General features: G+C 48.9%; 40 protein-coding genes, 1 rRNA gene and 1 pseudogene. 10 read left to right on the forward strand and 32 right to left on the reverse strand.

What is annotated here, in order from left to right:
• Positions 1-227: pseudogene (locus KTG14_RS15970) on the forward strand (AAA family ATPase); the annotation flags it as partial.
• A 252-nt stretch (positions 228-479) separates the two neighbouring features.
• Here KTG14_RS15970 and rlmH read toward each other — a convergent pair.
• The 17 genes from rlmH to rpsF form a co-directional block, all read right to left on the reverse strand.
• Positions 480-959: a 23S rRNA (pseudouridine(1915)-N(3))-methyltransferase RlmH gene (rlmH, locus tag KTG14_RS15975; protein WP_216971828.1), complete on the reverse strand. Its 480-nt coding sequence runs from the start codon at positions 957-959 to the stop codon at positions 480-482.
• A gap of 89 nt (positions 960-1,048) precedes the next feature.
• Entirely contained in the window at positions 1,049-1,213 is a 165-nt protein-coding gene (locus tag KTG14_RS15980; protein WP_216971829.1) for a CxxH/CxxC protein, read from the reverse strand.
• Positions 1,214-1,528: 315 nt separating this feature from the next.
• Positions 1,529-2,731: a S1C family serine protease gene (locus KTG14_RS15985; protein WP_216971830.1), complete on the reverse strand. Its 1,203-nt coding sequence runs from the start codon at positions 2,729-2,731 to the stop codon at positions 1,529-1,531.
• Between the two features lie 456 nt (positions 2,732-3,187).
• A complete protein-coding gene (locus KTG14_RS15990) occupies positions 3,188-3,976 on the reverse strand; it encodes an MBL fold metallo-hydrolase (protein ID WP_216971831.1) in 789 nt (262 codons plus the stop codon).
• Between the two features lie 12 nt (positions 3,977-3,988).
• On the reverse strand, positions 3,989-4,792 hold the full coding sequence (locus KTG14_RS15995) for a two-component system regulatory protein YycI (protein WP_216971832.1): 804 nt from the start codon (positions 4,790-4,792) through the stop codon (positions 3,989-3,991).
• The gene (locus tag KTG14_RS16000) at positions 4,779-6,122 is read right to left on the reverse strand and encodes a YycH family regulatory protein (protein ID WP_254178211.1); all 1,344 of its coding nucleotides are present in this window, start codon (positions 6,120-6,122) and stop codon (positions 4,779-4,781) included. Before KTG14_RS16000 ends, KTG14_RS15995 begins: the two co-directional genes overlap by 14 nt.
• Positions 6,113-7,939, reverse strand: coding sequence for a cell wall metabolism sensor histidine kinase WalK (gene walK, locus KTG14_RS16005; RefSeq protein WP_216971834.1), 1,827 nt, complete (start codon positions 7,937-7,939; stop codon positions 6,113-6,115). The genes KTG14_RS16000 and walK overlap by 10 nt, the downstream gene beginning before the upstream one ends.
• Positions 7,940-7,944: 5 nt before the next feature.
• Positions 7,945-8,652 (reverse strand): response regulator YycF, encoded by a 708-nt coding sequence (gene yycF, locus KTG14_RS16010; RefSeq protein WP_058382289.1) that lies wholly within the window; start codon positions 8,650-8,652, stop codon positions 7,945-7,947.
• Between the two features lie 1,597 nt (positions 8,653-10,249).
• Positions 10,250-11,536, reverse strand: a complete 1,287-nt coding sequence (locus tag KTG14_RS16015; protein WP_216971835.1) for a M23 family metallopeptidase — start codon at positions 11,534-11,536, stop codon at positions 10,250-10,252.
• Positions 11,537-11,891: 355 nt separating this feature from the next.
• On the reverse strand, positions 11,892-13,178 hold the full coding sequence (locus KTG14_RS16020) for an adenylosuccinate synthase (protein WP_068459457.1): 1,287 nt from the start codon (positions 13,176-13,178) through the stop codon (positions 11,892-11,894).
• A gap of 144 nt (positions 13,179-13,322) precedes the next feature.
• Positions 13,323-14,678 (reverse strand): replicative DNA helicase, encoded by a 1,356-nt coding sequence (gene dnaB, locus KTG14_RS16025; RefSeq protein ID WP_058382286.1) that lies wholly within the window; start codon positions 14,676-14,678, stop codon positions 13,323-13,325.
• Between the two features lie 11 nt (positions 14,679-14,689).
• Complete coding sequence (rplI, locus tag KTG14_RS16030; RefSeq protein ID WP_068459461.1) at positions 14,690-15,139, reverse strand: 50S ribosomal protein L9; 450 nt, start codon at positions 15,137-15,139, stop codon at positions 14,690-14,692.
• Positions 15,136-17,112 carry a DHH family phosphoesterase gene (locus KTG14_RS16035; RefSeq protein WP_216971836.1) on the reverse strand — a complete coding sequence of 659 codons (1,977 nt, stop codon included), beginning with the start codon at positions 17,110-17,112 and terminating at the stop codon, positions 15,136-15,138. Before KTG14_RS16035 ends, rplI begins: the two co-directional genes overlap by 4 nt.
• A gap of 14 nt (positions 17,113-17,126) precedes the next feature.
• Positions 17,127-18,080 carry a YybS family protein gene (locus KTG14_RS16040; protein WP_216971837.1) on the reverse strand — a complete coding sequence of 318 codons (954 nt, stop codon included), beginning with the start codon at positions 18,078-18,080 and terminating at the stop codon, positions 17,127-17,129.
• 1,085 nt (positions 18,081-19,165) lie between these two features.
• A complete protein-coding gene (gene rpsR / locus KTG14_RS16045; protein ID WP_058382282.1) occupies positions 19,166-19,402 on the reverse strand; it encodes a 30S ribosomal protein S18 in 237 nt (78 codons plus the stop codon).
• 52 nt (positions 19,403-19,454) lie between these two features.
• Positions 19,455-19,949, reverse strand: coding sequence for a single-stranded DNA-binding protein (gene ssb, locus KTG14_RS16050; protein WP_058382281.1), 495 nt, complete (start codon positions 19,947-19,949; stop codon positions 19,455-19,457).
• A 53-nt stretch (positions 19,950-20,002) separates the two neighbouring features.
• Positions 20,003-20,290 (reverse strand): 30S ribosomal protein S6, encoded by a 288-nt coding sequence (rpsF, locus tag KTG14_RS16055; RefSeq protein WP_068459466.1) that lies wholly within the window; start codon positions 20,288-20,290, stop codon positions 20,003-20,005.
• 165 nt (positions 20,291-20,455) lie between these two features.
• Here rpsF and KTG14_RS16060 point away from each other — a divergent pair, with 165 nt between their 5' ends.
• Positions 20,456-21,007, forward strand: coding sequence for a DUF3267 domain-containing protein (locus KTG14_RS16060; RefSeq protein ID WP_216971838.1), 552 nt, complete (start codon positions 20,456-20,458; stop codon positions 21,005-21,007).
• Between the two features lie 68 nt (positions 21,008-21,075).
• Here KTG14_RS16060 and KTG14_RS16065 read toward each other — a convergent pair whose 3' ends face one another.
• The 15 genes from KTG14_RS16065 to rpmH form a co-directional block, all read right to left on the reverse strand.
• Positions 21,076-21,459 carry a gamma-glutamylcyclotransferase family protein gene (locus KTG14_RS16065; protein ID WP_216971839.1) on the reverse strand — a complete coding sequence of 128 codons (384 nt, stop codon included), beginning with the start codon at positions 21,457-21,459 and terminating at the stop codon, positions 21,076-21,078.
• 127 nt (positions 21,460-21,586) lie between these two features.
• Positions 21,587-22,687, reverse strand: a complete 1,101-nt coding sequence (ychF, locus tag KTG14_RS16070) for a redox-regulated ATPase YchF (protein WP_216971840.1) — start codon at positions 22,685-22,687, stop codon at positions 21,587-21,589.
• 80 nt (positions 22,688-22,767) lie between these two features.
• Complete coding sequence (locus KTG14_RS16075) at positions 22,768-22,962, reverse strand: DUF951 domain-containing protein (RefSeq protein WP_254178213.1); 195 nt, start codon at positions 22,960-22,962, stop codon at positions 22,768-22,770.
• Positions 22,963-22,983: 21 nt separating this feature from the next.
• Complete coding sequence (locus tag KTG14_RS16080; RefSeq protein WP_216971853.1) at positions 22,984-23,844, reverse strand: mechanosensitive ion channel family protein; 861 nt, start codon at positions 23,842-23,844, stop codon at positions 22,984-22,986.
• Between the two features lie 63 nt (positions 23,845-23,907).
• Complete coding sequence (locus KTG14_RS16085; protein ID WP_216971841.1) at positions 23,908-24,621, reverse strand: DUF554 domain-containing protein; 714 nt, start codon at positions 24,619-24,621, stop codon at positions 23,908-23,910.
• 242 nt (positions 24,622-24,863) lie between these two features.
• Positions 24,864-25,697 carry a ParB/RepB/Spo0J family partition protein gene (locus KTG14_RS16090; RefSeq protein WP_211655704.1) on the reverse strand — a complete coding sequence of 278 codons (834 nt, stop codon included), beginning with the start codon at positions 25,695-25,697 and terminating at the stop codon, positions 24,864-24,866.
• Positions 25,690-26,451 carry a ParA family protein gene (locus KTG14_RS16095; protein WP_068459477.1) on the reverse strand — a complete coding sequence of 254 codons (762 nt, stop codon included), beginning with the start codon at positions 26,449-26,451 and terminating at the stop codon, positions 25,690-25,692. The genes KTG14_RS16090 and KTG14_RS16095 overlap by 8 nt, the downstream gene beginning before the upstream one ends.
• Before the next feature lie 154 nt (positions 26,452-26,605).
• On the reverse strand, positions 26,606-27,469 hold the full coding sequence (noc, locus tag KTG14_RS16100; protein ID WP_216971842.1) for a nucleoid occlusion protein: 864 nt from the start codon (positions 27,467-27,469) through the stop codon (positions 26,606-26,608).
• Positions 27,470-27,553: 84 nt separating this feature from the next.
• Positions 27,554-28,267: a 16S rRNA (guanine(527)-N(7))-methyltransferase RsmG gene (rsmG, locus tag KTG14_RS16105; protein WP_216971843.1), complete on the reverse strand. Its 714-nt coding sequence runs from the start codon at positions 28,265-28,267 to the stop codon at positions 27,554-27,556.
• Positions 28,268-28,419: 152 nt separating this feature from the next.
• Positions 28,420-30,303, reverse strand: a complete 1,884-nt coding sequence (gene mnmG / locus KTG14_RS16110) for a tRNA uridine-5-carboxymethylaminomethyl(34) synthesis enzyme MnmG (protein ID WP_216971844.1) — start codon at positions 30,301-30,303, stop codon at positions 28,420-28,422.
• Between the two features lie 23 nt (positions 30,304-30,326).
• Positions 30,327-31,712: a tRNA uridine-5-carboxymethylaminomethyl(34) synthesis GTPase MnmE gene (gene mnmE, locus KTG14_RS16115; protein ID WP_216971854.1), complete on the reverse strand. Its 1,386-nt coding sequence runs from the start codon at positions 31,710-31,712 to the stop codon at positions 30,327-30,329.
• 319 nt (positions 31,713-32,031) lie between these two features.
• Complete coding sequence (gene jag / locus KTG14_RS16120; protein ID WP_216971845.1) at positions 32,032-32,835, reverse strand: RNA-binding cell elongation regulator Jag/EloR; 804 nt, start codon at positions 32,833-32,835, stop codon at positions 32,032-32,034.
• Positions 32,832-33,611: a membrane protein insertase YidC gene (gene yidC / locus KTG14_RS16125; RefSeq protein WP_216971846.1), complete on the reverse strand. Its 780-nt coding sequence runs from the start codon at positions 33,609-33,611 to the stop codon at positions 32,832-32,834. The genes jag and yidC overlap by 4 nt, the downstream gene beginning before the upstream one ends.
• Positions 33,612-33,672: 61 nt before the next feature.
• Positions 33,673-34,017, reverse strand: coding sequence for a ribonuclease P protein component (rnpA, locus tag KTG14_RS16130; protein ID WP_211655710.1), 345 nt, complete (start codon positions 34,015-34,017; stop codon positions 33,673-33,675).
• A 90-nt stretch (positions 34,018-34,107) separates the two neighbouring features.
• Positions 34,108-34,245 carry a 50S ribosomal protein L34 gene (gene rpmH, locus KTG14_RS16135; RefSeq protein WP_033544046.1) on the reverse strand — a complete coding sequence of 46 codons (138 nt, stop codon included), beginning with the start codon at positions 34,243-34,245 and terminating at the stop codon, positions 34,108-34,110.
• Between the two features lie 490 nt (positions 34,246-34,735).
• Between rpmH and dnaA the strand changes: the two genes are divergently transcribed.
• The 8 genes from dnaA to KTG14_RS16175 all read left to right on the forward strand — a co-directional run.
• A complete protein-coding gene (gene dnaA, locus KTG14_RS16140; RefSeq protein WP_216971847.1) occupies positions 34,736-36,079 on the forward strand; it encodes a chromosomal replication initiator protein DnaA in 1,344 nt (447 codons plus the stop codon).
• A 172-nt stretch (positions 36,080-36,251) separates the two neighbouring features.
• Positions 36,252-37,388, forward strand: coding sequence for a DNA polymerase III subunit beta (gene dnaN, locus KTG14_RS16145; protein WP_216971848.1), 1,137 nt, complete (start codon positions 36,252-36,254; stop codon positions 37,386-37,388).
• Positions 37,389-37,495: 107 nt separating this feature from the next.
• Positions 37,496-37,735: a S4 domain-containing protein YaaA gene (yaaA, locus tag KTG14_RS16150; RefSeq protein ID WP_058382265.1), complete on the forward strand. Its 240-nt coding sequence runs from the start codon at positions 37,496-37,498 to the stop codon at positions 37,733-37,735.
• The gene (gene recF, locus KTG14_RS16155; RefSeq protein ID WP_216971849.1) at positions 37,725-38,837 is read left to right on the forward strand and encodes a DNA replication/repair protein RecF; all 1,113 of its coding nucleotides are present in this window, start codon (positions 37,725-37,727) and stop codon (positions 38,835-38,837) included. The genes yaaA and recF overlap by 11 nt, the downstream gene beginning before the upstream one ends.
• A 6-nt stretch (positions 38,838-38,843) precedes the next feature.
• Positions 38,844-39,053 (forward strand): hypothetical protein, encoded by a 210-nt coding sequence (locus KTG14_RS16160; RefSeq protein ID WP_068459503.1) that lies wholly within the window; start codon positions 38,844-38,846, stop codon positions 39,051-39,053.
• A 47-nt stretch (positions 39,054-39,100) separates the two neighbouring features.
• Positions 39,101-41,029 carry a DNA topoisomerase (ATP-hydrolyzing) subunit B gene (gyrB, locus tag KTG14_RS16165; protein WP_216971850.1) on the forward strand — a complete coding sequence of 643 codons (1,929 nt, stop codon included), beginning with the start codon at positions 39,101-39,103 and terminating at the stop codon, positions 41,027-41,029.
• 30 nt (positions 41,030-41,059) lie between these two features.
• The gene (gene gyrA, locus KTG14_RS16170) at positions 41,060-43,633 is read left to right on the forward strand and encodes a DNA gyrase subunit A (protein ID WP_216971851.1); all 2,574 of its coding nucleotides are present in this window, start codon (positions 41,060-41,062) and stop codon (positions 43,631-43,633) included.
• Positions 43,634-43,935: 302 nt separating this feature from the next.
• Positions 43,936-44,139: ribosomal RNA gene (locus KTG14_RS16175) — 16S ribosomal RNA — on the forward strand; the annotation flags it as partial.

Genomic DNA, 44,139 nt, shown 5'->3' on the forward strand with positions numbered 1-44,139 from the left:
ACCGTGCCGAGACCGAACAATACATGATCAAGCATCTCGCCTATGCGGGAGTGGGGCGAGACATCTTTAGCGAATCTGCGATTGATGAAGTGTTTAACTATTCAAGTGGTGCCTCGCGCCTCATCAACAAATTGGCGACGCATTGCCTATTATTCGCAGCACAAAATGGAAATCGCATCATCGATGACCGGATGGTGAAGAAAGTAATCGAGGGAGAACTAGCTTAGTTCTCCCTCGTTTTTTCTCTATTCGTTTGGCCAAAGAAACCGTCAGGTTTGGGACAAAAAGAACCGTCAGTTTTTAGACAAAATCAGGCGTCATTAACACAATCTGATAAATATAGATTTACTTTCTATTATCAAACTTAATATTTTGATCATAAAAAATAATTATTCAAATTTCAATTTATATGTTAGTAAAATAAAGCACCATTTCTATTCTCTAGAAAGGTGCTTTTACTGAATATGTTAAAACCTCACCTACTTATGGTACGGTTCACCCTTCATTATCCGAAAACCACGATAAATCTGCTCCAACAAGATCAACTTCATCAATTGATGCGGAAAAGTCATTTTCGAGAATGATAATTTCTCATCCGCGCGCTTCAACACTTCATCATGTAACCCTAGAGATCCCCCGATGACGAAGACAACTTTGCTGCGGCCGTAAGTCATGAGCGATTCCATGTCTTTGGCGAGCTGCTCGGACGTCTTCATCTTGCCGTCAATCGCCAGGGCGATGACGTAGGCGTCTTGTGGAATTTTGGCGAGTATACGCTCGCCTTCTTTCTTTTTGACGATTTCCATATCTGCTTCGCTCAATTGCTCCGGCGCTTTCTCGTCCACGACTTCTACCTCTGAGATTTTTGCATAAGCCCCTAAACGTTTTGCATATTCTGCAATGCCCGCTTTCAAGTATTTCTCTTTCAGTTTTCCGACCGTCACGATAGAAATGTTCACAACTTATCCCCCTTTACACGAAATTTACAAACAAGTTGCCCACAGAGTTTATGCACATATCCACAGGCGATTCTACATATTGTAGAATTTTATTTACTCGCCACAAGATACAATGCCTGTTGTTCACAGTAGTTGCACTTTGTGGATAACTTTTCGCTATCTGATAATTCTGTCAGTATAGGATAGCTTTCCATTTTGGCGACAAATTCGTCAAGCCCTTGTCCCACATGCGTTTGGCAGCAATATAGCTCCATTTTTACGCCTCCTTTCGATTTCCGAATATTCAACACAGTTATACACATTTCGTTCCCTTTTATCCACAATCCATTTTAACAGATATAAAACACTACGGATAGCGAAGCTTTTAGCACCTGTGGATTGTTAGCAATCGATTTTTAATAAAAAAGTTATCCACATGCCATTTTCCCGAACAATTGCCCCATCTCAGCTAAAAATCCAAGCTCCAAAGTGCATAATATTCAGCTGATTTTTGTTTCTTCCTTTCATTTCCGGAAATGAAAAAAACAGTTCCAATCGGTGCATAAAACACCATTTGGAACTGCTGGATTTTATAATGTGGAATTGTCGGTGAGTTCAAGCTCGAATTCAAGCAATTCACCGTTGCGGTACGCTTTTACTTGGAGGATATCCCCAATTTGTTTTTCATTATAAAGATGCTGGCGCAATTCGATGATATCCCCAATTTCTTCACCATCCATCTCAACGATGACATCGTATTGGCGCATGCCCGCTTCATCCGCTGCAGAAGATGGGACAACCGAGCTAACGACGACACCCGCCGTGATCTCTTCCGGCAAATTCAATGTATCTTCACGGTATGTGCTCGGCACTTGCGCCAAATCCATCAGCGTGATGCCCATTGCCGGACGCACCATTTCACCTGTTGCTTCGAGTTGGTTAATGACCGGCAGCGCCGAATTGATCGGAATCGAGAAGCCGATGCCTTCGACTTGCGAAGTGGCGATTTTCATCGAATTGATGCCGATCAATTGTCCCGCCAAATTGACGAGCGCACCGCCGCTATTGCCGGGGTTGATCGCCGCATCTGTCTGCAAAACTTCCGCCTGCCAGTCTTGTGTGCCGTCGCCGTCCAAATCGACCGGAACGGCCCGGTCAGTGCCTGATACAACGCCGCTCGTCACAGAACCGGAAAATTCAAGACCGAGTGGGTTGCCGATCGCGATAACCGCTTCGCCGCGCTTGAGCGCATCCGAATCACCCAGTTCCACAACGCCTTGCACTTTGTCGTTGCTCATTTCAAGGACAGCGAGATCGGTCCAAATATCGCTGCCGACTACTTGCGCTTCGACTTTCGTCCCATCAGCCAATGTCACTTCGATGCCGCTCGCGCCGTCAACAACGTGATGGTTGGTCACGACATAAGCGGTATCGCCTTCACTTTTATAAATGACGCCCGAACCCGTGCCGACTGCCTGCTCCTGGCTTTGCGAAAAGAAATCCCCGCCTGTCTGGAGATTTGACACGCCGACTACCGCATCCGATGCCTCGTCGACGGCTTTCGTCACGTCGGTCGTGATATCAAGCGATGCGCCTTGCTGTTCACGGCTTTGCTGCTGGATCTGGGTGCCGGAATTTGATGACTCGGTTCCCGGCAATAAGCCCGGTGCTTGTGTAAAGAGTACCCACATCAACAGCGCCCCGACCATCACGCCGAACACCCCTGCAAAAAAACTACCCGCACGGCTCGGCTTCGGCTGCCGGCCATTCGGCGTTTGATTGTAATAACCCATAACCTCCATCCTCTCTTATGCTTCTCTTTTTATCATAAGATGTACCCGTCAAAATGCAAGCAATCCTTCCTGTACAAGCACATCAGGAAGTCATTGCCCAACTTACTTTGTACACTTTTTAACTGAGTGATTTGGCGCAACGCAGTTAGGTGATACACTCCAGCAACTGTTGCTGCGCTCTCTATATTCATTCCACACTAGCTGACGGGAGTGAAAGTGGCGACTCCGGGAGGATCAGCGAGACAATTGAGACCCTGCAGGAGCGATAGCGCCGAAGCGGCTCAATGCGAGCCCGCGGCAGCTGGCACCGCGACGTCCTGTCGCGCCAGCTGCATGACCCACATCCTGTGAGCCCGAAAGCGTCCGCCGCAATGAGCATCAAGCGGCTCTAAAAAAACAAAAAGACTGACCCACAAGCCATCTCTAAGGCTTCTGGGACAGTCTCTCTACATCTATTCACACCACAACCAAAGGCGTCGCTTCTGTCGGAGACGTATCGAACAAATCGACATAATCGCCAACGATGATGCCTTTTGTCTGCAGTGTCTGCTCGACGCTCATACGCGCGAGGTCTTTCATGTTGTTATCTTTGCTTAAATGCGACAAGTAAATGCGCGTCGGCTTTTCTGCAAGCACTTCCGACATCGCCACCGCCGCGTCTTCATTCGACACGTGCCCCACATCGCTCAGGATGCGCCGTTTGACCGACCATGGGTAACGCCCCATCTGCAGCATGCCGATGTCGTGGTTGCTCTCAAACACGTACGCATCGGATGCGCCGATGATGCCTTTCATGCGGTCGCTGACATAGCCTGTATCGGTGATCAGCGCAAGCTTACGACCGTTCTCGTGGAACACATAAAACATCGGGTCCGCCGCATCATGCGACACGCCGAACGACTCGATGTCGAGGCCGCCGAACGATTTCGTCGTCTCCATATCGAAGTGGAAACGCTGCTCGACCGGAATCTCGCCGATCAGCCCGTCCATCGCCGTCCACGTTTTGGCATTGGCGTAAATCGGTACTTTATGCCGGCGGGCGGCGATGCCGAGTCCTTTAATGTGATCGCTATGCTCATGGGTGACAAGAATGCCGTCGAGCTTGCCCATATCGCGGCCGATGGAGGCGAACAGCGACTCCAATTTCTTGCCGCTGAGCCCTGCGTCCACTAAAAATGCATGCTCGTCGTTTTCTATATAGATGGCATTGCCAGTCGAACCGCTGGCCAATACACTAAAGCGCATAGTTAAAACTCCTTACTCTGCTGTTTCCTCGTCCTTCTTGTTCAATTCAATGACACCGTCTTTGATGGCATTGACGAAATGATCCGTTTCCTCACCTTCGGAATCCTTCACGCGGATGCGCCAGGTCGGGACGAACATCTGCCGGTTTTCCGACACTTGCACATGCGTCGAATAGCCAAGTTCGGCTTCCGTGATGCGGCTATTGGTCTCAAGCAGACTCTTTTGATAGAGCGTATGGATCGCTTCGAGCGGTTTGATCAATCTCTTTTGCTCTTCATTTTCGATAATATTGTTGAATAAAGTTTGCTCGAAGCCAATCACGGCATCGTTTTCATTCCAGAACACCGTCAACTGGCCGCCTGTGCTATGGAATAGCGGGACGTCTGTGATCTGCTGGAAAAATACCGCCTGGTTCTGGTCTTCATCGATTTTCCATAAGGTGTATTCCGAGCTTTCCGGAACTTCCTCTTCAATGAATGCCTGCAGTGCGTCTTCTTTATCGCCGTCTAGATCAACTGGCTCATCGTAAGTGATTTGCAGCAGCCGTTCATTTAAAACATTGACGATTCCGTCAATGTCCACTTCTTTTTCAGTGAACGATTTTGATTCGCCGCGTACATATGGCTTGTCTTCTGATATCTCCGGCAATGCCGAATAGGTGATATTGTCGCCGCGCAGCTTCTCATCGATGGACGATTCCGGAAGCGGTTGGATCTGTTCGGCTTCCGTATAGCGGTCGATATACAGTGAATACAAGAAAACATTGAGAATCGAAAAAACAATGATGAAAATGGTTTTTGTTTTACTCCAATCCAAGCTTCACGCCTCCTACTGATTCGTCAGATAGCCGTGTCCATTTGCCATTTGCTTTATAATACCAAGCCGGTTGGAACGTGATCAATTCAATCAATTGGTCGTCTTCGCTGCGTGTCAGCTCATAGCCAATCGTCACCGCCTCAATCGTCGATAGATCCGTATCAAGGCGCGACAAAGCTTCCAGGACCGCTTCGCCAGACGTCATTTCGATGGTGCGGGTTTCTACGACCGAATCGCGGAAATAAGTCGGCCGGCTATAGCGGAATGCCTGCTCGATGCCGTCACTGATGCCCCATTCTACGTCTAGGCTCACCGCCATCGTATTGCTAAAGACCGGCAAGCCGTCGAAAAATAATTGATAACTGATCTGCTGATTGACCGATTTCATGCCGAAATATACATATTGGTCGGTCCAGCCGCCGTGTTCATTGACGAAATTAATCGAGTTGAATACCAGGTCGGACGGGATCGCCGGATCGGAGGTTTCGGCTTTCGGCTGTACATAATTGATGCTTTTCTGGCCGTCTAATTCACGCATGATGGCCCCCGACTCATCGGTGAATTCCTCGCTCTGCAGGTCCCCTGCAAACTGTGAGGTCGGGCTGTCCATAATGGCATCTGCAAATGTAGAAGCCGATGTCTCGCCCAGCAAATAATCAAACCCTGTCTTCTCGATTGGACCTTCCGGCACATAGACCGGCAATGTACCGATGCCGGGATCCGTGACGTAGCGGTCATACTCTTCTGATGGCTGCACATAGTCGCCCCGGAACTCGATAAACTCAGCGTCCGATACTTGTGCTTCGTAAACTCGGCCGGAACCTGTATTGATAAAGTAAATGACAGAATCGGGGTTTTCCTCTGTGCCCCATTCGACTACAACTCGGTTAAAGGTCGATTCCGGCAAATTATTGTCGGAAATGTCCATGATGACGTTAAACACAGGAAACGGCACAGCCCCTGGATAATACAACACGGTGCGTCCCGGTTCTTGTAAATACTGCTTGAGTACATCCGTCCCTGCTTCTTCTTCAAATAGCTGGACGTCGGAAATCTCCCATTGCTGGATCGTGTCCAACATCATTTCAATTTCGGTTTGTGAGAAAGTGCCGGTCACTTCGTCTTCGTGATGATACAGCACTTTCACGGGCCTCACGACTTCCTCTGCACTGCGCTTGTCTCCGATTGATACATCATCCACTTGCGTGGGAGTTTCAAGCTCCTCAAGCTTTGGGGTGAATGTCCAAATGGTGAAAGTCAGTGCCAGGCTAAGAAAAATCAAAATAAACAAGGCAACGGATTTTACATGCTCCAAGTATTTCAATCCCATTCACCTCCATCATCAATTTCATATGGCAAGGTGAAATGAATCGAAGTCCCTTTGCCGTAACGGCTTTGCGCCCAAATTCTACCGCCGTGGGCATTGATCATTTCCTTGGAAATCGCCAGGCCAAGACCCGTACCGCCCATTGCACGTGAACGCGCGCGGTCGACACGGTAAAAGCGGTCAAAGATGCGCTCGACGTTTTCTTTCGGTATTCCCATTCCTTCATCGCTGATCGAAACGAGCAACTCGCCTTCTTTCTCGCGGACAGAAAAGCGGACTTTGCCGCCTTCTGGAGAATACTTCAAGGCATTGGAAATGATGTTATCGATGACTTGCGTCAATTTATCGGTATCGATTTCCACGAAATACTGCGACTTTGGCACTTTCCGTTCAAATGATACATTTTGGGACTTCGACATCTCAAAGCGGTCGATGATGCGGTTGAAAAACACGCCGAATTCGACCATTTCGCGGCTCAAGTCCGCTTCGCTCGAATCCATCTTCGACAACTTCAGCAAATCGTTGACGAGGCGGATCATCCGCTCGGTCTCGGTCTGGGTGACATTGAGGAAATTCGGTGCGAGCTCCGGATCCTGCCAAGCACCATCAGCGAGCGCCTCCAAATAACTGCGCATCGTCGTCAGCGGTGTCCGCAGTTCATGCGATACGTTCGCCACAAACTCCCGGCGCTCCATATCGATCTTCTCCTGTTCGGTATTATCGTGCAGGACGGCGATCAAGCCGTTGACAAATCCGGTTTCTTTTTGGATGACCGAGAAAGTCGTGCGCAATAGCGTCGCTTGATCTTGTGAACTAATATCAAGCGTGATCGCATCGCGCATATCGATCAAATCTTCGAATGTATAGGATTCATCCAGGCCAAGCACCGTAGTGACCGGCCGGTTGATGACCGTTTCACGTGAAACATTCAATAATTGCAAAGCCGGTTCGTTGATTAAGATGATGCGCCCTCTACGGTCAGTCGACAGTACGCCGTCCGTCATATTGGCAAGCACCGAAGCGAGTTTGCGCCGCTCACTTTCCGTTGACTGCTGGGATTCTTGCAGCCGGTTCGTCAAGTGGTTGAATGCACGGGCCAACTGGCCGATTTCATCTTCACTGTAAACGCGGACTTTACGCGAGAAATTGCCTTTTGCCATCGCCTGCGCTTGCCTGCGCATATCGGCGATTGGCCGCGAAATCGTCTGGGCGACCAAGACGCCAAGCACGGCCGTAATGACCAACGCAATGGCGGTACCGCCTGCCAAAATCGAGTTGATGGTGTCCATTTGGTCATAGACATTCTCGACTTCCGCTTTCACATACAGCGTGCCGAGCATTTCGCCCCCGACCGCCGTGATTGGCAAAGTTCTGACCCACACCCGCTCTTCGAGACTTCTGTCCACATACGTTTGCTCAAGCAATGTCTCCCCGATGATCGAGCGGCGGATTTGATCATCTGTCGAACGCTGGCCGACGAGCGATTGGTTCTCGCCCAAGGACGTTGCCAAAATCCGGTAACGATTATCGACTACGCGGATTTCAATGATATCCTGCGAATTAAAATTAGAAAGGACCGACCGAAGGCTCTGCTCGACTGTCAGGTCCTCGTCTGTCCGGTTGCGGATCATCTCTTCGCGGACGCTGAACTCGATGATTTCCATCCGGTCTACAATCGAATCCTCGAAGTTTCCGCGCAGCGTTTGTTCGAGCTGCTCGGAGAAATAAAGGCCGATGATCTGCATCGCCAGCAAGATCAGCAAAATATAGATCAACACAAATTTCACATGAATCGACTTAAAAAAACTGGTTTTCAGCATTCAGCCTACTCCTGTTCAGGGTTCCGCAGGTAGTAGCCGACGCCGCGACGCGTCACGATCCACGCTGGGTGACTCGGATTGTCTTCGATTTTTTCACGCAAGCGGCGAATCGTCACGTCCACTGTCCGCACATCGCCGAAATAATCATAGCCCCATACCGTCTGCAGCAAATGCTCGCGCGTCATGACTTGCCCGATATGCTTCGCCAAATAATGCAAAAGCTCGAACTCGCGATGCGTCAATTCGATTGTCTCTTCGCGCTTCAACACCAAATACGCATCCGGCTGAATCGTCAACGACCCTACCTGGATATCGTTCGAGCCCACGCCTTCCTCTTCTGCCGGCACCACGTTCTGGCGCCGCAGATTCGCTTTGACACGCGCAATCAATTCACGCGTCGAGAATGGTTTCGTCACATAATCATCCGCCCCGAGTTCAAGCCCCAGCACTTTGTCGATCTCTGAGTCTTTCGCCGTCAACATGATGATCGGAAAATCGAATTTCTTGCGCACTTCGCGGCATACTTCCATGCCATCGCGGTTCGGCAGCATGATATCGAGCAGCATCAAGTCCGGCTGAATTTCTTCCGCCACTTTGATCGCCTCGTCGCCATCATAAGCCACTACCACATTAAAGCCTTCTTTTTTCAAATTAAATTGCAGGATGTCTGCAATTGGCTTTTCATCATCCACAACCAATATTGTTTTATTCATCTATCTTCTCCCCCTCTGCTTCCCAATTGTTCCACCTGTACACAGCCGTTTTGACATTCTTTGCTATCCTTTACTTTATCATTATTTCAAGCATTTCGCACCTTTGGATGGTCACAACGGGGCTCAGCGGGGAACGGGTTCTAGAGACGTAAAAGCCTGGTAAGGGTTTGCTTGGGGAAACTGTTTTTACATTCTATTTGTGCTTCACGCTTAATAGTCGCCGCCCTGCTTTGGGTTGGCCTCTCGCCATAAGCCAAGAAAAGCACTTGTCTTACGGCGTCGGCTCACCCCTTTACGCTGGGCGGCTGGGAAATTTCGTTGATTGGGGTGCGTTTAAATAGATCTGCTTCTTTAGCTAGTTGCCGGCTAGTGGGGGAATCGCTTCCTAGAATAAGTTTGGAGCAGCTAGTGAGAGTTTACGTGTCGAACTGTTCCAGAATTCTATTTGGACTTCTGCTCACTATTCGCAGCCTTGCTTTGGGTTGGCCTCTTGCCGCAAGCCAGGAAGAACACCTGTCTCACGGCATCGGCTCACCCTTGGCGCTAGGCGGCTGGAAGATTTCATTGAGCCAAGTACGTTTAAGCAGATCTGCATCTTTACCCGGTTGCCGGCTAGTGGGGAAATCTCTTCCCGAGAAATAATTAGAAGATAGCGGGAGTTTGTGTGTCGAACTATTTCTGTATTCTACTTTTTCTTCCTCTTATTATTCGCCGCCCTGCTTTGGGTTGGCCTCTTGCCATAAGCCAGCAAGATCAACTGTCTTACGGCGTCGGCTCACCCTTGACGCTCGGCGGCTGTGAGATTTCGTTGAGTCGAGCGTGTTTAGGTAGATCTGCTTCTATAACCAGTTGCCGGCTAGTAGGGGAATCGCTTCCTGGGAAATATATAAGAAGATGGCGGGAGTTTGTGTGTCGAACTGTCTCTGCATTCTACTTTTTCTTCCTCTTAACTATTCGCCGCCCTGCTTTGGGTTGGCCTCTTGCCATAAGCCAGGAAGGACGCCTGTCTTACGACATCGGCTCATCCTTGGCGCTTGGCGGCTTGGTGATTTCATTGAGTAGAGTGTGTTTAGATAGATCTGCTTCTATACCCAGTTGCCGGCTAGTGGGGAACTCACTTCCTGAGATGCAGCATCTGATGATGTGATGCTTAAATCGAAAGTCTTGCTCGTGGATCTGGTGGATTTAATCCATATTGAGATGATTTGTGCTAGAAAATCTGTGACGTTTCCGCGTTTTCACATTCAAAGTTGAATGAGCTGAAGAAATAATCTTCCACTCTAAAATTAGAGACGGAGTGGAAGGGGCCGACTCCGGGAGGATCAGCGAGACAATTGAGACCCTGCAAGCGAATCCGCGAAAGGTATTGAGCGTATTCGTTTGCGAAGCTCGAACATCGTGAGAGTTGAGCAGGCGGGTTTTTGCGCAGCGACGAAGCGGCTCAATGCGAGCCCTCCGGAAAGCGTGCCCCTGAAACGCAGTCGAAAAGCGGAAGCTTTTCTACTTACTTCATTTCACTTCATATTCCTGTTCACATCCATAAGCTACCTATTTGAAATAAAAAAAGCTCCCAGCACGCTGGTAGCTTCTTACTAGTTTATTTCTTCACATAATCCAACGGGTCGCGGTCTTGGCCTTCGTAGGATAGCTCGAAGTGCAGGTGGATGCCTGTAGAGCGTCCTGTCGTCCCCATGTCGCCGAGTTTCGTGTGCGGGGAGACTTTGTCGCCCACCTTGACGTCAATCGACGACAGGTGCGCATAGATCGTCTCATAGCCATTCTTATGGTCGACGACGACGCGGTTGCCGAATGTGCCGGCTTTACCCGCTTTCGTGACGGTGCCGTGGTCTGCGGAGACGATATCGAGCGTATCGGGCCGCGCGATGTCAATGCCTTTATGGGCACGTCCCCAACGCTGGCCTTTCTTGCTCGACACGTAACCGCCGTCTGCCGGCCAGGTGAATTCGCCTGTGCCGATGCCTGATAATTTCTTGTCTCCTTCAAGGACGATTTTGTCGACCGGTTCTTTGAGGATTTTCTCTCGTGTTTCGGAACGGCCGACGCGTTCACCGTTGACTTCGCGTACGGCATAGCTCACCGCTTTTTCACCGCGCTTGCCTTTTTGGCCTACTTCCGTTTCGCCGATATAGACGTCTTTGCTGTCTTTTTCGACGGTTTCGTACGGCATTTTCTTCAATGCTTTTTCGGCTTTATTGACGAGCACGTCCACTTCGAACTCATCTGTTACGTGCTTTGCCGCTTGTTTAGGCTCCATCACTTGTTTCGGGTCGACCTGCTTCGACAAGCCGGTGATGGTTTCCGAAAAGGAAATGTCAGAGATGCGCGATTCGCCCGCTTTCAGCTCAGGCAGTTCCTCTTTGTCTTGCTGCTGTTCGAATTGCTCGAGCTCTTGTTCCGTTAAAGCGTTTTGTTTCATGAGCTGGATGGTTTCTTCATAAGCTTTCCGGTCTTTTACATAAACCGCTGCTTCGCCGTCGACTTGCAGTGCGAAGGCTTCCGCCTTGACCTCCAATTGTTCGTCCAGTTGGCTGATGACCGCCTCATCGTCTGTCGAGCTCGATGCCACGGCTTGTTCGGTTAAAATATTCAACTTGTCACTCGGCGCGAGAGGCAGGTTGTCGTATTCGCTTGAGGTTGTTTCCAGTTTTTCATCAATTAATTCGTCGATCGGCGCATCGTCCGAGACGGCTCCGAGGTAGCTGGTGTTGTGATATATATGATAAACCGGCTCCAGGTTTTGGGGCTCATTCGGTTCGGCAAAAATCGTGTTGGCGCCGAATGCACTGGCAGCTAAAACGAGGGCGGTTCCGATTTTCCATTTGCGCAGTTTCAAGTGGTTTTCATTGCGGTGTTTCGCGTTCATGTTGCGGGTCTGGCTCCTTTCGTACTCCCATCGTGGGGTCTTCCGTTTTTTCAACTTCCCCACTCTACCACATCCGTTTTCAAAGGCTCACCCGATAAACTCATTATTACAGAAGTGTTATGTACCATACATTATTATCCAGTTATTGGCATGATTTTCTTTAATTTTGCAAATAGAGGCAAAAAAATTATGATTTCCGTTCTTTTTTCCATTTATCATTCATTTTCTGTGATCTTATTGTCATAAACCTCATATAAGCGTACAAGACGGCTTTTTCATTTATGGCGAATTTGTAGCAAACGCAAAAAAAAGCCACCGCCCTCTTAATTAGAGGCAGTGGCTTGTGGGTATTCGCTTAACGCCAAACGCTTTTGACGATGTTTGTTTGGTTGCGGTCCGGTCCGACAGAGAAGATCGAAATCTGGACGCCTGTCAATTGCGAGATGCGCTCCAAATAATGGCGCGCGTTGTCCGGCAATTCGTCCAATGATTTGCACGATGTTACATCTTCAGACCAGCCTGGCATTTCTTCGTAGACCGGTTCGCAGTCTGCGAGCATGCGCAAGTTCGCTGGGTATTCCGTGATCAATTCGCCTTGGTAGCGGTAAGCTGTACAGATTTTCACCGTATCAAGCCCCGTCAAGACATCGATCGAGTTGACAGTAAGGTCCGTCAATCCGCTAACACGACGTGCATGGCGTACGACGACGCTGTCGAACCAGCCGATGCGGCGCGGACGGCCTGTCGTTGTGCCGAACTCTTTGCCGACTGTGCGGATCTTGTCGCCGATGTCATCGAACAATTCCGTCGGGAACGGTCCGTCGCCGACACGTGATGTGTACGCTTTGCAGACGCCGATGACGTGGGAAATATTCGTCGGACCTACTCCTGCGCCAATCGTTACCCCGCCCGCTACCGGGTTGGATGACGTGACGAACGGATAGGTGCCTTGGTCGATATCGAGCATGACGCCTTGTGCGCCTTCGAACAAGACGCGGCGGCCGGCATCAAATGCATCGTTCAGCACTTTCGATGTATCGGTCACATATTGGGCGATTTCCTGGCCGTATTGATAATACTCTTCCATGATTTCTTCGACTGTGAAGCCTTCTGTTTCATAGAATTTCTCGAACATGCGGTTTTTCTCTTTCAAGTTCATGCGCAATTTCTCTTCGAATACAACATGGTCCAGCAAATCGGCAATACGGATCCCGACGCGTGCCGCTTTGTCCATATATGCAGGCCCGATGCCTTTTCCAGTCGTGCCGATTTTGTTGGCGCCACGGCGCGCTTCTTCCACTTCGTCTTGCTTGATGTGGTAAGGCAAAATAACGTGCGCACGGTTTGAAATGCGCAAGTTCTCTGTCGTCACTCCGCGATCGTGAAGGCCTTTCAGCTCTTGCACTAGCGCTTTCGGGTCGACGACCATGCCGTTGCCGATTACCGATGTTTTTTCTTTATAAAAAATCCCCGATGGAATCAAGTGCAATTTATACGTTTCGCCGCCAAAAATGATGGTGTGCCCAGCATTATTTCCGCCTTGGTAACGCGCAATTACTTCTGCGTGTTCCGACAGAAAATCCGTGATTTTCCCTTTTCCTTCGTCTCCCCATTGCGTTCCTACTACTACGACTGATGTCATCGTCCGCACCTCCGTTAGGCTTGTCGCCCTGTTTCAAACAGTCTTTATTGTACCAATAGAGCGTCTTGTCGTCAATATGAAACCAAAGAAAACACGAACATCAAAATGCATGCACGCATTTAATGTTCGTGTTTAATAGATAATTTAGAAATCGCCGCCGCCTTCTTGGTCAGCCCAATCGATGGTGACGAACTTATTGTATTCCTTCACAAACGCCAGCTTGACGGTGCCGGTCGGGCCGTTCCGCTGCTTGGCGATGATAATTTCAATCATGTTCTGGTCTTCGGTTTCTTTATCGTAATAATCCTCACGGTATAAAAACGACACGATATCGGCATCTTGCTCGATCGATCCGGATTCACGCAAATCGGACATCATCGGCCGTTTGTCCTGCCGCTGCTCAACCCCACGGGACAGCTGCGACAAGGCGATGACCGGGACTTCCAGTTCACGCGCCAGGCCTTTCAATGAACGGGAAATATCGGATACTTCCTGCTGGCGGTTTTCGCCGGCCTTGCCGGGTCCTTGGATCAGCTGCAAATAATCGATCATGATCATGCCGAGGCCGTATTCCTGCTTGAGGCGGCGGCATTTCGCGCGGATATCGTTGACGCGGATACCCGGCGTATCATCGATGAAAATGCCGGCATTCGATAAACTGCCCATGGCCATCGTCAGCTTGCGCCAGTCTTCATTCTGGAGCGCACCGGTCCGCATGACTTGGGCGTCAATATTGCCTTCCGCGCAGAGCATCCGCATGACGAGCTGCTCTGCGCCCATCTCCAAACTGAAGATCGCGACATTCTCTTCGGTCTTCGTCGCGACGTTTTGCGCGACGTTAAGCGCGAAGGCCGTCTTACCGACGGACGGGCGGGCAGCAACGATAATCAAATCGTTGCGCTGAAAGCCAGCTGTTACTTTGTCCAAATCACGGAAACCGGTCGGGATGCCGGTGACATCGCCTTTACGCGTATGCAATAGCTCGATATTGTCGTAAGTTTTCACCAAGACATCTTTAATATGGATAAAGTCGCCCGCATTTTTGCGGCTCGACACTTCCATCATTTTCTTTTCCGCTTCGGCAAGCAAAGCTTCCACTTCGTCTTCACGCGTAAAGCCGTCTTCGACGATTGTGGTGGCCACCCGGATAAGGCGGCGCAGTAAGGCTTTCTCTTCCACAATATGGGCGTAATGCCCAACGTTTGCGGCTGTCGGCACCGCATTGGCAATCTCGGTCAGATACGAGAGGCCGCCGACATCTTCCAGCTCTTTCTTGACCGATAGCTCTTCTGTCACCGTGACCAAGTCCACCGCTTTGCCGCGGTCCGTCAAATCGATCATCGTCTGGAAAATCTTCTGATGGGCGACGCGGTAGAAATCTTCCGGCATGACGATTTCCGCTACGGAAACCAGTGCCTGTGGCTCCAGGAAAATGGCTCCGATGACGGATTGCTCGGCTTCCTGGTTATGCGGCGGGACGCGGTCGATCGATTCGTTCATATCTATTCCCCTTACGCTTCTTCAGTAACGTGCACACGCAATGTCGCGGTTACATCGTGATGCAATTTCACCGGCACATTCGTATAGCCGAGTGCGCGTATTGCATCGTCGAGCTCCATTTTGCGCTTGTCGATTTTATGGCCATGGGTCTTTTCAAGTTCTTTCGCTATTTGCTTGGTTGTGATCGAGCCGAACAAGCGCCCGTCATCACCGGATTTCGCTGTCAGTTCAATCGTTAAAGCTTCCAGTTTTTCTTTCAGCTCTTTCGCTTCATTCAATTCCTGCTCGACTTCCTTTTCCTGCTTTTTCTGCTGGCCGGCGAGTTTGCTCATTGCTGCCTGGTCAGCTTCTACAGCCAAGTTGTTTTTCAACAGGAAGTTATTCGCGTAGCCGTCCGCCACGTTTTTGATATCGCCTTTTTTACCTACATTTTTTACGTCTTTCAAGAAAATTACTTTCATTCTTCAGATCCTCCTCTATCATTTTCGGTTAATACGGTCTTTAATTGCCCGACCGCTTCTTCAAGGCTTGCATCCGGCATTTGCGTGGCCGCGTTCGTTAAATGGCCGCCGCCGCCGAGATTTTCCATAACGACCTGCACGTTGACTTCGCCGAGCGAACGGGCACTGATGCCTACGCCGCCTTCTGTGCGTTCTGCGATGACGAACGACGCGTTGACGTCTTTCATCGTCAGCAGGATATCCGCCGTCTGGGCAATCAGCACGGGGCTGTAGATACGTCCTGGCTCGCCTTTTGCGATGGCGATGCCGTCGCCGACAAATTCCACGCTCTGGACGATTTTCGCCCGCTCGATATACGTCTCGAGGTCTTCTTTCAATAGTCGCTGTACGAGCACGGTATCGGCACCATTCGAGCGCAGATAAGAAGCTGCCTCAAAGGTCCGGGCGCCGGTGCGCAGCGTAAAGCTTTTCGTGTCGACGATGATGCCGGCGAGCATCGCTGTCGCCTCGAGCATCGTCAATTTTTCGTGTTTTGGCTGGTATTCGATCAATTCGGTCACCAGTTCCGCCGTAGACGATGCGTATGGCTCCATATAGACAAGCATTGTGTTGGTGATGAATTCCTCGCCTCTGCGGTGATGGTCGATCAAGATGACGCGCTCCATGCGCTGAAGCAATCGTTCGTCAATGACCATTGATGGTTTGTGCGTATCGACCACAACCAACAAGGAATGCTCGGTCATTTCCGATAATGCCTCTTCCGGGGTAATGAAACGCTCGAACAAGTCCGGATCGCTTTCGATTTCTTCCATCAAGCGCATGACACTGCGGTCGTATTCGTCAAAATCGATGACGATGCGGCCTTTGACGCGGTTCATTTCCGCCATTTTGGCGACGCCGATTGCTGCGCCGATCGAGTCCATATCGGGCATTTTATGGCCCATGACAAAGACTTGGTCACTTTCCTGAATCAAATCGCGGAGTGCATGGGAAATGACGCGTGCGCGCACCCTCGTGCGTTTTTCAACCGGATTGGTTTTGCCTCCATAGAACTTGACCTTGCCGCTCGGATGCTTGATCGCAACTTGGTCGCCGCCGCGCCCAAGCACCAAATCGAGCCCCGATTGCGCCATGGCACCCAGTTCGATCAAGGAAGCGGAACCTGCTCCGACACCGATACTCAATGTCAGCGCCATATTATCTTTCGCCGTCACTTCGCGGATGTCATCGAGCACCGTGAACTTGGTTTCTTCCAATTGCTTCAAGATGGATTCATTAAACACCGCCATAAAGCGGTCTGATGAAACCCGTTTCACAAAAATGCCATTATCGGTTCCCCAACGATTGATCAAGGATGTCACCAGGCTATTTAAATTGCTGCGCACCTGATCGTCCATCCCTTGGGACAATTCATCGTAATTATCGATAAACAGGATACCGATGACGGTCCGGTCCGCATGATACAAAGTTTCAATCTCCACTTGCTCGGTAATATCGAACAAATAGAACAAACGGTCATCCGCACGGTAATAAACGCGGTATTTGCGGCCGCCAAGCGACATAACCATTTCATTCGATTCGGCAGATTTGACCAATTGGTTAAATTCTTCCGTCAAGCTATAAACCGATTCACCAATCAGCGTCTCGTAATCGAGTGCAGAGGTGATATAGGGATTGGCCCATTCGATTTGCTGGTTTTCATTGACCAGCAAAATCCCGATCGGCATCTCGAGCAATGCTTCCTCGCCGACTTTCTTCATCCGGTAGGACAGCGTTTCGATATGCTTCTCAGTCTCTTCATAATTGCGTTTTTCCAGTACCCACGCCGATGTTATCGCCGCCCCGTAAAGGATGGCGAAAATACCCGCGCCCCATTCCGACCAAAGGGAGATGAGGATTACAGCGGCCATTCCTAGAGCCAGCAATGCCAGCAATGGGTATCTTAGATTACGTTTCCTGAAAAAAGCCGACATTTCTCTTCAGCTCCTTACTTTCCTTTAGAGTCATGCGCCCGCTTGATCCAGCCCCGGATGTCGAAGCCGAGATCCAAAATCCCGATGATGCTCGTAAACGACTGCAAAGGAACTGCAAGAACGGTCACAATACCCATCACCCAGCGAGGCCAGCCCTCTTGGTGGATATAAAAATGATAGAACGAGACCCCTTGCAAGAACAGCAGGAACTGCAATAGCATCGAGGCGTTGGCGAAGATCAAATACACCATAGTCCCTTGCTCGAAATCCGATAACAAGGACACTAAAATAACGATTAAGTAGTACCATAATACGCTTTTCGGCAAGCGCATCTCGCGGAATGGCGGGAATTTTGGCACTTCGATCCCGAGCCGTTTCAAAATCGGCAGCAAGATCAGCAACAACACCCATACCGTCGTAAACGTCGTCAAAATCAATAGCGTCGGAAGCAAGGTCTCAAAAGTCAGCATGAACTGCGCCACTAGCTCCTCATACTCTTCCATTGATTCCGAACCGAGCCGCTCAAGCCAAGTGCCCGCCTGTTCATAGGAGCTGCGCATCGTTACCGTGATTTCTTCGAGGAAATTAATTCCTAAAAAGGCGATGGCTGCCACGTATTGTAACATCAATGACACCAACAGCACGATGCTTGAGCCCATGAACATGAACAATTTGCTTTTTTTATAATGGATCGACAGCCCAATCATGAGCCCCAGCGGAATGTGGATCAACGCCAGTGGCAAAGACAGCAATCCGCCGATCAGGAAGCTTAACACGACCCCGACCGCTGCGACCAGCGTCGACGCCTTTGCCGGATACTTGGCGCTATACCAAGCAATCGGCAATGCCAAAAACAAAGTACTGATCAAACTCAGTACCGGTACATATACAGAAATAGCCAATAAGACGGCAAACAGCGCCGTCATCATGGCTCCGTTCGTTAGCTGACTTGTCTTTTGGTTAGGCATATCTGCGTTTTTCATCTTCTTTCGGGTTTATTTCATCCGTATAATTGTACCATGATTCAAGCCCCCGAACAAAAAAGGGAGGTTGTGCCACTGTACACCTAGTTCCCTATTTTGAGAAGAAAAAATGTGCGCCTTTTATGAGCTGCCTGTAGAAAATCATTATCGCTGATTTGGCGGCGGTTGGAAATAGTAGATGGGAATTAAAACGTGGGAATCGATTCTTGGAAGAATATATAAGAAGATAGCGTGAGTTTGCTTGTCGAACTGTTGCAGAATTCTGTTTAAGCCTCATCTTGCAATTCGCCGCCCGGCTTTGGGTTGGCCTCTCGCCATAAGCCAGGAAGAGCACCTGTCTTACGGCATCGGCTCACCCTTGGCGCTGGGCGGCTTGAAGATTTCATTGATTCAGGTGCGTTTAAGTAAATCTGCTTCTTTACCCAGTTGCCGGCTAGTAGGGGAATCGCTTCCCGGGATAAATTTGGAGCAGATAGTGAGAGTTTAGGTGTTGAAGTGCTTCAGCCTGCTATTGATATTTCATCTTGTTATTCGCCGCCCTGCTTTGGGTTGGCCTCTTGCCATAAGCCAGGAAGAGCACCTGTCTTACGGCATCGGCTCACCCCTGGCGCTCGGCGGCTTGAAGATTTCATTGATCGGAATGTGTTTAATCTGATCTACTTCTATACAAGTTGCCGGCTAGTGGGGGAATCGCTTCCTCGGATGTAGCATCTGGCACATTGGTGCTTAAATCGAAAAGCTGAACCAATTAGCCTTTCCATAGTAAAAGTGACTTGAACTACAAAACATGAAGCATTTCCACATTTTGTATCGAGAGAACAGAAAAAGTGTTCTTCCCCTTTTAAACTGGAGACGGAGTGGAAGGGGCCGACTCCGGGAGGATCAGCGAGACAATTGAGACCCTGCAGGAGCGCAGCGACGAAGCGGCTCAATGCGAGCCCTCCGGAAAGCTTGCCCCTGCAACGCAGTCTACTAGCGCAAGCTATTCTACTCATTCAATTAGCTTCCCTCTCATCAATTTCCCGAAGCATATAAAAAAGAGGCCGGTTTCCCGGCCTCTTTGAACAAACTTATTTTTCTTCCGCTACGAACGGTAGAAGTGCCATGATACGAGCGCGTTTAACTGCAATCGTCAAACGACGTTGCCATTTAGCGCTTGTGCCCGTAACACGACGTGGCAAAATTTTGCCTCGCTCAGAAATGAATTTCTTAAGCAAATCAGTGTCTTTGTAGTCGATGCGTGTAATGTTGTTTGAAGTGAAATAACAAACCTTTTTACGCTTCTTGCCTCCGCGACGTGGTGCCATATCGAATTACCTCCCTCATCTTCAGATTTCTATTCGCTGATGGGCGCCTGGTTTAGAACGGCAGATCGTCGTCCGAAACTTCGATCTTCCCGCTTCCGCTTGAAAACGGATCGTCATCTACACGAGTGTTGTTTTGCTGACTTGGACTAGACGGTTGGTTCTGTTGATAAGACGGCTGCTGTCCATACGAGCGATCGTTTGAACGATCCCCAGATCCGGAGTTGGCGCTTTTCGGTTCAAGGAATTGAACGCTGTCTGCCACCACTTCCGTCGTATAAACGCGCTTGCCATCTTGACCCTCGTAGCTGCCAGTCTGAATGCGGCCTTCGACACCGGCGAGACTTCCTTTTTTAAGGAAATTCGCTGTGTTTTCAGCCTGCTTGCGCCAAACGGTACAATTGATAAAATCTGCTTCGCGTTCACCTTGCGCATTGGAGAATGTCCGGTTTACAGCAAGTGTAAAACGAGCCACCGCCGCTCCGCTTGGCGTGTAACGAAGATCAGGATCTTTTGTCAGTCTTCCGACCAATACAACCCGGTTGATCATCAGAATTCAACCTCCTTTTTCAAGTCGTGTATTATCTGTATTCCGCTTACTGCTTATACGTCTAGGCGTACAGCCATGTGGCGGATAATGTCTTCATTGAAGTTCGCAAGACGTGTAAACTCGTTGATAGCTTCTGTCTCAGCATTAGCTTTAACGATCTGGTAGAAACCTTCTTTGAAATCATTGATTTCATAAGCCAGACGGCGTTTACCCCACTCTTTCGACTCGATGATTTCCGCACCGTTTGAAGTTAGGATTTCGCTGAAACGCTCAACTAGCGCTTTCTTAGCGTCCTCTTCAATGTTCGGGCGTACAATGTACATTACTTCATATTCTCTCATCGTATTGTCACCTCCTTATGGACTTGGGCCCTGCTGATTCCAGCGGGCAAGGAGCAAGCAATCATAAATATTACTCACATCAACATATTGTAGCATACGCACAAACTTCCGGCAAGCTGTAATTTAGGCTATACTGGAAGCATCAAAATTCGGGATGTGTTGACAATGGAACCGCACAAAGTGATCAATTTGAACATAGAAGAAATCGCACCAAAAGCATTGTGGTTCAATGTCGTGCTCGTTGTCGGCTTCGCGCTTGCCTATCAGCTGTTCCGCGAGCCGCTCTCTTTCGGCTTTTCGCTGTTCGGCATCCTGTATTTTTTCGGCGGCTACGCGCTGTTGATCGTGCTGCATGAATTATTCCATTTGATCGGCTTTGTCGCCTTCGGTAAAGTACCGGTTTCGTCGCTTCAATACGGCCTCAATTTAAAATTGGGCATCGCTTATGCGACAAGCGACCGGCCTGTGAAAAACCGGGCGATGCGGGCTGTTTTGCTGCTGCCTTTTTGGATGACCGCTGTGTTGCCGACCGTCATCGGCTTCTGGGTCGGCGACCAAGTGCTCGTCCTGCTCGGCGCCATGCTGACGGCTGGTGCGTTCGGCGACTTCCTCATGTACCGTGAATTGCGCAAGGAGCCCAATGATGCATGGATACTGGATGACCCGAAACTCCCCCGCCTCCACGTCTATTCCAGCTACCCGTCGCTAGATGAATGAATGGCAGGATCCGCGTAAATAATAAAAGAAGGCACAGCAGATCTCCTGCTGTGCCTTCTTTTTAATTCTTATCTCGCAAACGACCGCTCCACATCCCATACACCTTCTGGGATATATTCCTTCAGCAAGCGCTCTGCTTTTGCCGTATAGACAATCGCTTGTTTTGGTCCGCGCTCGGTTTTGACCTCAATCGTCAGGCGGTCGTACATGTCTGTTTTTTCGTTCCCCGAGTAATCTTCCAAGTCGTTAATCGCCGGCCATAATACGTCTGGGATCTCATAAAGCTCTCCCTGAATGACATCGTCCCCTGCCAATTCAAGTGCCGGATAACCAAGCCCCGTATCATACAAGCTTCCCGAAATCGTCACATGCTCTTCCACCAATTCCGCTTCTTCCAAATAAAAATGGTATTTGCCGCCTCTTTTCAAAGTTCCATACGCGAATAAATACATTCGTTTCCCTCCTCATAAAAAACCGGGCGCTCAAAAAGCACCCGGTTCGGTATTCTTTGCCAGCCGCCAATTCGTTGTTAATTTGTTTCCGTGGCGATTACTGACAATAAACTATTCGGCATAAGCCTTATACATTGAATCTGAAGAGCATGACATCGCCGTCTTTAACGATGTACTCCTTGCCTTCTTGGCGCACTTTACCGGCTTCTTTTGCCGCTGCCATCGAACCGGCTTCCACCAATTCTTCGTAAGCGACGGTTTCTGCGCGGATAAAGCCGCGTTCGAAGTCGGAGTGGATGATGCCCGCACATTGCGGGGCTTTCATGCCTTTTTTGAACGTCCATGCACGCACTTCCTGCACGCCGGCAGTGAAGTAAGTAGCAAGTCCGAGCAAGTTATAGGCGGCTTTGACCAATTGATCAAGCCCTGACTCTTCGATGCCGAGCTCTTCGAGGAACATTTCTTTTTCCTCGTCGTCAAGCTCTGCCATTTCTTCTTCGATCTTCGCACAGACAACGATGACGTCGGAATCGTGGCCAGCTGCGTAACCGCGGACTTGCTGGACGTATTCGTTGCTCGCTGCATCAGCGATTTCATCTTCCGATACGTTCGCTACATAGAGCATCGGCTTGAGCGTCAACAAATTCAAGCCTTTGGCGATTTTTAGTTCATCTTCTGTGAAGTCGATCGAACGGGCCAATTCGCCGTTCTCGAAAGCTTCGCGAAGTTTCGCCAATACCGGCTCTTCTGCAACAGCGTCTTTGTCTTTTTGCTTCAATAGCTTGGCGTTGCGGCTAATGCGTTTTTCGATGCTTTCCATATCGGCCAAAACCAATTCTAAATTGATGACTTCGATATCGGAAACCGGATCCACCCCGCCAGAAACGTGCGTGATGTTGTCATCAGCAAAGCAACGGACGACTTGCGTAATGGCATCCACTTCGCGGATATGGGCGAGAAATTTATTCCCGAGCCCTTCCCCTTTGCTGGCGCCTTTGACGATGCCGGCAATGTCCGTAAACTCGAACGCCGTCGGAATGGTCTTTTTCGGTTCGACCAATTCCGTCAGTTTATCGAGGCGCTCATCCGGCACTTCGACGATGCCGACGTTTGGATCTATCGTACAGAACGGGTAGTTCGCCGCTTCGGCGCCCGCTTTCGTAATAGCGTTGAATAATGTGGATTTCCCTACGTTTGGTAATCCTACAATCCCTGCAGTTAATGCCAAAGGATTCACGACCTTTCTTTTTCGCTCACAAATTTTGCAACCATTCCATTATAGAAAGAGGAGGCGGAAATGTCCATTCCTCATTCCGCCTCGGCCTTCACCAATACTTTTTTCATTTTTTTATTGAACTCGGCTCGCGGCAGCATGACGCTGTGCTGACAGCCTTCGCATTTGATGCGGATGTCTGCGCCCATGCGGATAATTTTCCAGGCATTCGCCCCGCATGGATGCCCTTTTTTCATTTCGACAATATCATGTAGCCCAAATTCCTTCATTTCCACGGCTGCGTCCCCCCATCATTTATTCGCATTCATTGCGGCTGCATCACCGGGCTCGCGGTGCATGACCACCATGCGAGGATACGGCAATTCGACGCCGCGCTGATCGAGAAACTCTTTCAAGTCACGGCGCATTCTGCGGGATACCGCAAAATGCTGCATCGGCAAAGTTTCCGCCGTCAAGCGCATGACCACTTCCGTCGCTGTCATGTTCTGCACGCCGAGCAATTCGGCCGGGCTGATGACTTCTTCGTAAGTGGGTTGTACCGTTTCCAAAAATTCCAAAATCAGCCGTTCCACTTTTGCCAGGTCGGAATCATGCGAAACGCTTAAATCCACAACCGCGATTGAATTATGAAGCGAGAAATTGACGACTTCCGTGACCATTCCATTCGGGAAGATAAATAGCTCACCGGTCCACGCCTGCACTTTCGTCGTCCGCAAGCCGATTTCCTGGACCGTTCCTTCGGCTTGGTTGATGCGGACATAATCGCCGACTGAAAATTGGTCTTCAAAAATAATAAAGAAGCCGGTAATCACGTCGCGCACCAAGTTCTGGGCACCAAAACCAACAGCTAGGCCGACGACCCCGGCACCGGCGATAATCCCGCTGATGTTGACCGAGAATGCCGCCAGTATGGCAACCATCGCCATGAATCCAATGACGTATGTAACAATGTTTTCCAACAGTTTCGACAAAGTCTGATGACGACGGCCATTCGTTTTGATCGGCCCTCTCAAGCGGACCGAAAACGATTTGCGGATGATGATCCGCATGACGCGTGTCAATATATAGGCACCGACAGCAATTAAAATGACGCGCAGCGCTGTTCCGGAAATATCTAGCCACATTTCCTCATTCAGCAGCTTCGCTGTCATCTGATTCACAAATCTCTCAACAACGCTTCTTTCAAAAAACACGTCTACACCTTCTTTAATTACTTACATCAGATTGAATTTAAACACGGCCGTGACAAGAAACGCAACTACAATGATCCCCGGTAATAAGTTCGCTACACGGATTTTCGTGATGCCCATCAAATTAAGACCGATCGCTGCGATCATGACCCCGCCGGTCGCCGTCATCTCGGTGATGAACAAGTCCAGTGCCGCTTCCGGGATAAGCAAGCTGATCTGCGTCGCGAACAAAGCGATCAAGCCCTGGTAGACAAATACCGGAATCGCCGACAGCATCACCCCGATGCCGAGCGTCGAAGCAAGGATGATCGACGTAAAACCGTCAATGATGCCTTTTGATACGAGAACGCCGTGTTCATTGCTGAGGCCGCTCTCCAATGCGCCAATAATGCCCATCGCGCCGATGACAAAAATCAGCGTCGCTGTGACGAACCCTTGTGCCAGGCTTCCCTGGCTTTCTTTTGTACCGAGTATCCGTTCAATCCAACGGCCGAATGCATTCAATTTGTCTTCGAGCCTCGCCCACTCGCCAATGACCGCACCGAGCACCAGGCTGATGATGACGATGACGAAATTCTGGCTCTCAAAGCCCATCTGTAAGCCCAACACAACGACTACCAGCCCAATGACATACATAACCGTTTCTTTCATCCTATCGGGAATATTGCGCAATGCCCGCCCGATCAGTGTTCCTATGACAATTAATAGCGCGTTGACCAATGTTCCCCAAAGAACCATATTCGAGCCCCTTCCTCTCCATGTTGCGGATTATACAGCGCGCCCGGCTCTTCTCCCTCTTTTCATCAAGTTCCAGAAGCCATCTGTCCTGTTGCCAAGTCCTTATCCTAAGCCACGACTTTCTCCCGCTTCAAAGAAACGCCTATTTCCCGTCTCCGGAAAATAGGCCGTTTTCATACCGATGTAACGGTTCATTTGAATATTTGCCCCGAACACAAAATACACTCTGTGCGGTTAACGGTTTACTTCAGCAAATCCAAGATCCGTTCCAAATCATCTTCTGAGAAAAACTCGATTTCAATCTTGCCTTTGTTCTTCTGTTTTTTGATCTGGACATTCGTGCCGAAACGGTCACGCAGCTCAGATTGTTTTTCTTCTATAAAGATATCTTTTTTCTTTTCCGGTGTTTCACGTGGAACATTGTCATTCAAACGCTGCACCAGGTTCTCCAGCTGACGGACATTCAATCCTTCTTTGACCGCTTTTTGCGCCGTCTCGGAAATATCCTTTTTGCTGCGCAATCCGAGCAAGGTACGCCCGTGCCCCATCGACAGCTTTTTGTCCGAAATGAGCTCGCGCACGTCTTTTGGCAAAGTTAATAGGCGGATATGGTTGGTAATATGCGGGCGGCTTTTGCCAAGCCGGAACGCCAATTGCTCTTGGGTCAAATTCAATGTTTCCATCAGCTTCTGGTAGGCTTCTGCTTCTTCGATCGGCGTCAAATCCTCGCGCTGCAAGTTTTCAAGGATTGCCAGTTCCATCATCTGCTGTTCATTGAAATCTTTGACGATAGCGGGAACTTCCTTCAATTTGCACAGCTTCGCCGCGCGGAATCGACGTTCGCCGACGACCAGTTCGAATTTCGCGCCTTTTTTCCGCACCACGACCGGCTGCAGGATGCCGTGCTCGCGAATCGATTCGGCAAGTTCTTCAAGTGCTTGCTGATCGAACACTTTGCGCGGCTGATGCGGGTTTTCTTTAATATCGGTCAATTTGATCTGCATCACTTTATCCGTTTCGTTGACTGTTTCTCCTGGAAACAACGCGTTGATGCCTTTTCCCAATCCTTTAGCCATTACGAATCACTTCCTTCGCCAATTCTAGATAAACTTCTGCGCCTCTGGACTTCGGATCATAGATGATGATTGGCTCTCCATGACTCGGGGCCTCGCTTAAGCGGACATTGCGTGGAACCACGGTGTCGTAAACTTTATCCTGGAAATATTTCTTCACTTCTTCGATCACTTGCATGCCGAGATTGGTCCGTGCATCGTACATCGTCAACAACACCCCATCGATCATTAGATCGTGGTTCAAGTGTTTTTGGACCAAGCGAACGGTACTCAATAATTGGCTTAAACCTTCTAGAGCATAATATTCACATTGTACTGGAATAATAATTCCGTCTGAAGCGGTTAAAGAATTCAAGGTCAACAGGCCAAGTGATGGCGGACAGTCGATGATGATGTAATCGTATAAGTCCTTCACTTCTGCTAAGGCATTTTTCAGCCGTGCTTCGCGGGAGATGGTGGAAACCAATTCAATTTCAGCACCCGCTAGTGAAATCGTCGCCGGTACCACATGAAGATTTTCGACTTTCGTCTCCATGATCGTGTCTTTAACATCCACATCGTCAATAAGAATTTCATAGATGCATTGATCGACATCGCCTTTATTGACGCCGACGCCGCTCGTCGCATTGCCTTGTGGATCGATATCTATTAACAGCACTTTCTTGCCTAAGTATGCAAGACATGCGCTTAAATTAACTGATGAAGTTGTTTTTCCTACACCGCCCTTTTGATTGGCGATGGCAATCGTTCTACCCACACGTGCACCAACTTTCTTCGATACTGTCTTTATTTTACTGCGGAAACACTTTTATAGCTATCCGCGACAGCTTCCATTTCTATATTGTATCAAATTTCCTGTTTCATAGAGATAAATCCGCCAAAAAAAGCCCTTTCCTCAACGGAAAGAGCGATTATGGGCGTTTTTTCGGAATTTTCACGGTAATTTGGTAATAATCCTCGTGTTCTTCCTCTTGTGTATCCAGCTTGATGCCGCTTTTTTTGACCATCGACAACGACTCTTTGATGGTATTCATCGCAATGCGCATATCCCGGCTGACAGCTTTTCGACGTTTCTTCGGCTTTTTCGGAACTTCTTCCGTCAAGTTTCTGATGCGTTCTTCCAGCTCTTTAACGTTAAGCCCTTCCTCCAATAGCTGTTCAAGCAACTGTTGCTGGAGTTCAAGGTCTTTTACCGGCAGCAAAGCACGGGCATGGCGTTCAGTGATGCTCCGTGTAAGAAGCGCTTGCTGGACGGCTTCCGGCAGTTTTAACAGCCGCAGTTTATTGGCGACAGCTGATTGGCTTTTGCCGAGCCGCTGAGCCAAAGCCTCTTGGGTGATCTCCTGGATTTGCAGCAGATTGGAATAGGCATGCGCCTCTTCAATCGCCGTCAATTCTTCACGCTGGAGGTTCTCGATCAACGCGATCGACGCCGTTTCTTTATCGCTCATTTGACGGAAAATCGCCGGAACTTCCTCCCAACCGAGAGATGTCATCGCGCGGAAGCGCCGTTCTCCTGCAATGATTTCATAAAATCCTTCCTGCTGCGAATCTCTGACGACGATCGGCTGAATGACGCCGTGGACGTGGATCGTCCTTGCCAACTCTTCGATTTTTTCCTCGTCAAAAACGGTCCGCGGCTGGAATTGGTTGGCATGGATCTTAGCCAGCGGTATTTTCACCACTTCTTCCGAAGAGTGGCTTGAAGCTTCTGCTGTTGCTGCATCGTTTGCTTTATCTCCGCCTCCAAAAAGACGGGCAAAGGGACTTTTCATGCTCAGGCACCACCTTATTAAAACTTGCTCTTGTTGTTTCAGTTCAAAGACGTATTTACAATCCCATATGTTCCACGTGAAACATTAGCTGATCGGCGATTTGTTCGGCATACCCGCTTTTCTCGGATATTTCTTCGGCGTTGCTTTGAATTTCCGGAAAACTTGGATATGCCGTTCGCTTTCTTCCACTGGCAAGAGGAATGAATACACGGATTCTTGCTTCACTCCAAGCACTTTGAGTGCCTTATCCGCATCTTTCAGTTCATCGGGCGCGGATGCAGCTTTCATTGCGGCAAAAGCCCCTCCTTGTTTGACGAGCGGCACACAAAGTTCAGCAAGGACAGACAGTCTTGCTACAGCTCGGGCGGTTACGATATCGTAGCTCTCCCGGCGCTGTGACTGGCCGAAATCTTCTGCGCGCGAGTGGATGAAAGAAACTTTGTCCAACCCTAGGGCTTCACTCAAATGATTCAAGAATTGGATCCGTTTGTTCAATGAATCGACAATCGTCACTTCGATATGCGGGAAGCAGATTTTTAGCGGGATGCTCGGGAAGCCAGCCCCTGCCCCGACGTCACATAATGACAGCGGCTTGGTGAAATCCATGTAAAAGGCGGCACTGATGGAATCATAGAAATGTTTTAAATAGACATCTTCCTGCTCCGTGATGGCCGTCAAATTCATTTTCTCGTTCCATTCGACGAGTTCCTTGTAATAGATGCGAAATTGTTCCAACTGGCGCTCCGAAAGTTCGATGCCTTGTTGTTTCAATGCTTGCGCAAATTGCTGTTCGTTCACTGTATGCCCCCCTCTCACCTGTCTCACCGCAGATCTGCGGGAGCGGGATTAGCGTTTTCTTTATGTAAAAGCAAATGGGCTGGCGGATACCAGCCCATTTCGAGTTCTGTTATATGCTGGCGGCGATGCCGCCCAATGAGCTCAAATCCCAACTAGACTTTTGCGATTCTTCCTTGTTCAATATACACCAATAAAATCGAAATGTCAGCAGGGTTCACACCGGAAATGCGTGTCGCTTGCGCAATCGATAACGGCTGCACTTCTTTCAGTTTGCCGCGCGCTTCCGTCGCAAGTCCTGAAATGGCATCGTAATCGATGTTTTCGGGAATCTTTTTGTTTTCCATTTTCTTCAGCTTGTCGACTTGCTGAAGAGATTTTTCAATATAGCCTTCGTATTTCACATGGATCTCGACTTGCTCTTTCACTTCGTCGCTCAGCGCGATGTCGGATTCAGTCAAGGACGCGATCATGTCGTAATTCATTTCCGGGCGCTTCAACAGGTCGGCTGCGCGGATGCCATCTTTCAGCTCGCTGCCGCCTGCATTGCGAATCGCTTCTTGCGTTTGTTCGTTCGGCTTGATGATGATGCCGCGCAGGCGCTTGATTTCGTCTTCAATATGGTCTTTTTTCTCAAGAAAGCGTGCATAACGCTCTTCTGTGATCATTCCGAGCTGATAGCCGAGTTCCGTCAAACGCAAATCTGCGTTATCGTGGCGCAGCAATAAGCGATATTCCGCACGGGATGTCAGCAAGCGGTAAGGTTCGCTCGTGCCTTTCGTGACCAAATCGTCGATCAAGACGCCGATATAGGCATCCGAACGGCTGAGGATGACTTCTTCTTTGCCGAGCACTTTCGCCGCGGCGTTAATGCCCGCCATCAGCCCTTGCCCTGCTGCTTCTTCATAGCCGGACGTGCCGTTGATTTGTCCTGCTGTATAAAGGTTGGTGAGTTGTTTGGATTCAAGCGTCGGCCATAATTGCGTCGGCACGATGGCATCGTATTCGATGGCATAACCTGAACGCATCATATCGGCCTTCTCAAGCCCTGGAATCGATTCGAGCAGCTTGCGCTGAACGTGTTCCGGCAAACTCGTGGAAAGGCCTTGTACGTAAACCTCGCGCGTTGATCTTCCTTCCGGCTCCAGGAAGATCTGGTGGCGCGGCTTGTCGCTGAAACGGACGATTTTGTCTTCGATCGATGGGCAATACCGCGGTCCTGTACCTTTTGCCATACCCGAATACATCGGCGACAAATGCAAGTTCTCATCAATGATTTGATGCGTTTCGCTCGTCGTATACGTCAGCCAGCACGGCATTTGATCCATGATGAATTCCGTCGTTTCAAAGCTGAACGCGCGCGGCACATCGTCTCCCGGCTGGATTTCCGTTTTCGAGTAGTCGATGCTGTTGCTGTTAATGCGCGGTGGTGTACCGGTCTTGAAACGCACCGTCTCAAAGCCGAGCTGCTCCAGATTTTCCGCCAATTTAATGGACGGCTGCTGGTGGTTCGGCCCGCTTGAGTAGCGCAAATCGCCGATGATGATTTCTCCGCGCAGGAAGGTTCCAGTCGTAATGACCACCGTTTCCGCGCGGTAAATGCCGCCTACTTGTGTAATGAGGCCTTTGACTTCCCCATCTTCAACGATCAACTCTTCTGCGATGCCTTGGTGCAAGCTCAAGTTTTCCTGCTCTTCCATCAAGCGCTTCATTTCTTGCTGGTAAAGTACTTTATCGGCTTGAGCACGCAATGCGCGGACAGCCGGCCCTTTGGCGGTGTTGAGCATTCTCATTTGAATATGCGTTTTATCGATGACACGGCCCATTGCCCCGCCCATTGCATCTATTTCACGTACCACGATGCCTTTTGCCGGCCCGCCGATTGACGGGTTGCAGGGCATAAAGGCAATCATATCGAGATTCATCGTCAACACAAGCGTTTTAGCGCCCATGCGTGCAGAAGCGAGTGCCGCTTCCGCTCCGGCATGGCCTGCGCCTACAACGATGACATCGAACGTGCCTGCTTCGTATTGTGGCATGTTCGTTCAGTCCCTTCAAAAATTTATTTTCCTAGGCAAAATTGCGAGAATAATTGGTTCAATAAGCCGTCATCTGCTGTATCGCCGATGATCTCCCCGAGAATTTCCCATGTACGGGTCACATCGATTTGGATCATATCGACCGGCACGTCCATTTCGGCGGCTGAAATCGCATCCGAAATCGTTTGATGCGCTTGGTGCAAGAGTGAAATATGGCGCACGTTGGAGACATAGGTCATGTCCCCTGCCTCGATTTCCCCTTCAAAGAACAATTCGGCGATCGCTTCCTCGAGCTGGTCGATGCCTTCTTCTTCAATTAAAGAAGTCGTCACGAGACGTGTATCGCTGGTCAGTTCCTTTACTTGATCCAAGTCGATCTGTTGCGGCAAGTCGGTCTTGTTGATGACGACGATGTAATTCATGTCGCGGACCGCTTCGAATAATAAGAGGTCTTCTTCGGTCAATTTCTCTGCGTAATTCAATACGTAGAGAATCAAATCGGCTTCCTTCAGTACTTTGCGCGAGCGTTCGACACCGATTCGCTCAACAATGTCCTCTGTTTCCCGGATGCCTGCCGTATCAACGAGACGCAGCGGCACGCCGCGGACATTGACATATTCTTCGATGATGTCGCGCGTCGTTCCAGCGATTTCTGTGACAATGGCTTTGTTTTCCTGGACCAAGCTATTCAATAGCGACGATTTCCCGACATTCGGGCGGCCGATGATGACGGTCGATAAGCCCTCCCTCAAAATCTTGCCTTGCTGGGAAGTTTGGAGCAATTTAGCGATTTCCGATTGCACCCATTGCGCTTTTTCGAGCATCATCGGGCGTGTCATTTCTTCCACATCATCATACTCGGGATAATCGATGTTCACTTCCATCTGTGCGATCGATTCCAATAGCGCCTGGCGCAGCGAACTGATGAGGCGGGACAAACGCCCTTCCATTTGCGTCAGCGCTACGTCCATGGCACGGTCCGTTTTCGCGCGGATCAAGTCCATCACAGCCTCTGCTTGGGACAAATCGATGCGCCCATTTAGGAATGCGCGCTTGGTGAATTCGCCTGGCTCTGCAAGTCGTGCACCGGCTCTTAAAGCGAGTGACAATACACGATTGACCGATACGATGCCGCCGTGGCAATTAATCTCCACGACATCTTCACGGGTAAATGTTTTCGGTGCTCTCATCAATGCGACCATTACTTCTTCCGCTATTTCTTTCGTTGCGGGATCTTCGATATGGCCGTAATGGATGGTATGGCTCGCCTGGTCAGCGAGTGCTTTACTGCCCGGCGCACGGAACAACCGGTTTGCGATGGCTACCGCTTCCGGCCCGCTCAAACGGACGATGGCGATAGCCCCTTCACCGCTTGGCGTGGAAATCGCGGCGATCGTATCGAATTCCATCATGATGCTGTTTCCTCCTCTTGCAATAAAATACCGAGGGCGAACAAATTGACGTTGCCCACAGCATGCTTTTATGGGTTAAAACAGTTGTCCACATGTGGACAACTGGCAAAATACGCGTGGCTGTACAACGTACAACAATAACACAAAATGCATAAAATCGAAAGATGCAGCGCTCGTTTTTGGTATTTTTTTCAGGTTCACTGCGCAAATATGATATGCATAAATATACATCTGTAAAACAGCCGCTTTTGTGTTTCATTCCATAAAAAATGCCCGCTGGCGTCACGTGAATGACGCCAGCGGGCATTTTCTTCAATTATTTATGCGGTTCAATGACCAAATAGCGGTTCGGATCTTTGCCTTCCGAATAAGTATCGATATCAAATCGCCGCGACAGCGCTTGATGAATCACTTTCCGCTCATAGGACGGCATCGGTTCGAATTGGACACGGTTTCCGGTACGGATCGCTTTGTCTGCCATCCGGTCCGCCAATTGTTCTAAGGTTTCCTGGCGGCGCTCCCGGTAATTCTCTGCATCCAACTCGACGATCATGAATTGTTCAGCGTGGCGATTCGCCACCAATTGCGCCAATTGCTGGAGTGAATTCAAGGTCTGCCCTCTTTTGCCGATGAGCATTGCCACTTTTTCGCTTTCCAGTTTAAAACGCACCGTTTTGCCTTGTTTTTCATGCGCAACGGTCAAATCATCGATCTTCATGCCTTTTGCAACGTCTTTTAAATAGGTTTTCGTTTCTTCGATCGCTTTATCATTCGAAGGTTTCGCTGCAGATTGTGCAGCCGATCCGCCGAAATCCGGTTCTTCTCCCTCTTCTACTGGAGCTGATGGCATCTCTGCCGCAATCTCTTCTTCAGAAGGTTTGGCGCTATCCGCTTGTTCCGGCGTTTTTTCCATCTGCTGCGGCGCCTTTTCAGTTTCTGGCTGTCCCGATTCCATCACTGTGACTTCAACTTCCGCATCTTTAGCACCGAATCCGAAAAACCCCTTTTTTCCTTCTTCGATGACGCGGATCGTCACTTCGTCCCGTGATTTGTTCAGTTTTTCCAGCGCGTTTTCAATCGCTTCTTCGACCGTTTTCCCCATTTGTGTAAGATGCTTCACTTTTTAGCCCCTCCTGTTTTCGTTTTAACAGGCTGTTTCACTTCTTTCTTTTCCCATGGACGGTAAATGAACATGTTTTGGATAAGCGAGATGATGTTCCCGATTACCCAGTAAAGTGTCAATGCGGACGGCAAGATAATCCCGAACCCGGCAATCATGACCGGCATGAAATACATCATTGCCTTCATTTGCGGGTTGTCCATCGCAGGGCCCGTACGCAGAACGATCAATTGCATGACACCAGCTGTAACGGCCAGGATAATGCTCGGTTCTGCCAGCGGGAAGATCAAAAATGTGCCAAGATCGATTTCAGGCGTTGCATTCATACGGCTGATCGCATGATAGAAACCGATCAGAATCGGCATCTGAATGACAACCGGCAAACAGCCGGCCATTGGATTGACGCCTTTTTCCTGGAACATCGCCATCATTTCCTGCTGATATTTCTGCTGGGTGACGGCGTCTTTCGATTTATATTTCTCTTTTAACTTAGCCAGTTCAGGCTGAATTTCCTGCATGCGTTTCGAACTTTTCGTCTGCTTGATCATCAATGGCAATAAGGCTAAACGGATGAGAATCGTTACTGCAATGATCCCGAATCCATAAGTACCTAGGAAATCCTTAAAGAATACGATGATCGATACTAACGGCCAAACGACAAACTCATTCCAAAATCCTTCGCTTTGGTCGCTGATCGGCTGATCAAACTCCATACAGCCCGACAATAAGAGGGCAACAGCCACCAAGGCGAAGAGCAATCCTGTTCTCTTCTTCACTTTGCTTCCTCCAAACTCTATTCAATTACTTCCTATAATAACATCCGGATCGATCCGGCATCTACTTCTTCGGCAAAGCGCGTGCAATCTTCAGCACATGTTCCAGACTTTTCTTGCTTTCATGAAAATCTAAATTGGCCGCCTGTGGTCGGGCGATGATAATGTAATCCGCGTTCGGCAGGAGATCATCCTTCAATTCCAAGAAGGCTTGGCGGATATAGCGCTTGACGCGGTTTCTAGCGACCGCATTGCCGACTTTTTTGCTGACGGAAAGGCCCAGGCGAAATTCCTCCTGTTGCTCGCCTTTCAGCAAATACACAATGAATTGCCGATTCGCAAATGATTTTCCTTTTTTGAAAACGCGCTGAAACTCCGTATTCTTCTTGATCCGCTGCTGCTTATTCATTTTTTCACCTGCTACTTGCTTATTTTGATGCATTTTCGCTTAAATCCGGCGAAAAAGAAAAAAAAAGACCACTGATGCGGTCAGTGGACTTTAAGCTGATAGTACTTTTCTTCCTTTACGGCGACGGGCAGCGATAACGCGACGTCCGTTCTTTGTGCTCATGCGTGCTCTGAAGCCGTGCACTTTGCTGTGTTTGCGTTTATTTGGTTGGTATGTGCGCAATGTCATGACCTTACACCTCCTATATAAAAGTTAACTATTTTCTAAAGACAGTCTCGACTATTATAAGGGCGCTAGCTTGTCTATGTCAATCATTTCTTTTAAATGCAAGAGATCCGCCAGGCAATCCGCAAAGGAAAGTTATACACAGACGGAGAGGATCTTCGGTGAACTTCCTGTGATCTCATTTTTCGCGAAAATGATTTATCCACATGCCTTATCGACAGGTTTTTCACATAGGAACTGCCTGTGGATATCAAAAATGTGCACAAAGCGCGCCATGTGGATAAGTGAAAGAAATGCTTGTAATGTCTATCGTTTTTTGATAACATTGTTTTGTTTTCACTTGTTAACAATTTCTATCCCGAAATAGTTATCCACATATTGTGGGTAAGGTGTGGATAGTTTTCCCCAAGCCTGTTTATAGATCTTATCCACAGGCTGTGGTTTTGTGTATGGTATACTGTAAAAAATATTTACCTATAAAGGAGATACGCTATTGGAACACTTAGACGAAATTTGGTCGAGTGTCTTAGCCCAAGTCGAGAAAAGAATCTCCAAGCCCAGTTTTGAAACTTGGCTCAAATCTACCAAGCTCTTGTCCTATAAAGAAGATACTGTCACCATTTCAGCCCCAAATTCATTTGCGCGCGACTGGCTTGAAAACCATTATGTGCACTTGATTACCGGCATTTTGACAGATCTGACAGGGGACGAAGCGCTTATTAAATTTGTGGTGCCAAAAGATCAGGATATGGATGATTTCCAGCTTCCCGCTCCCCGTGTCAAACCGGGGCAGACGGAGCAACAAGAGTTTTTGCCGGGCATGCTCAACCCGAAATACACCTTTGACACATTCGTCATCGGTTCCGGCAACCGCTTTGCACATGCTGCATCGCTGGCTGTCGCCGAAGCACCGGCAAAAGCTTATAACCCGCTTTTCATCTATGGAGGCGTAGGACTTGGCAAGACCCACCTTATGCATGCAATCGGACATTATGTCATTGAACACAACCCTGACGCCAAAGTAGTTTATTTGTCGTCGGAAAAATTCACTAACGAGTTCATCAACTCGATCCGTGACAACCAAACCGTTGATTTCCGCAATAAATACCGCAATGTCGATATTTTGCTCATTGACGATATTCAATTTTTAGCCGGAAAAGAGCAGACACAGGAAGAATTCTTCCATACATTCAACACGCTGCACGAAGAATCCAAGCAGATCATCATCTCCAGTGACCGGCCGCCAAAAGAGATTCCGACACTCGAAGATCGCTTGAGGTCGCGCTTTGAGTGGGGATTGATCACCGATATCACGCCGCCTGACCTGGAAACACGGATTGCCATTTTGCGCAAAAAAGCCAAAGCGGACGGCCTGGACATTCCGAACGATGTCATGACCTATATCGCCAATTCAATCGATTCCAACATCCGCGAGCTCGAAGGCGCCTTGATCCGCGTCGTCGCTTATTCCTCCCTGATTAACAGGGACATGAGCGCAGAGCTTGCAGCAGAAGCCTTGAAAGACATCATGCCGAACTCCAAGCCGAAAGTGATCACCATCTTGGATATACAAAACGCAGTCGGCGAACAGTTCAACGTTAAATTGGATGATTTCAAAACAAAGCGCCGCACGAAGGATATTGCGTATCCACGTCAAATCGCGATGTACTTATCGCGCGAAATGACAGATTTTTCATTGCCAAAAATCGGCGAGGAATTCGGCGGTCGCGATCACACGACGGTCATCCATGCACACGAAAAAATCAACACGATGCTGAAAGAGAACCAGCAGCTTCAGCAGGATATTAAAGAAATTCGATCCGCACTCGGGAAATAAGTCTGTGGATAACCGCCGATTTTCTTAAGCAGTTTATGCACAGTTTGTCTACATGTGGATAAACTGCTTTGATTGCTTATTTAGGGCTTATCCACATATTCACAGCCCCTACTACTATTACTGTCTTTAAGTACTAATAACTAAAATATATATATATAAGCGAGGTTCGAGAATGAAATTCGAGATAAAACGTGAGCGATTAGTTGAAGGTTTAAACGATGTAATGAAAGCAGTCAGTTCAAAAACAACGATTCCGATTTTGACTGGGATCAAGATGGATGTTTCTACAGAAGGAATGAGATTGACAGGAAGCGACTCAGATATCACGATCCAGACCTTCATTCCTGCAGAAGAGGATGGAAAGCAACTGATCGACGTCACTGAAGGCGGAAGCATCGTCCTTCAGGCAAAAGTATTCGGAGAAATCGTCCGCAAATTGCCGACTAATGAAGTCGAAATCGAAATCAACGGCAATTTCCAGACGCATATCCGTTCAGGAAAATCCGAATTCCACTTGATTGGGCTTGACGCAATGGATTATCCACAATTGCCAGATATCCAAGATGACCGCCTGTTCACGATCCCAGCCGATCTGTTGAAAACCATCAATAGAGAAACGGTATTTGCCGTGTCGAGTTCTGAAACACGTCCGGTACTCACTGGCGTCCATTGGGAAGTTAAAGATGGAGAGCTGGTCTGTGTCGCAACGGACAGCCACCGCCTAGCACGCCGCAAAACGAAACTCGAAACTTTGCCAGAAGGGGAGTACAGTGTCGTCATTCCAGGAAAAAGCTTGAATGAATTGAACAAAATCCTTGATGACACATCCGATCCGGTTGAAATCGTCATGACCAATCAACAAGTGTTGTTCAAATCGAAGCACATCTTGTTCTTCTCTCGTCTATTGGAAGGCAACTATCCAGATACGTCGCGCCTGATTCCGTCTGAATACAAAACGACTGTGACAGTTAACGGCCGTTCATTGCTTCAGGCAATCGACCGTGCATCACTTCTAGCGCGTGAAGAACGCAACAACGTCGTGCGTTTCTCTACAAACGAAGGCAGCGAAGTAGAAGTCTCCTCGAATTCCCCAGAAGTCGGGAAAGTGGAAGAGCAATTGCAAGCACAAAGCGTGGACGGCGAAGAGCTGAAGATTTCTTTCAGCGCGAAGTTCATGATGGATGCCTTGAAAGCGATCGACGGGCAAGATGTCGTCATCCAGTTCACTGGAGCGATGCGCCCATTCATCTTAAAATCGGCCTTGGACGACTCAATTTTGCAGTTGATCCTTCCTGTCCGGACATATTAATTAGCACTAAAACCCTCAGGATAGCCCATAAAGGCTATCCTTTTTACTTATGGGGGCAAATAGGGTAAAATAAAGGGATAGACTACGAATCGAAGGATGAGTGCATTTTGAAGGAAATCGGTATTGAGACAGAATTTATTACACTTGGGCAACTGCTGAAAATGACAGATACAATCAGTTCAGGCGGAATGGCCAAATGGTTTTTGAGTGAACACGAAGTATTCGTAAATGGAGAAGCGGAAGACCGCAGAGGGCGTAAATTACGTCCAGAAGATACTGTGAACATACCGGGGACGGGGGAATTCCGCATCGTTGTCGCCGAAGGCATGAGCTTCGATGCGGATTGACAACCTCGAGTTAGTCAATTACCGCAACTATGAAACGCTTAAACTCGACTTCTCGTCGGAGATCAACGTCTTCATCGGCGAGAACGCGCAAGGCAAAACCAATATCATGGAATCGCTTTATGTTTTATCGATGGCCAAATCCCACCGGACGAGTAATGACAAAGAATTGATACGCTGGGACGCGGAATATGGTAAAATTAAAGCTGATGTGCTCCGGAAATATGGCAAACTGCCGCTTGAAATCAGCTTTTCCAAAAAAGGCAAGAAAGCGAAAGTGAACCACCTGGAGCAGAGGCGGCTGAGCGATTATATCGGCCAATTGAACGTCGTCATGTTCGCTCCTGAAGACTTGCATTTAGTCAAAGGCAGCCCTCAAGTCAGGCGCCGCTTCATTGATATGGAAATCGGCCAGATTTCTCCGGTCTATCTCCATGATCTTGTTAATTACCAGAAGCTGTTGAAACAGCGCAACCATATATTGAAGCAACATTACGGCAAACAAGCCATCAATGACGTTATGTTCGAGGTTTACACAGAGCAATTTATTGAAGCTGCTGTAAGAATTATACAAAAAAGATTCCAGTTCATGGAATTGCTGCAAAAATGGGCAGAGCCGATTCATCACGGTATTTCCCGTGGGCTGGAAAAACTGGAAATCCGCTATCAGCCGATTAGTGGGTTGAAGCCCGAATGGACGCCTGCTGAAATGGCGTCCTTTTTAGAGCAAAAGCTTCAGGACGTGAAAAAGCGGGAACTCGACCGTGGCGTAACCCTCGTTGGCCCGCATCGCGATGATTTGCAATTCATCGTCAATGGTTACGATGTCCAGACTTATGGCTCCCAGGGTCAACAGCGCACCACTGCGCTGTCTTTGAAACTGGCGGAAATCGAGTTGATCAAGCAGGAAGTCGGCGAAGCACCGGTTCTCTTGCTTGATGATGTGCTTTCTGAACTGGACGATTACCGCCAGTCGCATTTACTCAATACAATCCGCGGGTCTGTGCAAACTTTTGTCACAACCACCAGCGTTGAAGGCATCCAGCACGACACCATTCAAAACGCACGCCTTTTCGAAGTAACAAAAGGAACGGTCAAGGAGTGAAGACGCATGTATGTCCAGATAGGCGCCGCCCAATTGATTGCCGTAACGGAAATCCTGGCGATCGTCCATTATGAACATTATGCCCACTCCGCTTTTACGCGGCTATTAGTCCCGCCTGAAGCGGTGAAATCCTATGTCGTTACCGATGATTTCGTCTACGGGTCGCCTTATCGGCCTCAGGCGCTTTTGAATAAAATTCAGCAAAACAGGTTATAACCGGTCAATGGAAATAATGAGTTGTCAAGAAAGAGCAGGTGAACGGAATGGCTATGGAAGATACGAATCTTGAGCAATCTTATGGCGCCAATCAGATTCAAGTATTGGAAGGCTTAGAAGCGGTCCGGAAACGGCCGGGCATGTATATCGGTTCAACGGGATCAAGAGGGTTGCACCATTTAGTGTGGGAAATCGTGGATAATAGCATCGATGAAGCCCTTGCCGGCTATTGCGATGAAATCCGCGTCACAATCGAAAAAGACAATTGGATTCGCGTGGAAGATAACGGCCGCGGAATTCCAGTGGACATGCAGGAAAAAATGGGCCGTCCAGCGGTCGAAGTCATCATGACAGTTCTTCACGCTGGCGGTAAATTCGGCGGCGGCGGCTATAAAGTATCCGGCGGCCTTCACGGTGTAGGCGCATCTGTCGTCAACGCTTTGTCCGAAACGACGGAAGTTTATGTACACCGGGACGGCAAGCGCCATTTCATTCAATTTGAGCGCGGCGCAGTCAAAAAAGAACTCGGCGTCATCGGCGAGGCCGACAAAACCGGGACAACGATCCGCTTTAAAGCGGACGGAGATATCTTTAAAGAAACCACAGTTTACGAATTCGATATCCTGGACCACCGCCTCCGCGAGCTCGCTTATTTGAACCGCGGCTTAAAAATCGTGGTCGCTGATGAACGCGAAGGTTTGGAGCAGGAAAAGAAATACCACTATGAAGGCGGTATTAAATCCTACGTCGAGCATTTGAATAAGTCGAAAGATCCTCTTCACGAAGAAGCGATTTTTGTGGAGTCGGAGCGCGACGGCATCAACGTCGAAGTCGCAATGCAATACAACGGCGGATTTGCGGCAAATATCTTTTCATTCGCGAATAATATCAGCACCCATGAAGGCGGAACGCACGAATCCGGCTTTAAAACGGCGTTGACACGCGTTATTAACGATTATGGCCGTAAGAATGGCTTGTTAAAAGACGCTGAAGCGAACTTGACTGGTGAAGACGTAAGAGAAGGATTGACGGCTATCATTTCCGTTAAGCATCCGGACCCTCAATTCGAAGGCCAGACCAAGACAAAGCTCGGCAATACTGAAGTATCGACTATCGTCAATAATCTATTCTCTAATGGATTTGAACGCTTCTTGCTGGAAAATCCATCAACGGCCAAGAAAATCATCGAAAAGGGCATCATGGCTTCCCATGCACGGATGGCTGCCAAAAAAGCACGCGAATTCACGCGTCGCAAATCGGTTCTTGAAGTCTCAAGTTTGCCAGGTAAACTCGCAGACTGTTCTTCGCGCGACCCGAAAATCAGCGAAATCTACATCGTAGAGGGAGATTCAGCGGGCGGATCCGCGAAATCCGGCCGAGATCGCCACTTCCAAGCGATTCTGCCATTGCGCGGGAAAATCCTTAACGTAGAAAAGGCGCGTTTGGATAAAATTCTTGTAAATGCGGAGATTCGTAACATCATTACTGCACTCGGAACCGGCATCGGTGAAGAGTTTAACCTTGATAAAGCGCGTTACCATAAAGTCGTCATCATGACCGATGCTGATGTCGACGGCGCCCATATCCGAACTTTGCTGTTGACGTTCCTATTCCGCTATATGCGCCCATTGATCGAAGCGGGCTATATTTACATCGCACAGCCACCATTGTTCCAAATCAAACAAGGCAAGCATGTCGATTATGTTTATTCGGATGCCCAGCTGAAAGAAGCATTAGCAAAACTTCCGGGATCACCTAAGCCGCATGTCCAGCGCTATAAAGGACTCGGCGAGATGAATGCTACTCAATTATGGGATACCACGATGGATCCTGATTTCCGGACATTGCTGCAAGTCACGCTCGAAGACGCGATGACAGCGGATGAGACTTTCCATATGTTGATGGGAGACGACGTCGAACCGCGCCGCAATTTCATTGAAGAAAACGCCAGTTATGTGAAGAACTTGGATGTATAACGCAACAAGAGTTGAGAGGAGGCTGCGGATATGGCGGAACGGCCAGGCAGCGGAGTAGAAGAAATAAATATCAGCACGGAGATGCGGACATCATTCCTTGACTATGCGATGAGTGTCATCGTTTCACGTGCTTTGCCGGATGTCCGGGACGGCTTGAAGCCGGTGCATCGGCGTATTTTATATGCCATGCATGACCTCGGAATCACAGCGGATAAAGGCTATAAAAAGTCAGCACGTATCGTCGGTGACGTAATCGGTAAATACCACCCCCACGGTGATAGCGCGGTTTATGAAACAATGGTACGGATGGCTCAGGATTTCAGCTATCGCTATATGCTTGTCGACGGCCACGGGAACTTCGGTTCTGTCGATGGTGACGCAGCAGCAGCGATGCGCTATACAGAATCTAAAATGTCAAAAATTTCCATGGAACTTTTGCGTGATTTAAATAAAAATACAGTTGATTATAAGGAAAACTATGACGGTCAGGAAAAAGAACCGATTGTCCTCCCAAGTAGATTCCCGAACTTGCTTGTCAACGGAACTTCCGGAATCGCGGTCGGGATGGCTACCAATATCCCGCCTCATAATCTAGGCGAGACGATCGATGCAGTTCTGGCGTTAGCCGAAAACCCGGCCATCACGACTGAAGAATTGCTCGATTTCCTTCCAGGCCCTGATTTCCCGACCGGAGGCATCATCCTCGGACGGAGCGGCATTCGCCGCGCCTACGAAACCGGTAAAGGTTCGGTGTTGATCCGTGCGGTCGTTGAAATCGAAACAAAACCGAACGGCAAGGAAGTAATCCTCATCCATGAACTTCCTTATCAAGTCAATAAAGCACGCCTGATCGAGAAAATCGCAGAACTGGTGCGCGACAAAAAAATCGACGGGATCACCGACTTGCGCGATGAGTCTGACCGCAACGGCATGCGCGTCGTCATCGAAGTGCGCAGAGATGCAAGTGCCAATGTTCTATTGAACAATTTGTACAAACAGACGGCGATGCAGACAAGCTTCGGCATTAATATGCTCGCGCTCGTCGATGGCCAGCCGAAAGTTCTTGGCTTGAAAGACGTTCTGTATCATTACCTTGAGCATCAGAAAGTCATCATCCGTCGCCGGACAGAATTCGATCTGCAAAAAGCGGAAGACCGCGCGCATATCCTGGAAGGCTTACGCATCGCGCTAGATCATATCGATGCCATCATCGCTTTGATCCGTGGATCGCAAACGACTGAAGAAGCACGCAACGGTTTGATGAATGATTTCAATTTATCCGAACGCCAATCCCAGGCCATCCTAGACATGCGCCTCCAGCGTTTGACCGGTCTCGAACGCGATAAGATTGAAGAGGAATACCAAGGGCTCATCGCACTCATCAACGAGTTACGTGCCATTCTTGCGGACGAATCGAAAATCCTTGAGATTATCCGTGAAGAAATCCTTGAAATCAAAGAGCGTTTCAATGATCCCCGTAGAACGGAAATCACGGTCGGTGGTTCTGAGATGATCGAAGATGAAGACCTCATCCCCCGTGAAGCTTCCGTATTGACGCTCACGCACAATGGCTACATCAAACGTTTGCCTGCCAATACGTACCGTAGCCAGAAGCGCGGCGGACGAGGCGTGCAAGGAATGGGTACCAACGACGATGATTTTGTTGAACATCTTCTATATACATCAACACATGACACAATCCTGTTCTTCACAAGCGAAGGGAAAGTTTACCGCAAGAAAGGCTATCAGGTTCCTGAGTACGGCCGGACTGCGAAAGGCTTGCCGCTCGTCAACTTGTTGGAAATTGGCAAGAACGAAAAAGTCACAGCAGTGATTCGTGTCGAAGAATTCAAAGAAGATGATTTCTTCTTCTTTACAACACGTGGTGGTCTAAGCAAGCGCACACCAGTGAGCAACTATGCCAACATCCGGCAAAATGGCTTAATTGCCATCAATTTGCGCGAAGACGACGAATTGATCTCAGTCAAGATGACTGACGGCAACAAAGAAATTGTGATCGGAACCCGTGATGGTGCATTGATCCGATTCCCTGAGACGGATATTCGTAGCATGGGACGCGCAGCAAGCGGTGTGAGGGGTATCCGTCTACGCGAAGGCGATCAAGTCGTCGGCATGGAAACCTTAGAGACAGATGATAAGATTCTGGTAATCACAGAAAATGGTTACGGCAAGCGAACAAAAGAATCCGAGTACCGTGTTCAATCCAGAGGCGGTATGGGAATCAAGACTTGTCATATCACTGAAAAGAACGGTCCTCTAGTAGCTGTACGTGCCGTTAATGGAACAGAAGACATCATGTTGATTACACAACACGGCGTGTTAATACGGATGGACGTAGAAGATATTTCGACGACTGGCAGAAACACGCAAGGAGTTCGATTGATTCGTCTTGGCGATGAAGAGGTCGTGGCGACCGTTACCAAGGTGAAGAAAGATTTGGATGACGATGAAGCAGCAGAAGTCGATGAAGACGGTGTCGAAGTGCTTGTTGAAGAAAGCGCAGAGGCAGATGTTTACACAGACGACGATGCCATCACAGATGATGAAACATCTGAAAAGGTTGAAGAAAATCTAGAAGAATAGAAGACTATTTAAAGAGCCTGTCGGTGAACCGACAGGCTCTTTTTGTTTCTTAATAGAAAGAGATTTGTAGAAAGGAAAAGTTTTTTCGTAAAAGTGTTGACGTAGGTAGAAGAGCGTGATATATTTATCAAGTCGCCAAAACAAGGCGCACAACATGAACCTTGAAAACTGAACAGCAAAACGTCAATAATACAGTCGCGAGCGATCGCGACACAACTTACTGATCAGCGTATGCAGATCAAGCGAATCGTGCGTCTTTCGAGACGGCGATACGCCAGCAGTATTGAGCAATCAACTACTCTATAATGGAGAGTTTGATCCTGGCTCAGGACGAACGCTGGCGGCGTGCCTAATACATGCAAGTCGAGCGGAACCATTGGAGCTTGCTCCTTTGGTTTAGCGGCGGACGGGTGAGTAACACGTGGGCAACCTGCCCTGCAGATCGGGATAACTCCGGGAAACCGGTGCTAATACCGAATAGTTTACGGCCTCTCATGAGGCGGTAC

Source organism: Planococcus sp. CP5-4_YE, from assembly GCF_019042655.1.
GTDB lineage: Bacteria > Bacillota > Bacilli > Bacillales_A > Planococcaceae > Planococcus.

What these genes read in the sequence shown, in the direction of transcription:
- mnmG (WP_216971844.1), bottom strand. Translation starts at nt 30,303, where the DNA reads ATGCCACAATACGAAGCAGGCACGTTCGATGTCATCGTTGTAGGCGCA.
- KTG14_RS16160 (WP_068459503.1), top strand. Translation starts at nt 38,844, where the DNA reads ATGTATGTCCAGATAGGCGCCGCCCAATTGATTGCCGTAACGGAAATC.
- KTG14_RS16035 (WP_216971836.1), bottom strand. Translation starts at nt 17,112, where the DNA reads ATGTCGGCTTTTTTCAGGAAACGTAATCTAAGATACCCATTGCTGGCA.
- rpmH (WP_033544046.1), bottom strand. Translation starts at nt 34,245, where the DNA reads ATGACATTGCGCACATACCAACCAAATAAACGCAAACACAGCAAAGTG.
- recF (WP_216971849.1), top strand. Translation starts at nt 37,725, where the DNA reads ATGCGGATTGACAACCTCGAGTTAGTCAATTACCGCAACTATGAAACG.
- KTG14_RS16065 (WP_216971839.1), bottom strand. Translation starts at nt 21,459, where the DNA reads ATGTATTTATTCGCGTATGGAACTTTGAAAAGAGGCGGCAAATACCAT.
- KTG14_RS16040 (WP_216971837.1), bottom strand. Translation starts at nt 18,080, where the DNA reads ATGCCTAACCAAAAGACAAGTCAGCTAACGAACGGAGCCATGATGACG.
- KTG14_RS16020 (WP_068459457.1), bottom strand. Translation starts at nt 13,178, where the DNA reads ATGACATCAGTCGTAGTAGTAGGAACGCAATGGGGAGACGAAGGAAAA.
- KTG14_RS16000 (WP_254178211.1), bottom strand. Translation starts at nt 6,122, where the DNA reads ATGGGATTGAAATACTTGGAGCATGTAAAATCCGTTGCCTTGTTTATT.
- noc (WP_216971842.1), bottom strand. Translation starts at nt 27,469, where the DNA reads ATGAAAAGTCCCTTTGCCCGTCTTTTTGGAGGCGGAGATAAAGCAAAC.
- dnaN (WP_216971848.1), top strand. Translation starts at nt 36,252, where the DNA reads ATGAAATTCGAGATAAAACGTGAGCGATTAGTTGAAGGTTTAAACGAT.
- KTG14_RS15985 (WP_216971830.1), bottom strand. Translation starts at nt 2,731, where the DNA reads ATGGGTTATTACAATCAAACGCCGAATGGCCGGCAGCCGAAGCCGAGC.
- walK (WP_216971834.1), bottom strand. Translation starts at nt 7,939, where the DNA reads ATGCTGAAAACCAGTTTTTTTAAGTCGATTCATGTGAAATTTGTGTTG.
- KTG14_RS16015 (WP_216971835.1), bottom strand. Translation starts at nt 11,536, where the DNA reads ATGAACGCGAAACACCGCAATGAAAACCACTTGAAACTGCGCAAATGG.
- KTG14_RS16080 (WP_216971853.1), bottom strand. Translation starts at nt 23,844, where the DNA reads ATGACAGCGAAGCTGCTGAATGAGGAAATGTGGCTAGATATTTCCGGA.
- KTG14_RS16075 (WP_254178213.1), bottom strand. Translation starts at nt 22,962, where the DNA reads ATGAAGGAATTTGGGCTACATGATATTGTCGAAATGAAAAAAGGGCAT.
- dnaB (WP_058382286.1), bottom strand. Translation starts at nt 14,678, where the DNA reads ATGAACGAATCGATCGACCGCGTCCCGCCGCATAACCAGGAAGCCGAG.
- gyrB (WP_216971850.1), top strand. Translation starts at nt 39,101, where the DNA reads ATGGCTATGGAAGATACGAATCTTGAGCAATCTTATGGCGCCAATCAG.
- yycF (WP_058382289.1), bottom strand. Translation starts at nt 8,652, where the DNA reads ATGAATAAAACAATATTGGTTGTGGATGATGAAAAGCCAATTGCAGAC.
- KTG14_RS16090 (WP_211655704.1), bottom strand. Translation starts at nt 25,697, where the DNA reads ATGGCTAAAGGATTGGGAAAAGGCATCAACGCGTTGTTTCCAGGAGAA.
- rplI (WP_068459461.1), bottom strand. Translation starts at nt 15,139, where the DNA reads ATGAAAGTAATTTTCTTGAAAGACGTAAAAAATGTAGGTAAAAAAGGC.
- rpsF (WP_068459466.1), bottom strand. Translation starts at nt 20,290, where the DNA reads ATGAGAGAATATGAAGTAATGTACATTGTACGCCCGAACATTGAAGAG.
- ssb (WP_058382281.1), bottom strand. Translation starts at nt 19,949, where the DNA reads ATGATCAACCGGGTTGTATTGGTCGGAAGACTGACAAAAGATCCTGAT.
- mnmE (WP_216971854.1), bottom strand. Translation starts at nt 31,712, where the DNA reads ATGGAATTCGATACGATCGCCGCGATTTCCACGCCAAGCGGTGAAGGG.
- gyrA (WP_216971851.1), top strand. Translation starts at nt 41,060, where the DNA reads ATGGCGGAACGGCCAGGCAGCGGAGTAGAAGAAATAAATATCAGCACG.
- rpsR (WP_058382282.1), bottom strand. Translation starts at nt 19,402, where the DNA reads ATGGCACCACGTCGCGGAGGCAAGAAGCGTAAAAAGGTTTGTTATTTC.
- KTG14_RS15990 (WP_216971831.1), bottom strand. Translation starts at nt 3,976, where the DNA reads ATGCGCTTTAGTGTATTGGCCAGCGGTTCGACTGGCAATGCCATCTAT.
- KTG14_RS16085 (WP_216971841.1), bottom strand. Translation starts at nt 24,621, where the DNA reads ATGGTTCTTTGGGGAACATTGGTCAACGCGCTATTAATTGTCATAGGA.
- rnpA (WP_211655710.1), bottom strand. Translation starts at nt 34,017, where the DNA reads ATGAATAAGCAGCAGCGGATCAAGAAGAATACGGAGTTTCAGCGCGTT.
- KTG14_RS16060 (WP_216971838.1), top strand. Translation starts at nt 20,456, where the DNA reads ATGGAACCGCACAAAGTGATCAATTTGAACATAGAAGAAATCGCACCA.
- KTG14_RS15980 (WP_216971829.1), bottom strand. Translation starts at nt 1,213, where the DNA reads ATGGAGCTATATTGCTGCCAAACGCATGTGGGACAAGGGCTTGACGAA.